Annotated in this window: 61 protein-coding genes and 1 riboswitch (2 of these 62 running past the window's edge); of the genes, 23 read left to right on the forward strand and 38 right to left on the reverse strand. The window is 68.8% G+C overall.

Annotated elements, in window-relative coordinates; genetic code table 11:
- From AC069I_RS41465 to AC069I_RS41480, 4 genes are all read right to left on the reverse strand, one after another.
- On the reverse strand, positions 1-620 hold the 5' portion of the coding sequence (locus AC069I_RS41465; RefSeq protein WP_478267800.1) for a non-ribosomal peptide synthetase. The gene continues 1,900 nt to the left of window position 1, outside the view; 620 of the gene's 2,520 nt are visible here — the first part of the coding sequence; its start codon is at positions 618-620; its stop codon lies off the left edge, out of view.
- A gap of 8 nt (positions 621-628) precedes the next feature.
- Complete coding sequence (locus AC069I_RS41470) at positions 629-3,136, reverse strand: Pls/PosA family non-ribosomal peptide synthetase (RefSeq protein WP_478267801.1); 2,508 nt, start codon at positions 3,134-3,136, stop codon at positions 629-631.
- An 802-nt stretch (positions 3,137-3,938) separates the two neighbouring features.
- The gene (locus tag AC069I_RS41475; protein WP_478228290.1) at positions 3,939-4,421 is read right to left on the reverse strand and encodes an MgtC/SapB family protein; all 483 of its coding nucleotides are present in this window, start codon (positions 4,419-4,421) and stop codon (positions 3,939-3,941) included.
- A 135-nt stretch (positions 4,422-4,556) separates the two neighbouring features.
- Positions 4,557-5,510, reverse strand: coding sequence for a LysR family transcriptional regulator (locus AC069I_RS41480; protein ID WP_478228289.1), 954 nt, complete (start codon positions 5,508-5,510; stop codon positions 4,557-4,559).
- A 144-nt stretch (positions 5,511-5,654) separates the two neighbouring features.
- Between AC069I_RS41480 and AC069I_RS41485 the strand changes: the two genes are divergently transcribed.
- From AC069I_RS41485 to AC069I_RS41495, 3 genes are all read left to right on the forward strand, one after another.
- Positions 5,655-7,073, forward strand: coding sequence for an MFS transporter (locus AC069I_RS41485; protein WP_478267825.1), 1,419 nt, complete (start codon positions 5,655-5,657; stop codon positions 7,071-7,073).
- Positions 7,074-7,085: 12 nt separating this feature from the next.
- Positions 7,086-7,217 carry a hypothetical protein gene (locus AC069I_RS41490; protein WP_478267802.1) on the forward strand — a complete coding sequence of 44 codons (132 nt, stop codon included), beginning with the start codon at positions 7,086-7,088 and terminating at the stop codon, positions 7,215-7,217.
- A 69-nt stretch (positions 7,218-7,286) separates the two neighbouring features.
- The gene (locus AC069I_RS41495; RefSeq protein WP_478267826.1) at positions 7,287-7,634 is read left to right on the forward strand and encodes a darcynin family protein; all 348 of its coding nucleotides are present in this window, start codon (positions 7,287-7,289) and stop codon (positions 7,632-7,634) included.
- Here the strand turns inward: AC069I_RS41495 and AC069I_RS41500 are convergent.
- From AC069I_RS41500 to AC069I_RS41535, 8 genes are all read right to left on the reverse strand, one after another.
- Entirely contained in the window at positions 7,624-8,343 is a 720-nt protein-coding gene (locus AC069I_RS41500; protein WP_478267803.1) for a nucleotidyltransferase domain-containing protein, read from the reverse strand. The two genes, AC069I_RS41495 and AC069I_RS41500, sit on opposite strands and share 11 nt — an antisense overlap.
- A 232-nt stretch (positions 8,344-8,575) precedes the next feature.
- A complete protein-coding gene (locus tag AC069I_RS41505) occupies positions 8,576-10,183 on the reverse strand; it encodes an alpha/beta hydrolase (protein WP_478267804.1) in 1,608 nt (535 codons plus the stop codon).
- Between the two features lie 156 nt (positions 10,184-10,339).
- Positions 10,340-10,762 (reverse strand): nitroreductase family deazaflavin-dependent oxidoreductase, encoded by a 423-nt coding sequence (locus AC069I_RS41510; RefSeq protein ID WP_478228366.1) that lies wholly within the window; start codon positions 10,760-10,762, stop codon positions 10,340-10,342.
- A gap of 46 nt (positions 10,763-10,808) precedes the next feature.
- The gene (gene egtD / locus AC069I_RS41515) at positions 10,809-11,786 is read right to left on the reverse strand and encodes an L-histidine N(alpha)-methyltransferase (RefSeq protein ID WP_478267805.1); all 978 of its coding nucleotides are present in this window, start codon (positions 11,784-11,786) and stop codon (positions 10,809-10,811) included.
- Complete coding sequence (egtC, locus tag AC069I_RS41520) at positions 11,783-12,547, reverse strand: ergothioneine biosynthesis protein EgtC (protein WP_478228284.1); 765 nt, start codon at positions 12,545-12,547, stop codon at positions 11,783-11,785. Before egtC ends, egtD begins: the two co-directional genes overlap by 4 nt.
- Positions 12,548-12,552: 5 nt before the next feature.
- Positions 12,553-13,902, reverse strand: coding sequence for an ergothioneine biosynthesis protein EgtB (gene egtB / locus AC069I_RS41525; RefSeq protein WP_478267806.1), 1,350 nt, complete (start codon positions 13,900-13,902; stop codon positions 12,553-12,555).
- On the reverse strand, positions 13,899-15,161 hold the full coding sequence (locus tag AC069I_RS41530) for a glutamate-cysteine ligase family protein (protein ID WP_478267807.1): 1,263 nt from the start codon (positions 15,159-15,161) through the stop codon (positions 13,899-13,901). The genes egtB and AC069I_RS41530 overlap by 4 nt, the downstream gene beginning before the upstream one ends.
- A 130-nt stretch (positions 15,162-15,291) precedes the next feature.
- Complete coding sequence (locus AC069I_RS41535) at positions 15,292-16,215, reverse strand: LysR family transcriptional regulator (protein ID WP_478228281.1); 924 nt, start codon at positions 16,213-16,215, stop codon at positions 15,292-15,294.
- Positions 16,216-16,376: 161 nt separating this feature from the next.
- Here AC069I_RS41535 and AC069I_RS41540 point away from each other — a divergent pair, with 161 nt between their 5' ends.
- Positions 16,377-17,564 carry a Glu/Leu/Phe/Val dehydrogenase dimerization domain-containing protein gene (locus tag AC069I_RS41540; RefSeq protein ID WP_478267808.1) on the forward strand — a complete coding sequence of 396 codons (1,188 nt, stop codon included), beginning with the start codon at positions 16,377-16,379 and terminating at the stop codon, positions 17,562-17,564.
- Here the strand turns inward: AC069I_RS41540 and pip are convergent.
- The 5 genes from pip to AC069I_RS41565 all read right to left on the reverse strand — a co-directional run bounded on the left by pip (position 17,554) and on the right by AC069I_RS41565 (position 21,777).
- Positions 17,554-18,474 (reverse strand): prolyl aminopeptidase, encoded by a 921-nt coding sequence (gene pip / locus AC069I_RS41545; RefSeq protein WP_478267827.1) that lies wholly within the window; start codon positions 18,472-18,474, stop codon positions 17,554-17,556. The genes AC069I_RS41540 and pip overlap by 11 nt on opposite strands.
- A 188-nt stretch (positions 18,475-18,662) precedes the next feature.
- A complete protein-coding gene (locus AC069I_RS41550; RefSeq protein WP_478267828.1) occupies positions 18,663-19,394 on the reverse strand; it encodes an ESX secretion-associated protein EspG in 732 nt (243 codons plus the stop codon).
- A 24-nt stretch (positions 19,395-19,418) separates the two neighbouring features.
- Complete coding sequence (locus AC069I_RS41555) at positions 19,419-20,753, reverse strand: hypothetical protein (protein WP_478267809.1); 1,335 nt, start codon at positions 20,751-20,753, stop codon at positions 19,419-19,421.
- Complete coding sequence (locus tag AC069I_RS41560) at positions 20,750-21,376, reverse strand: DUF3558 domain-containing protein (RefSeq protein WP_478267810.1); 627 nt, start codon at positions 21,374-21,376, stop codon at positions 20,750-20,752. The genes AC069I_RS41555 and AC069I_RS41560 overlap by 4 nt, the downstream gene beginning before the upstream one ends.
- A 2-nt stretch (positions 21,377-21,378) precedes the next feature.
- Entirely contained in the window at positions 21,379-21,777 is a 399-nt protein-coding gene (locus AC069I_RS41565) for a hypothetical protein (RefSeq protein ID WP_478267811.1), read from the reverse strand.
- 202 nt (positions 21,778-21,979) lie between these two features.
- Between AC069I_RS41565 and AC069I_RS41570 the strand changes: the two genes are divergently transcribed.
- The 5 genes from AC069I_RS41570 (at position 21,980) to AC069I_RS41590 (ending at position 26,809) form a co-directional block, all read left to right on the forward strand.
- Positions 21,980-22,576, forward strand: coding sequence for a TetR/AcrR family transcriptional regulator (locus AC069I_RS41570; protein ID WP_125678272.1), 597 nt, complete (start codon positions 21,980-21,982; stop codon positions 22,574-22,576).
- A 158-nt stretch (positions 22,577-22,734) separates the two neighbouring features.
- Complete coding sequence (locus AC069I_RS41575) at positions 22,735-24,081, forward strand: hemolysin family protein (protein WP_478232609.1); 1,347 nt, start codon at positions 22,735-22,737, stop codon at positions 24,079-24,081.
- On the forward strand, positions 24,078-25,121 hold the full coding sequence (locus AC069I_RS41580; RefSeq protein ID WP_478267812.1) for a hemolysin family protein: 1,044 nt from the start codon (positions 24,078-24,080) through the stop codon (positions 25,119-25,121). The genes AC069I_RS41575 and AC069I_RS41580 overlap by 4 nt, the downstream gene beginning before the upstream one ends.
- Positions 25,118-26,029: a 3-methyladenine DNA glycosylase gene (locus AC069I_RS41585; RefSeq protein ID WP_478267813.1), complete on the forward strand. Its 912-nt coding sequence runs from the start codon at positions 25,118-25,120 to the stop codon at positions 26,027-26,029. Before AC069I_RS41580 ends, AC069I_RS41585 begins: the two co-directional genes overlap by 4 nt.
- Positions 26,030-26,122: 93 nt before the next feature.
- The gene (locus AC069I_RS41590; protein ID WP_478228274.1) at positions 26,123-26,809 is read left to right on the forward strand and encodes a hypothetical protein; all 687 of its coding nucleotides are present in this window, start codon (positions 26,123-26,125) and stop codon (positions 26,807-26,809) included.
- A gap of 251 nt (positions 26,810-27,060) precedes the next feature.
- On the opposite strand, the gene AC069I_RS41595 is transcribed toward AC069I_RS41590, so the two are convergent.
- Together AC069I_RS41595 and AC069I_RS41600 are read right to left on the reverse strand one after the other, a co-directional pair.
- Complete coding sequence (locus AC069I_RS41595) at positions 27,061-27,885, reverse strand: aldo/keto reductase (protein ID WP_478228273.1); 825 nt, start codon at positions 27,883-27,885, stop codon at positions 27,061-27,063.
- 48 nt (positions 27,886-27,933) lie between these two features.
- On the reverse strand, positions 27,934-28,761 hold the full coding sequence (locus tag AC069I_RS41600) for a helix-turn-helix domain-containing protein (RefSeq protein WP_478228272.1): 828 nt from the start codon (positions 28,759-28,761) through the stop codon (positions 27,934-27,936).
- Between the two features lie 114 nt (positions 28,762-28,875).
- Between AC069I_RS41600 and AC069I_RS41605 the strand changes: the two genes are divergently transcribed.
- Positions 28,876-29,238, forward strand: a complete 363-nt coding sequence (locus AC069I_RS41605; RefSeq protein ID WP_478267814.1) for a nuclear transport factor 2 family protein — start codon at positions 28,876-28,878, stop codon at positions 29,236-29,238.
- 46 nt (positions 29,239-29,284) lie between these two features.
- On the opposite strand, the gene gcvP is transcribed toward AC069I_RS41605, so the two are convergent.
- Together gcvP and AC069I_RS41615 are read right to left on the reverse strand one after the other, a co-directional pair.
- Positions 29,285-32,164, reverse strand: coding sequence for an aminomethyl-transferring glycine dehydrogenase (gene gcvP, locus AC069I_RS41610; protein ID WP_478228270.1), 2,880 nt, complete (start codon positions 32,162-32,164; stop codon positions 29,285-29,287).
- Between the two features lie 170 nt (positions 32,165-32,334).
- A riboswitch (glycine riboswitch) is annotated at positions 32,335-32,436 on the reverse strand.
- Between the two features lie 46 nt (positions 32,437-32,482).
- A complete protein-coding gene (locus tag AC069I_RS41615) occupies positions 32,483-33,064 on the reverse strand; it encodes a MerR family transcriptional regulator (protein WP_005150040.1) in 582 nt (193 codons plus the stop codon).
- Between the two features lie 297 nt (positions 33,065-33,361).
- Here AC069I_RS41615 and AC069I_RS41620 point away from each other — a divergent pair, with 297 nt between their 5' ends.
- The gene (locus AC069I_RS41620) at positions 33,362-33,976 is read left to right on the forward strand and encodes a TetR/AcrR family transcriptional regulator (protein ID WP_478228363.1); all 615 of its coding nucleotides are present in this window, start codon (positions 33,362-33,364) and stop codon (positions 33,974-33,976) included.
- 342 nt (positions 33,977-34,318) lie between these two features.
- Here the strand turns inward: AC069I_RS41620 and AC069I_RS41625 are convergent, their stop codons facing one another.
- The 6 genes from AC069I_RS41625 to AC069I_RS41650 all read right to left on the reverse strand — a co-directional run bounded on the left by AC069I_RS41625 (position 34,319) and on the right by AC069I_RS41650 (position 37,716).
- On the reverse strand, positions 34,319-34,792 hold the full coding sequence (locus tag AC069I_RS41625) for a bifunctional nuclease family protein (protein ID WP_005150031.1): 474 nt from the start codon (positions 34,790-34,792) through the stop codon (positions 34,319-34,321).
- A gap of 219 nt (positions 34,793-35,011) precedes the next feature.
- Positions 35,012-35,773 (reverse strand): transcriptional regulator FtsR, encoded by a 762-nt coding sequence (gene ftsR, locus AC069I_RS41630; protein WP_478228269.1) that lies wholly within the window; start codon positions 35,771-35,773, stop codon positions 35,012-35,014.
- Positions 35,770-36,237, reverse strand: a complete 468-nt coding sequence (gene garA, locus AC069I_RS41635; RefSeq protein ID WP_005150023.1) for a glycogen accumulation regulator GarA — start codon at positions 36,235-36,237, stop codon at positions 35,770-35,772. Before garA ends, ftsR begins: the two co-directional genes overlap by 4 nt.
- Before the next feature lie 125 nt (positions 36,238-36,362).
- On the reverse strand, positions 36,363-36,746 hold the full coding sequence (gene gcvH / locus AC069I_RS41640) for a glycine cleavage system protein GcvH (protein ID WP_005150021.1): 384 nt from the start codon (positions 36,744-36,746) through the stop codon (positions 36,363-36,365).
- Between the two features lie 63 nt (positions 36,747-36,809).
- Positions 36,810-37,445, reverse strand: a complete 636-nt coding sequence (gene clsA / locus AC069I_RS41645; protein WP_478267815.1) for a cardiolipin synthase ClsA — start codon at positions 37,443-37,445, stop codon at positions 36,810-36,812.
- A gap of 37 nt (positions 37,446-37,482) precedes the next feature.
- Positions 37,483-37,716, reverse strand: a complete 234-nt coding sequence (locus AC069I_RS41650) for a hypothetical protein (RefSeq protein WP_478228267.1) — start codon at positions 37,714-37,716, stop codon at positions 37,483-37,485.
- A gap of 163 nt (positions 37,717-37,879) precedes the next feature.
- On the opposite strand from AC069I_RS41650, the gene AC069I_RS41655 reads away from it, so the two are divergent.
- Complete coding sequence (locus AC069I_RS41655) at positions 37,880-38,533, forward strand: hypothetical protein (RefSeq protein ID WP_478267816.1); 654 nt, start codon at positions 37,880-37,882, stop codon at positions 38,531-38,533.
- A 23-nt stretch (positions 38,534-38,556) separates the two neighbouring features.
- Complete coding sequence (locus AC069I_RS41660) at positions 38,557-38,937, forward strand: hypothetical protein (RefSeq protein WP_125678293.1); 381 nt, start codon at positions 38,557-38,559, stop codon at positions 38,935-38,937.
- Positions 38,938-38,982: 45 nt separating this feature from the next.
- On the opposite strand, the gene AC069I_RS41665 is transcribed toward AC069I_RS41660, so the two are convergent.
- Both AC069I_RS41665 and AC069I_RS41670 read right to left on the reverse strand, forming a co-directional pair.
- Complete coding sequence (locus AC069I_RS41665; protein ID WP_478267817.1) at positions 38,983-39,132, reverse strand: hypothetical protein; 150 nt, start codon at positions 39,130-39,132, stop codon at positions 38,983-38,985.
- A gap of 185 nt (positions 39,133-39,317) precedes the next feature.
- A complete protein-coding gene (locus AC069I_RS41670; protein ID WP_478228265.1) occupies positions 39,318-40,253 on the reverse strand; it encodes a hypothetical protein in 936 nt (311 codons plus the stop codon).
- Between the two features lie 108 nt (positions 40,254-40,361).
- On the opposite strand from AC069I_RS41670, the gene AC069I_RS41675 reads away from it, so the two are divergent.
- The 4 genes from AC069I_RS41675 to AC069I_RS41690 are packed head-to-tail and all read left to right on the forward strand — an operon-like array spanning position 40,362 to position 44,126.
- Entirely contained in the window at positions 40,362-41,330 is a 969-nt protein-coding gene (locus AC069I_RS41675; RefSeq protein WP_478267818.1) for an adenylate cyclase, read from the forward strand.
- 2 nt (positions 41,331-41,332) lie between these two features.
- A complete protein-coding gene (locus AC069I_RS41680) occupies positions 41,333-42,307 on the forward strand; it encodes a hypothetical protein (RefSeq protein ID WP_478228263.1) in 975 nt (324 codons plus the stop codon).
- Positions 42,304-43,497 (forward strand): adenylosuccinate synthetase, encoded by a 1,194-nt coding sequence (locus tag AC069I_RS41685; protein ID WP_478228262.1) that lies wholly within the window; start codon positions 42,304-42,306, stop codon positions 43,495-43,497. Before AC069I_RS41680 ends, AC069I_RS41685 begins: the two co-directional genes overlap by 4 nt.
- A complete protein-coding gene (locus tag AC069I_RS41690) occupies positions 43,494-44,126 on the forward strand; it encodes an NUDIX domain-containing protein (protein ID WP_478228261.1) in 633 nt (210 codons plus the stop codon). Before AC069I_RS41685 ends, AC069I_RS41690 begins: the two co-directional genes overlap by 4 nt.
- A gap of 5 nt (positions 44,127-44,131) precedes the next feature.
- On the opposite strand, the gene AC069I_RS41695 is transcribed toward AC069I_RS41690, so the two are convergent.
- The 3 genes from AC069I_RS41695 to AC069I_RS41705 form a co-directional block, all read right to left on the reverse strand.
- The gene (locus AC069I_RS41695; RefSeq protein ID WP_478232599.1) at positions 44,132-44,890 is read right to left on the reverse strand and encodes a D-Ala-D-Ala carboxypeptidase family metallohydrolase; all 759 of its coding nucleotides are present in this window, start codon (positions 44,888-44,890) and stop codon (positions 44,132-44,134) included.
- A 251-nt stretch (positions 44,891-45,141) separates the two neighbouring features.
- Positions 45,142-46,845: an AMP-binding protein gene (locus tag AC069I_RS41700; protein ID WP_478267819.1), complete on the reverse strand. Its 1,704-nt coding sequence runs from the start codon at positions 46,843-46,845 to the stop codon at positions 45,142-45,144.
- 40 nt (positions 46,846-46,885) lie between these two features.
- Positions 46,886-47,728, reverse strand: a complete 843-nt coding sequence (locus AC069I_RS41705; RefSeq protein ID WP_478267820.1) for a crotonase/enoyl-CoA hydratase family protein — start codon at positions 47,726-47,728, stop codon at positions 46,886-46,888.
- Between the two features lie 129 nt (positions 47,729-47,857).
- Here AC069I_RS41705 and AC069I_RS41710 point away from each other — a divergent pair, with 129 nt between their 5' ends.
- The gene (locus AC069I_RS41710; protein WP_478267821.1) at positions 47,858-48,745 is read left to right on the forward strand and encodes an alpha/beta fold hydrolase; all 888 of its coding nucleotides are present in this window, start codon (positions 47,858-47,860) and stop codon (positions 48,743-48,745) included.
- Positions 48,735-49,295, forward strand: coding sequence for a GNAT family N-acetyltransferase (locus tag AC069I_RS41715; RefSeq protein WP_478267822.1), 561 nt, complete (start codon positions 48,735-48,737; stop codon positions 49,293-49,295). Before AC069I_RS41710 ends, AC069I_RS41715 begins: the two co-directional genes overlap by 11 nt.
- Here the strand turns inward: AC069I_RS41715 and cobA are convergent.
- From cobA to rpmB, 6 genes are all read right to left on the reverse strand, one after another.
- On the reverse strand, positions 49,283-50,500 hold the full coding sequence (cobA, locus tag AC069I_RS41720; protein ID WP_478267823.1) for a uroporphyrinogen-III C-methyltransferase: 1,218 nt from the start codon (positions 50,498-50,500) through the stop codon (positions 49,283-49,285). The genes AC069I_RS41715 and cobA overlap by 13 nt on opposite strands.
- A gap of 54 nt (positions 50,501-50,554) precedes the next feature.
- Positions 50,555-50,962: an ankyrin repeat domain-containing protein gene (locus tag AC069I_RS41725; protein WP_478232593.1), complete on the reverse strand. Its 408-nt coding sequence runs from the start codon at positions 50,960-50,962 to the stop codon at positions 50,555-50,557.
- 63 nt (positions 50,963-51,025) lie between these two features.
- A complete protein-coding gene (gene rpsR, locus AC069I_RS41730) occupies positions 51,026-51,274 on the reverse strand; it encodes a 30S ribosomal protein S18 (RefSeq protein ID WP_465422176.1) in 249 nt (82 codons plus the stop codon).
- Positions 51,271-51,576: a 30S ribosomal protein S14 gene (gene rpsN / locus AC069I_RS41735; protein ID WP_016334058.1), complete on the reverse strand. Its 306-nt coding sequence runs from the start codon at positions 51,574-51,576 to the stop codon at positions 51,271-51,273. Before rpsN ends, rpsR begins: the two co-directional genes overlap by 4 nt.
- Positions 51,576-51,743, reverse strand: coding sequence for a 50S ribosomal protein L33 (gene rpmG / locus AC069I_RS41740; RefSeq protein WP_005149953.1), 168 nt, complete (start codon positions 51,741-51,743; stop codon positions 51,576-51,578). The genes rpsN and rpmG overlap by 1 nt, the downstream gene beginning before the upstream one ends.
- Positions 51,743-51,979, reverse strand: coding sequence for a 50S ribosomal protein L28 (gene rpmB / locus AC069I_RS41745; protein WP_005149951.1), 237 nt, complete (start codon positions 51,977-51,979; stop codon positions 51,743-51,745). The genes rpmG and rpmB overlap by 1 nt, the downstream gene beginning before the upstream one ends.
- Before the next feature lie 84 nt (positions 51,980-52,063).
- Here rpmB and mrf point away from each other — a divergent pair, with 84 nt between their 5' ends.
- The 4 genes in view from mrf to AC069I_RS41765 are tightly spaced (each overlapping or abutting the next) and all read left to right on the forward strand, a layout consistent with a single transcriptional unit that may run on beyond the window.
- Entirely contained in the window at positions 52,064-53,317 is a 1,254-nt protein-coding gene (mrf, locus tag AC069I_RS41750) for a ribosome hibernation factor-recruiting GTPase MRF (protein WP_478232592.1), read from the forward strand.
- Complete coding sequence (locus tag AC069I_RS41755) at positions 53,314-53,571, forward strand: type B 50S ribosomal protein L31 (protein WP_007032638.1); 258 nt, start codon at positions 53,314-53,316, stop codon at positions 53,569-53,571. The genes mrf and AC069I_RS41755 overlap by 4 nt, the downstream gene beginning before the upstream one ends.
- Positions 53,571-53,729 carry a 50S ribosomal protein L32 gene (gene rpmF / locus AC069I_RS41760; RefSeq protein WP_005149940.1) on the forward strand — a complete coding sequence of 53 codons (159 nt, stop codon included), beginning with the start codon at positions 53,571-53,573 and terminating at the stop codon, positions 53,727-53,729. The genes AC069I_RS41755 and rpmF overlap by 1 nt, the downstream gene beginning before the upstream one ends.
- Positions 53,726-54,462, forward strand: the 5' portion of a protein-coding gene (locus AC069I_RS41765) for a GTP-binding protein (protein WP_478267824.1). Its footprint extends 361 nt past the window's final position; only the first 737 of its 1,098 coding nucleotides appear in the window; it begins with the start codon at positions 53,726-53,728; its stop codon lies beyond the right edge, outside the window. The genes rpmF and AC069I_RS41765 overlap by 4 nt, the downstream gene beginning before the upstream one ends.

Genomic DNA, 54,462 nt, shown 5'->3' on the forward strand with positions numbered 1-54,462 from the left:
ACGGCATCCGGATCGGCGGCGATCAGCGCGAGCGCGGTGCGGTGATAGCCGGCGATCCTGATGGCACAGCCGGCGTCGATGACGTCGGTCCGGTACCGCAACACGAGCTGGCCGCTGTGCCGCGAGATCCCCAACCACAGCACGGTGTTCTCGGCCAGGTCTTGATCGTCACCGGCCGGATCGAGCACGGTCGAGAACGGCGGTTCGGTCAGGCCCAGCTCGCGCCCGAGATCATCGACCGGGAAATCCTTGTGCGACAGAAGTTCCGACTCGGCTCGATAAGTGTCCAGGAGCAACGCCCGCCACGAGCTCGGTTCGGTCGTCAGCCGGCAGGGCAACGGCCGCCCGCCCGCCACGGCGACGTAGCCGGTCGTGACCTCTCGCTCGCCGGACAGCGCGGCGAGCACCTTGGCGTGCGCGGCCAGCAGCACCGAACTGAGCGACACCGCCAGCTCGTCCGCGAGCCGCCACAACGTCGCCATCTCCTCGCCGGGGAGCGGCACCTCGCGCTCGGCGACGCCCGGCACCGGATCGGTGGTCCACCGTGGGATCGCGGTGAACCCGCCCGTGACGAGCACACTCCGCCAGAATTCCCGGCCTGCTTCCGCTGGCGTTTCCATCAGACCTTTCACCTCCGCTCGACGTCGACGTTCCGGCGAACCAGCGGGTCGGCCGAGTTGTCCGGCATCTCCCGGGCCGGGTTTCCGCCCCACCGTGCGCGCTGTGGCATTTCCTCGCCCTTCATGAGGAAGGAGTCGGGGGCCAGCACCGCGCCGTCGCCCATCGTCACGCCGTAGTGGACGAGTGCGCCGGTCCCGATGGTGCAGCCGGAACCGATCGTGGTGCGGTCGGACTTGAGGGCGAAGTCCTCCAGTGAGTGGCACTGGATCGAACTTCCCGCGTTGAGCGTGCAGTCGTCGCCGATCGTCACCAGGTCCTTTTCCGCCATGGTGCAGCCGTCGTCGAAGAGCCTCTTGCCGAGCCGGACACCCAGCAGCCGCCAGGCCACGTTCTTGAGCGGGGTGCCGTTGAGCGCCATGTGCATGTGCCCGGTCATCTTCAGAAAACGTTCCCGCCGCCAGCAATCAACCTGGTAGATCGAGCAGGATGTCGGCCGCGTGCCCCGGAATCCCGTAGCGGCACGTTCGACCAGCGTGAAGTAGAGCACGCCGAACAGCAGGGAAAAGATGAGGGACAACGCGATCGCCGGCGCTCCCCACGAGCCGTAGAGGTCCGTGGCCCAGAAACCGATCAGGGCGAGCACGAAGGCGTAGAACCACCGCGACAGCAGGAGCCAGCCAATGGTGCGGGCGTTGTGCTTGTTCTTGGCCGCGAGACGGCGTGGCAGCTCGGGTCCGGTGGCCAGATGGTGGAACCTGCTGTCCCGCTCGACCGTACGCGGGATCTCGAAGCTGGGCGAGCCCAGCAGACCGACACCTTCCCGGACCTCTCCGTCGATCGGGACCATGACCTTCGTCGCGAGCAGGCAGTTGTCACCGGTCCTGCCCTGCGAGGGATAGACGATTTCGTTGCCCAGGAAGTTGCGTGGCCCGATCGAGGTTCGCGACACCTGGAAGGACGAGCCGGAGAAGTCGGCATTGACGATCGACAGTCCGTCGGCGATCACCGTACCGCTGCCGACGGAGACCAGATAGGGGGTCTCATGCTTCACTTTCTTGCCGAAGTTCGCCCCGGTCTGCACGACCGGAGTGAGGCGATACCCGAGCCGGCGCAGATAGCCGACGATGTAGGAACTGTCCCCGAGCAACTTGATGAAGAACGTCCAGTTGGTCAGGCGCGCGATCGTCCGATGGACGGCGTAGTGGAATCCGTACAGGCGGTAGACCTTGTCCGGTTCGATGGCGAGGTTGAGCATGCGCGGGACGGTCACGACGACGAGGAGGCCGACGAGCGCGGAGCCGAAGAACAGCACGAAGGAGGTCACCAGCGCTGCGCCGTAGAACCTCCAGTTCGTGAAGGCCGACGGCCCTGGCTCGAGCAGCATGGCGAGCACCGGGGACTTGGCGAACAGGAGATCCACGCCGCCGAACGCCAGCGGAGCGTAGAAGAACAGCACGCTCACCAGTTGCAGGACGGTGTAGGCGGCCCTTCTCCCGGTGCCGCAGCCGGCCGGTTCGACCCCCAGGTAATACGCTCCGGTCGGCTGCGCCGGGGACCCGTGCCAGCGCTCGCCGCCGGGCACGGCCTGCCCGGCGTGCAGCGAGGAGGTATGGCCGAGCTGGGCCCCATCGCCGAGCGAGGTCTCGATGTCGAGCACCGCCTTCTCGCCGACGAAAACGTCCTTCCCGAGGGTGACCGCGCCCGTCTGGATCTCGCCGGCGCAGGCCCGGTAGCAGGTAAGGTACGTGTCCTTGCGGATGACCGTGCCGTCGCCGATGGTGAGCAGGTCGGTGCACACCGGCGCATGCCGGGAGAAGATCACGGCACCGCGCCCGACTCTCGCACCCAGCGCCCTCAGATAGAGCACGTAGAGCGGCGAACCGGCGAACAGGACCAGCGGGTTCAGCGTGACCAACGTCTTGACCACCCAGAAGCGGACGTAGGCCAGGCTCCAGATGCGGATCCGCTGGTGCCGCCACCGGCCGATGAGCACCCATTTCGCCAAGATCGGGAGAGCGCACACGCCAACGAAACCCGCGACGCCGGCCAGCGCCATCCGCAGGTAGTCATCGAGCAGGCTGCCATCCCCAGCGGAAATCCAGTCGACGCCTTGCTCGACGGCGAGCGCGGCAAGGTAGGCGTACCCGAGCAGGATCAGAACCTGCAGCGTTCCGCAGAGGACGTACTGCCGTGCGCTGACCGGCGTCGCCACCTCGATGGCCGCCTGGGCCGGCTCGACCGGGGTATCGCTCGATGGCGCGAGCGCCGTCGCCAGGCTTCTGATCGTGGGATGCTGGTAGATGTCCTTTATGGACACTGATGGCAGGTCCCCGTGCTTCCTGACCCGGGCACAGAACCGGGCCATCACCATCGAGTCGGCGCCGAGGTCGTCGAAGAAGTGGCTGTCGACCGACACCCGTTCGACGCGCACGACACCGGCCAGCACCTCGGCGAGAATCCCTTCGGTGCCGGTCGTCGCGTCGGCGCGATCGACGGCCCGATGATCCACTGGCATGTCGTCTCCTTTGAGCAGTACATCGAGAGATGACCGTGCGGGGTTATGACGGACACGCCGGGATCCCGCGCGGGGTGGCTTCCGCGGGCGGGCCGCGCCTCACATTACAAGCGTTAGCGCGCCAAGGGAGGAGCCATTGGAAGCCTTGTCGTCGTACAGAACTTTTTGGTTCGTTCTGGTGACCACTAGAGCGCCTGGCGATTGCGGCGCGCTTGCGGCTGCCGCAGCCGTAGCGCAACCCTGCCTCAACTCGATACCGGGTAAATGGCCCTACGGATCGCGCACGCCTCGTTCGCCAAGGCCCTCACCGCGCCGTGGTGGCCGGCTCTGGCAGAAGCGGCGCGACGATCGGGCTATTGAGGGGTAAGCCAAATGTGCCAGGTCCGTGAAGGCCTCCTTTCCTACCCTCAAGGTAGGAAAGGAGGCCTTCACGGACCTACCGGCTTGAGGCTTCCGGTGAGTGGTCGGTCCAGGTGGTCGTGAGTGGCGATTCGGGCTCTATAACTGCAACGGCAGTTCGGTGAGTGGGTAGCCGCGTCGTTTGTAGTGGCTGAGGCGGGCTTGGTGTTGTCGTCGTCGGCGGAATCGTGACCCGTGCCAGATGTGTTCGGCGGTGTCGGAGACACGCAGGATGAGTTTGGTGAGCAGGCGTCGGATCTCCGGTAGCGTGAACGCGATCATGCCTGGTTCGTCGACACCGATTCCCGTTTTATGGCAAGGGATCTGGTGACGGCGAGCCAGGCGTGCGCGAGCATCGAGAGTGTGATGCGGGCGTACCAGGCTCGGTCACGCCACATTTGACTTACCCCTCAACAGAACCGTCCCTACCACTCACGAGGTCGTCTTCCCGGTGCTCCGGGCGGCGGTCGACGACGCGGCCGAGCGGGCGCAACAGCACGTTGACCCCGACGATCACCACGGTCCCGGCGAGCGCGACGACGTAAAGCCCCGCTCCCGCAAGGGAGCCGACGGCCGCCGAGCACCACAGCGTGGCCGCCGTGTTGAGCCCGCGCACGTTCAGCCCGTCCCGTAGGATCACCCCGGCGCCGAGGAAACCGATACCGGAGACGATCTGGGCCGCGACACGCGTCGGGTCGGCGTCGCCGCTGGTGCTCAGCCCGCCGAAACCGTGGGCGGACAACAGGACGAAGAGGGTCGCGCCGACGGCGACGAGGGCGTTGGTGCGGAGTCCGGCCATCCGGGCGCGGTACTGGCGCTCGATGCCGATGACGGCGCCGAGGCCGACGCCGGTGCCGACCCTGAGCAGCATTTCGAAGGTGTTCATGATTCCGGCTCTTTTCTGGCGTGCGTACACAAAGCCAGACAGAGAAAGGAGACCGGAGAAGGTCAGCGCACCGCGCACACGGGTGAACGGCGACCATGTCCGGTCGGTCCAGAACTGTCTTCCGGCATGTGCCGCTCACCTCGCTTCCGTACTCGATCGGTGTTGATCAACCTTCGGGACTGTACCACCGGACGAGCCGAGCGCGGCGTGGATCGTGTCACGCAGCCAGCGCTGGGCGGGGTCGGCGTCGAGTCGCGCGTGCCAGAGCTGGCAGACCTCGATGGGCGGGAGTTCCGCGGGGACCGGGAACCAGCGGATTCCGAGCGACCGGCCGTACTGCTCGGCGAGCCGTTGGGGCGCCAGCCCGATGTAGTCGCTCGACGCGACCAGGAACGCGGCGACGGCGGAGGTGGGGACGACCGCCGCGACCCGGCGCTGGAGACCGGCCGCCTCGAGCACGTCGTCGAGCGGTCCCCTGCCCCGCCCTCGCCGTGAGGCGGAAACGTGCGGATACCGGCAAAGCTGTCTCAACGTCGGGCGGCGCACACCGCCGAGCGGGCCGTCCGCCCTGACGATCGCGACCACTCGTTCGTGGTACAGCAGCGTCGAACGGATGTCAGGCGCGGCGATGTCGCCCGCGCCGATGTCCAGGTCCACCGAACCGTCTCGCAGGGCCTCGGTGCTTTCGCTGCCTTCGGCGACGAAACGCAGGACGACGCCAGGCGCGACCGCGGCGGTCGCCTCGGCGGCGGCCGTCACCAATGTGGCGGCGACACCGTCGTTGATGCGGATGGTGAAGGTCCGTTCGAGGTCGCCGATCGCCAGCTCGCGGTCGGCGCTGATCAGGGCCGACGCCTCGTCGAGCAGGGACCGCACCCGCGGGGCCGTCCGGAGCGCGAACGGCGTCGGCACCATCCCGCGGCCGGCGCGCACCAGGATCGGGTCGCCCATCGCCCGCCGCAACCGGCCCAGCGCCCGGCTGGCCGCGGGGATCGACAGGTGCAGCCGTTCGGCCGCCGCCGTCACGCTGCCCTCTCGCAGCAACGCGTCGAACACGCGCAAGAGGTTGAGGTCCAGCTGATCGGCCATTGTTGCATCGTATGCAACTTTGGGTTGTGAAAGTTGCGTGGCACGAAGAATGCGCTGGCCCATAGCGTCGTGGACATGCCACTCCGACTTCAAGTCCGCGACGCTCCCGAAGCCGAAACGGACCGGCGCGGCCTGCTGACCGCCATGTGCGCCTGTGTCGTGCTCGTGGTCGGGATGGTCGCCGCGATCAACCTCGCCGTCCCGATGCTGGCCGCGAGCGAGCTTCACCCGTCCGCGTCGGCACTGATCTGGATCGTCGACACCTACGTCATCTTCTTCGCCTGTCTCGTGATCCCCGGCGGAGCGGCGGGCGACCGCTTCGGCCGCAAGGGTGTCCTGCTCGCCGGCCTGGCGCTGTTCGCCCTCGGTGCGCTGCTGTCGGCGCTCGCGCCCACCGTGCCTTTCCTGCTGGCGGGCCGGGCGATCACGGGGATCGGGGCCGCCGCGGTGCTGCCCAACACCCTCGCCGTCCTGCTGCACGCCGTCCCCGCCGAACGCAAGGGCGTGACCATCGCGACCTGGGCCTCGATGACCGGGATCGGCGGTGTCCTGGGGAACGTCGGTGGCGGAGCGGTGCTGACAGGAGGATCGTGGCGATGGCTGTTCGCGGCCGCCGTCCCGCTCTCCCTGGTGCTCCTCGCGCTGGCCGCCCGGATCGCGCCGGTGTCCCCGCGGCACGACCGGCCGCTCAGTCCGCTCGGCGCCGTCCTGCTCGTCGGCGCGTCGTTCGCGTTGCTGCTCGGCATCGTCGAAGGCCCTGAAGCGGGTTGGGGCAGCCCGATCGTTCTGTCCGGGTTCGCCGGTGCGGTCGCGCTCTTCGCCCTGTGGACGTTCGTGGAACTGAAGGCCGAGCACCCCCTGCTCGATCCCCGGTTGCTTCGCGTGCCCGCGCTGCGCAGTGCCTGCCTCGGCATGGCCGCGATCTTCTTCGGGATGTTCGCGCTGTTCTACGTCAACGCGTCCTTCCTCCAGTACGGCAAGGGTTTCAGTGTGCTGCTGACCGGGCTCGGGATCATCCCGCTGACCGTCCCGGTCATCCTCGGCGCGCGGCACGTCGGCAAACTCGTCCGGCGCGCCGGCGTCGACACCACTGTCGCCATCGCCTTCGTCTTCTGCGGCTGCGGCCTCGTCGGACTGTCCACAAGCGACTCTTCGACTCCGTACCCGGTCTACGCGGCCTGGCTCGTGGTGACCGGGATCGGTGTCACGCTGGCCCTTCCGACGCTTTCCGCCGCGATCTCCGGTTCGCTGCCTCCCGCCCAGGCCGGTGTCGGTGCCGGGCTGCAGGCCACCACCCGGGAATTCGGCAGCGCGCTCGGTGTCGCGGTCATCGGCACCGTCCTCACCGGACGGTTCGTCGCCGCGCTGCCGTCCGACGTCCGCGCGGACCACGATCCGCACACCGTGGCGCAGGCGCTGGCAACCGTCCCCCGCCGCTCTCCCGAAGTGATCTCCGCGTTCGTCACCGGCGCGAGCACGGCCCTCCGGGTGATCGGCGTCAGCGTGCTCGTCCTCGGGGCGCTCGTCGTCCTGCAATCAAGGCTTTCCCGTAACCACCAGTAGAAGGAGCTTCCCATGCAGGTATTCGTCACCGGGGCGACCGGCTGGATCGGCTCGGCCGTCCCGGATCCGCCGCGGCGACCTGGACGATCTCGACGGCCTCCGCTCGGGCACGACTGGGCGCGCACCCGAGAACTCCTCAAGTGAACCCCGTACGGAGCCCATATGGCCAAGGACATCGAAACCGGCGCCTACGCCTGGCCGAAAGGAAACACCATGTCCGAAGTGACCGCGTTCATGCTGGTGAAGACCACGCCGGAATGGCTCGGCCTCACCGTCGAGCAACGGGTGGAGGCCTTCAAGACCGAGATCCTCCCGGTGATCGAAAGCAAGGTGAAAGGTGTCCGGTCCCGGTTCTTCGACACGGAGTTCTACTCCGCGCGCGTGACCGACGTGTGGGTATGGGAAGCGGAGGACCATCACTCGTACCAGTTGCTCATCGAGGCGCTGCGTGAGACGCCCTTCTGGGACCGGTACTTCGAGGTCGTCGACCTCCTGGTCGGGGTCGAGAACGCGTACGCGGCGAACTACGGTCTCGACGCCTGCGCGAGCGTCAACGTCTGAAGCCGGTGGGCGCGTCTCGCCGGTAACCCACCAGAAGACGGCCTCCCACACCGTCGAGGACTGCGGCGGCGACCCGCCGCATCAGAGCCCGATCCCCAGTGCATACGACCTGCCGGTAGCCGAGCAGGAGTTCCCGGCAGGTCTCCGGATCGGCCTCTCGAAGCCGTCGCAGGAGCCATTTGCCGTGGGATCGCCATTGTCCCCCGGCCAGGAGGATCAGTTCGGCCACCACGGTCAACAGCCGATCGGCGATGAAGATCAGTTCGTCGGGATCGTCGGCCCCGTCAAGATCGTCCAGGAGGTCGGTGAGCAGATAACGATGGTCCTCCAGGTCGGTCGCGGACAACGGCGGAGGCCCGGCGCGCAGTCGCGCCCGGGCTTCCGCCCGGGTCCGACGCCCGAAGCCGTCGCGGTCGAGGAGAACGACACCTCCACCGCACATGTGCAGGAGAGGCGAGCGGCGGTTCGCCGTCTCCTGATCGGCGAAGCGCTCGTACGACTCGGGGGTATGGCAGAAAAGTTCCACCGGCACGCCGTCGTGTTCGGTCGTTTCGCGGTACGGCGCGGGTGGGCCGTCGAGGATCACGACGATGTCGAGATCCGAGCTCGCGGTACGCCATCCGGTGATCGCGCTTCCGCCCAGAATCGCGGCCCTCGCACCGGGAAAGCGACCCTCGACCACCTGGCGGGCGATTCGGACCGGATCCATCCGTCCAGCATGCCTCAGCCTCGTCGGCCGGTGGGTGAGCCAGGCGCACCGGCGGCCGCGACCACGCCGAAGCCGGTGCCCTGGTTACCCACCCGGATGGCCGGGACGAGCAGTCGTCCGGCCTATCCGGCCCTCCCCGTCGGGAACCCTAGGGCCGGGCGTTGGGGACCGGTCCCCGGAGGCCACGAAGGCCACCGCCGGGACGGTGGCCTTCGTGGTCGTTCGCCCAGGATCAGGCAGTGGTTTCGAACGGCTGGACGTTCGGCTGGAACACCTGGCCGTTGGCCGGGACCTTCAGATCGATCAGGTAGTCGGCCGTCACCTTGTCCACCCCGAGCGAGTCGCCAAGGATGCAGTGCCCGAAGGCGTCGACCGAGAGCAACCGGGCGTTGCCCAGCTGGTCGGCCATCCGCTTCGAGAACAGGTACTGGGTCGCCGGGTCGTAGTAGTTGCCGATGACCAGCACCGGGGTGTCGGTCTTGGCCTGCCACGGACCGCGATAGACGTCCGGCTTCTTCGCCGGCCACACCGGGCACCCCGCCACGTCCGAGAACGCCTGGTAGCGGCCGAAAGTGGGCGATTCCTTCTCCCACTTCGCGGCGATCTCGGGGACCTTCTCCTGCTTGATCGTGATCTTCTTGTCCGAGCAGTTCACGGCGAAGTAGGAGTCGTCACCGGTGTACAGGCTGTCCGGGTTCACGTCCGCGCGCCCGTTCGCCCCCGACCGCAGCACCTTCAGCTCGACGGCCTGTGCCGTCTGCGTCTGCGCCGCGGGCGGGTGGACGATGTTGTACAGCGCCTGCAGGTCGTCGGCCAGCGGCGGGAACGACGTCGGCGAGTACAGCACCCCGGCCACCGTGCTGGTGAAGGCGTTGATGTCGTAGCTGCTCCCGTCCGGCAGCTTGATCGGCTGCTGGCGCAGGTGGTCGCGGATCTCGTCGAACTTCTCCCGCGGCGTGCCTGGGCTGAAGGAGCACTTCGGCCCGACCTGCGCGCACTTGCGCAGGAAGGCGTCCAGCGCGATCTCGAACCCGCGAGCGCGCTCGCGGTCGTACTGCACACCGTCGCTGGTGCGCAGCGCCGGGTCGACGTTGCCGTCGATGACGATCGCCCGGCTCTGCTTCGGGAACATCGACGTGTACGTCGACCCGATCAGGGTCCCGTACGAGAAGCCGACGAAGGTCAGCTTCTGGTCGCCGACGGCCGCCCGCATCTTGTCGAGGTCACGCACGACGTCCTTGGTGGACATGTGGTTCAGCAGCGCGCCCGCGTTGTTCTTGCAGAACTGGCCGTAGTCGCGGTACGAGGCCAGCGTCCCGGAGATCTCCTGCCGGGTCAGCGGCACGGGGATCTGCGCGGAGAAGACGTCGTCCGCGTCTTCCTGCGTGGTGAAGCACTTGAGCGGGTTGCTGGCCCCGACCCCGCGCGGATCGAACCCGATCAGGTCGAACCGGTCCAGCACCTGCGGCTGGAAGTAGTTCGCCGCGCCGATCGGCATCCGGAAACCGGAACCGCCGGGACCGCCCGGGTTGAGGAACAGCGAACCGACCTTCTTGTCGGGCGTCTTCGCCGCCCGCTTCAGCATCGCGATGTCGATGGTGCCGAGCGCCGCGTTGTCGTGGTCGATCGGCACGCGATACCGCGCGCAGCTGTAGAACTTGGCCTGGTCGGCGGGAACACCGCGGACCTGGTCCGCCGTGCAGGCACCCCAGTTCACCGGCGCCGTCGCGCCTACCTGGGCGGCGGGCGTCCCAGTCTCCTGGGCGGCGACCGCCGTCCCGGACGCCCCGGTCAACGCGGCGCCGGCCACGAGTGCCCCTACCAGTGCGAAACCGCGCACCGGCCTCCTTGTGGATCTCGGCAAAACGACTCCTCCCTCGGCTGGCGACGTGATGGGCCACGTCGCTCGGCGCGCCGTCGACGTCACGGCGCGTAACACCAAGCGAGCCTCGCACAAGCCGGTAACCCAGTCACCGGCCGAAAGGATGGTACGAACCTATCGAGTGGTTGTCTTCAACTCGAAAATCGGTAACACACGGCAAGCGGCTTGCTCCTCCATGGAGTAACCGGGCCAGAACTCCAGCAGCAGTTTCCACATCGCTTCGTACTCGTCTCCGCGCAGTTCCCTGGCCCTGACCGGGATCTCCTTGCCCGCCAGCGCGACGATCGCGTCGGGATTCGACCGCAGGTTGTGCGTCCACGCGGGATCGTTCGGTCTCCCCCAATTGGAGCCGACGAGCACGAAGTCCTCACCGTGCGGGAAGTACAGGAGATTGGTACTGCGGGCCAGGCCGCTCTTGCGGCCGGTCGTGGTCAGGCGCAGGGAAGGGAGCCCGGCCAGCGCGACCAGGCTCACCTTCCCCTTGAACAGCCGATGGAGTCTCTTGTCCACCCAGATGATCCCGCCCGCGAGCCCCATCAGCCACGGTTTCGTGCCGAGCGCGCGGGCGAGCGACGTGAGAGGGTTAGCCACGGACAGATCTTGCCAGGCTCACCCCGAACCGCGATTCCGAGTCCGTCCACCATTTCTCCACCGAGAAACCGGCGGCGGCCAGTTCCGCGGCGATTCCCTCCCGCCGGAACTTCGCGGAGATCTCGGTGCGCACGTATTCGCCCTCGGCGAACTTCACCTGCAGGTCGGCGCCCGGGATGTCGACGGTCTGCGGTTCATGGGCGCGCAGACGCATTTCGATCCATTCGTTCTCCTCGTCCCAATACGAGACGTGGTCGAAGGCGGCCGGGTCGAAGTTCGCGCCGAGACCGTTGTTGATCACGCGGAGCATGTTGCGATTGAACTCGGCGGTGACCCCGGCCGCGTCGTCATACGCGCGTTCCAGGGTTTCCCGGTCCTTCACCAGGTCAGTCCCGAGAAGGAACCACTCCCCCTCGTCGAGCACTTCGCGGACCGAGCGCAGGAAGGTGGCGCGGTCGGCGGGAAGGAAATTGCCGATCGTGCCGCCGAGGAAGACCACCAGCCGCGGACGGTCGCCCGGCAACAGGTCCAGATGACGGGTGAAGTCACCGACCACGCCCCGGACTTCGAGGGACGGGTAGTCGGCCGTGATGGCTTCCGCGGCTTCGGCGAGCGCGGTTTCGGAGACGTCGAGCGGGACGAACTCCTTCAACGTGCCGTGGCTCGTGAGCGCGTCGAGGAGGAGCCTCGTCTTTTCACTCGATCCGGAACCGAGTTCGACAAGGGTGTGCGCGCCCGAACTCTCGGCTATCTCGCCACCGCGCGCGGCGAGCACCTCCCGCTCGCTCCTGGTCGGGTAGTACTCGGGGAGGGCGGTGATCTTCTCGAACAGTTCGCTGCCGCGGGCGTCGTAGAACCATTTGGGCGACAACCATTTCTGATCCGCCTCCAGGCCGGCGCGGACGTCCGCGCGCAGTTGCTCGGTGATATCCGATTCGCTGTGGTGTACGTCGAGGTCGACTTCGGTCATCGTGCCTCAGGGCTCCGATCGGCTTCGAGGGGAAGGATTTCCACGCCCGCGCCGGTGACCCGGACGGCGTGGCGGTCGGGAACGGGAGTCCAGCCGGGATCGTCGTCGCACGGTTCCGACGCGACGAGCACACCGCCTCCGGTGTCCCGATAGGACAGGGAATGCGTCCACGCGGTACCGACGAGTGTCCGGCCGTCGGTCAGCAGGAGATTGAGCCGCGAACCCGGCCCCGCCTCCTCGACCACTCCGGTCAGCCACGTGACGGCCGCGAGCGGGTCTTCGCCCGCCTCGAGCCGCTCACTCAGCAACGCCCACAGCAGTACCGAATCCGTGGTCGCCTCCAGCGTCAGCAGCCGGGTGATCGGCAGTTTCGCGGCGAGCTCGGCCATCGAGTCCGGCCAGCCCCGCACCAGCCCGTTGTGGCTGAAGAGGTAACGGCCGCCGGTGAACGGCGCGTTCGCCGCCTCGACCACGGGCATCCCCGTCGTCCCGTTCCGGACAGCCGCCAGGAAGGCGTGCGACCGGACCGAGCCGGCCAGCGCCGGCAGATCCCCGTCCGTCCACAAGGGAGCGGACCTGCGCAGCCGCAGCGGTTCGGAGCCGTCGGCGTACCAGCCGAGGCCGTACCCGTCCGCGTTGACCGAACCACCGCCCCGCATGTCACGGGGAGCGTAGGACTGCACGAGCAGCGAATGAGGGGCGTGAAAGAGCATCTCGGCGGGCGAGCGCGGCTCGCCGAGATACGCGAGGTGACGGCACATGCCCCTCAGGCCACCTCGCTCGGCCGTGCGTCCCGGGCACAGCGGAACCCGGAGAAGATCTGTCGCCGGATCGGGTGATCCCAGTTGCGGAAGGTGCCGCGGATGGCCGCCGCGTCCGTCCCGAACGAGCCACCGCGCAGGATCCGGTAGTCCCCTCCGAAGAACACCTCCGAATACTCCTTGTACGGGAACGCGGCGAAGCCCGGATACGCTTCGAAGCCGCTGCTGGTCCACTCCCACACGTCGCCGATCAACTGGTGCACGCCCAACGGCGACGCACCCGCCGGGTACGCGCCGACCTCCGCGGGCCGCAGATGCCGCTGTCCGAGGTTCGCGTGGTCGGGAGTGGGTTCCTCGTCGCCCCAGGGGAACCGGCGCGACCGGCCGGTGGCCGGGTCGAACCGGGCGGCCTTCTCCCACTCCGGTTCCGTCGGCAGGCGACGGCCTGCCCAGGCGGCGTACGCCTCGGCCTCGTGGAAGGAAACGTGGACGACAGGCTCCGCGGCGGGCACCTTCTCGTAGACGCCGAACCGCGTCCGCCACCAGCCGTCCTGCTCCCGTTTCCAGAAGCGCGGCGCCTCGATGCCGTGCTCGCTCCGGTACGTCCAGCCACGCTCGCTCCACCACTTCGGGTCTTCGTAACCCCCGGAGTCGAGGAACTCGGCGTACGCCCCGCAGGTGACCGGTGCGGTGTCGATGAAGAACGCCTCCACCGCGACCTCGTGCGCGGGACGCTCGTTGTCCAGCGCCCACGGCTCGGCGGAGGTGCCCATGGTGAAAGCGCCGCCGGGGACGAACACCTCCGCGGGCAGCGGCCCGGACCGGGACGGCGGTGGCGCTGGCGCGTGCAGCACCGGATCGCCCTTGCGGAGCTGATGAGTGGCCAGCATCGTCTCGTCGTGCTGCTGCTCGTGCTGGGTGATCATGCCGAAGGCGAAGGCGTCCTCGGTGAGCCGCCTGCCTTGCAGCGGAACGCTTTCCAGGATGTCGAAGGATTTCTCCCTGACTTCGCGGACGTACTTGCGCGCTTCCTCCGGGCCCAGCAGCGGCAGCGCCGGACGATCCGCGCGAGCGTGCTGGAACGCGTCGTAGATGTCGTCGATGTCGGGCCGGAGCGCCTCACGGCCGCCCACGTCACGCACCAGCCAGAGCTCTTCTTGGCTGCCGATGTGCGCGAGATCCCAGACCAGCGGCGACATCAGTTTCGAATGCTGGCGGACCAGGTCTTCGTCGTCCACGTCCGTCAGCGCGACGCTGCGCTCGCGGGCCCTGGTGAGCGCCTCTGCCGCGTGCGCCCGCAGGTCTTGCGGGCTCAGCGCGCGAAGCGGGTTGGTCTCGGTGCTTTCCAAGCTCATGACTGGTGGCTCCTCGAACGGTGCACGAGGGACTGCACGCCCTCGCTGATCTCCGTGATGGTCTCCGGCAGCAGACCGGTGGTGCCGAGTTCGGCACAGCCGAGGTCCACCACCTTGCTCGCGACGCCGGCGATCGCCCTGTCGGCCAGGCCGAACCGGGCCGCGCGCTCCCATCTGCCCATGACCGGTTCGCACAGTTCGAGCACCTTGTCCACTGTGGACGGCCGCGCGAGCAGTGCGGCCAGCAGGGCGACCGGGTGCAGCCACCTCGCGGCGGGCTGGGCGTCCAGGTACCGGATCTCCAGATACCCCTGTGGACGGACCGGGGTGAAGAACGTCGTCAGGTGATAGGCCAGGTCTTCCTCGGTCGGCCTGTCGAGCCCGGCGCCCTCGCCCCGTCCGTCGATCCAGTCGGCGAAGGTCAGGGAATCGGGCGCGTCCCAGCGGCCGTCACGGCCGGGAAGGACCATCAGCGGGGTGTCCAGGATCCTGCGTGCCCACTCCCCCGCCGGATCCTTGCCCGGTTCCGCCGACCGGGTGCGGACCCTTTCCGTTTCCATCACGGCGAGCCAGCGCGCGGACGCGTGGCCGGTGTCGCGTCCGGCGTGGACCCGGGAGTTGGCGAAGGTGGCCAGCAGGGGCGGACCGAGCGCGTGGACCGCGGCCCAGCGGTCGGCCAGGTCGCCCGTCTCACCGGCGTCCACACAGACTTGCAGGCCGGCGGTGCTGCACATCATCGTCGCGCCCCCGGCGCCCATCGGCGCGAAGCGGCGTTCCATCGCGGCGTAGCGCGGTGTGCCCAGTTTGCGAACGGGGGCGCGATACCTGTCTATCCCGGAGTCCCCCAGGTGCAGGCCGCGGGCGGCGAGAAGATTTTCGAGGTGGGCCAGATCGGCCGAGACGACGGCGTCCAGGTGGCGCAGCGTGGTCTGTGGTTGAGCGGAGATCTCCACCTGGCATCCGGGCTCGAGGCTCAGCGGTGAACCTGCCGGAAGCGGGAGGGCGGGGCTGTCGGGGCGCAGGGTCCGCGGGGTGTGCGGGCCGAGCGCGGTGGCGAGATCGTCGGGATCGAGAGGCCGGGCGGGCTCGTCGGCGTAGTGCACGGTGAATTCCAGCTCTACGCCGAGGAGTCTCGGTGGCCCGTGCTTGAAGCACACGGAAGCCACATACGCCTCACCCTCGGCGCGGTCCGAGAGGACCTTCGCCGTCGCGTTCGACGCGCTCCCGGACTTCTCGGGGAAATCATGAACAGTAGTCATCTTTCCGCCGTCCAGTCGGTTGTCCGATAACTGAGATACCTTGACTTCGGACGCTACACGCGGAGTCCGACAAATTCAGGCCGGTTCTTGCGGGGCAAGATCCTCCGACCACCTCTTAGGACCGGACGATTCAGGGCAAAGCGGGCTCCGTGCCCAGCCCGAGCGCGGCGGCCGCGTTGCGGACCGCCTCGATCACCAGCTGCAGGGCCGGTCGCCGTGACGACGTCGTCCGGTAGGCGATCGAAACCGTCCGAAGCAACGGTGTGGTCAACGCGACGACGTCGATCCCCGGCGGCCGAAGCCCGAGCCCGAGATCCGAAACGAGGGTTACCCCGAGCCCCGCCCGGACCATCGCCATCGCCGTCGATTGCTCCTCGACCTCGTGGTTGATCTTCGGCTCGAACCCGTGGCGGTGACACGCCGTGCGCACCGCGCGGCCGAAGTGACTCTTCGGGCTGGCGAGGATCCACGGGTGCTCGGCCAGTTCGAGCAACGACGCGCTCCCCGCGGGGACGGCACCGGCCGGCACCGCGGCGTGCAGCCGTTCGACCGCGATCACCGCCCGTTCCAGACCGGCGTCCCACGGCATCGGCGCGTCGGAGTAGTCGATCACGAACGACAGATCCAGTTCGCCGTCCCGGACGGCGTCGGCGGTGTCCTCCGGCGCGAGCTCACGGGTCCGGACCTGGATCCCCGGATGCTCACCCGCCAGTGCGGCCAGCGCGTGCGGAAGCAGTCCCGAAGCGACCGACGCCCACACCCCGGCCATGAGCCGTACCGAAACGGTCTCCTGCGCCTCCTCCAACGCCAGCGTCGCCCGCTCGACGGACCCCAGGATCTCCTCGGCGTGCTCGGTCAGCAGCAGCCCCAGTTCGGTCAGCTGCACCCGTCTGCCGAAGCGTTCGAACAGCTTCGCACCCACGTCCCGCTCCAACTGCGCCAGCTGCTGCGACACCGCCGAAGCGGTGTAATGCAGCGAAGCGGCAGCCGCCGTGACGGTGCCACGTCGGCTCAGCTCGCGGAGCATCCTCAGGCGGTGCAACGAAAGCTCCATGACCCCAACGTAATCGGGTGCGGTCGCGGACGCCGGATGGCGCGTTACACCAGTTTCTCTGCACGACATCGTTCAGATTCGGTAAATGGACGCCCGTGCCCGGCAGGGCGCACTCTCGGAAGTGGCGCAGGACGACCCCGAATCCCGAAGGAGGTGGCCGCATGGCCGCGAGGAACGCCGAACCGCTGATGAGGCTCATCTGGACCGACCCCGTCACCGGTGCCACCGGCTACCTCGTAGTGCACAGCCTGGTCTCCGGCATCGCGACCGGCGGGACCCGGATGCGCGCGGGTTGCACGATGCCGGAGGTCGAGGACCTGGCGAGGGGGATGGCGAACAAGACCGCGACCTTCGGCCTGCCGGTCGGCGGGGCCAAGGGCGGCATCGACTTCGATCCGAAGGACGAGCGCGCTTTCGGTGTGCTGGAACGGTTCTGCGCGTTCCTGCGGCCGTGGATCGACAACCACTGGGTGACCGCCGAAGACCTCGGCGTACCCCAGCACCTGATCGACGAGGTGTTCGCGAAGCTCGGGCTCGAGCAGTCGTACCACGCGGCGATCCGCCGTTCGGCCGACCCGGCGCACACCCTTCGCCGCGTGCAGGCCGGGTTGAGCACACCGGTCCCCGGCGGCCTCCTGCTCGGCGACGTGATCGGCGGCTACGGCGTCGCGCAGGCCTGCCTCGGTGTCGCCGACGCCTGGGAATGGGCGGCCGAGAAGACCACGGTCGCCATCCAGGGCATCGGCACCATGGGCGGCGGCGCGGCCTGGTACCTGCACGAAGCCGGCATGAAGGTCGTCGCGGTCGCCGACGCGGCCGGGACGCTCTACCGGCCCGAAGGCCTTGACATCCCGGCGCTGCTGGAGCTGCGGGACTCCTACGGCGAGATCGACCGCGGCCGGCTTCCCGCCGACGTCCGGCTGCTCCCGCGCGACGGGATCGTGGCGACGGACGCCGACATCCTCGTCCCGGCGGCGATCTCGTACGCACTGCGCGCCGGGAACCAGGGCATGGTCAAGGCGAAGGTCGTCATCGAAGCCGCCAACGCGGCGACCACCCCCGACGCCGAGGCTGGACTGGCGGCTCGTGGCATCCCGGTGATCCCGGACTTCGTCGCGAACGCGGGCGCGGCCGCGTGGGCCTGGTGGCTCCTGCTCGGCGAGGTCGGCGCCGATCCCGCCGATTCGTTCCTGCGCCTGCGGACCGAGATGCGGGCGAAAGTGGCCCTGCTGCTGAGTTCGTGGAACCTCGACCGGATCGCGCCGCGCACCACCGGGCTGCGGCTCGCCGAAACCACCCGTTCGGACGCCACCTCTCCCGAAACCGCCCCGGCCCTGGTCATCCCCTGAGAATGCGCGTGGCGAAGCGGTCCGTCGCGCCGATGAGGACTTCGCGCATCGGCTCGTCCTGGGTGCTGTGGCCGACCTCGTCGATGACCACAAGCTCGCTGCCGGGCCACGCGTGCGCCAGCTCCCACGGGGTGCCGATGAGGTTGCTCAGGTCGAGACTTCCTTCGGCGAGTACGGCCGGGATGTGAGCCAGTTTCCCTGCCTCCCGCAGGACCACGCCTTCGTCCAAAAAGGACCCTTGACTCCAGTAGTGCGTGACCAGCCTGGCGAAGGCGAGCCGGAACTTCGGACTCTCGAAGCTCTTGTACGGCGGGGAGGTCGGGATGATCGCGTCCTCCCAGGCACACCAATCGGCCGCCGCCTTCTCGTGCACCGCCGGGTCGGGGTCCATCAGCAACTTCAGGTAAGCCGCCGCCAGGTCACCGTCGCGATCCTCTTCGGGAACGCCGTCACGGAACTTCGCCCACGCCTCGGGGAAGACGCCGCCGAGGCCACGGGTGAGCAGGTCGGTCTCGCTCCGGCGTCCGGTGGCCAAGCCCATCAGGACCATCTCCGAGACCCGGCCCGGATGGCGCTCGGCGTAGACCAGCGCGAGCACCGAGCCCCAGGAACCACCGAAGAGCAGCCACTTCTCGATTCCCAGATGCTCGCGAAGGCGTTCCATGTCCGCGATCAGGTGGTCGGTGGTGTTGGTGGAAAGGTCTGCCTCGGGCTCGCCCGCGTGCGGGGTGCTCCGGCCGCAGCCGCGCTGGTCGAACAGCACGATCCGGTACTTGGCCGGGTCGAAGTACCGGCGCAGGCCGGTACTGCACCCGGTCCCCGGGCCGCCGTGCAGCGTGACGGCGGCTTTGCCGTCGGGGTTCCCGCAGACCTCCCAGTACACGAGGTGCCCGTCGCCGACGTCGAGCATCCCGTGGTCGTACGGTTCGATTTCCGGATACAGCCGTGTCACGTTCTCGTCCTCCCAGACCCCGCCAGAAATACAACAGCGCTGTCACAATAGCCGGGTTGGGCGCCTGGGCGCGTGCTTTAAGTACATGAAGGCCCCCTTTCTCGCGTCTGGCGCAAGGAAGGGGGCCTTCATGTACTCGCCTGTGGCTAGCCCGGCAGGGTCCCGGCGACGTGCCGGAGCGCGTCGGCCAGCTCCGCCGGGCCGGCGGGGCCGATGTGGACCACCGCGTCGTTGCCGTGTCCGGTCGTGTAGCTGAGGTACCGGCCCCAGTCCGTGTCGGCGAAGTGGAGCGGATCCTCGACGGCCACGTGCCTGCCGATTTCGTCCCGCTTGCCGACGTAGAGCTCGCCGCTCCCCTCGACCGGCCGCTGCACGAGGGTGACGATGTCCGCGATCACCGGCGGCAGCGAATGCGTGTCCGGGCCGCGCCGGGCCGCCTCTTCGAGCTCATATGCGCGAACCGTGCGAAGCCTGCCGCCGCCCGCCGGAACGGGCGGCAGCTGTTCGATCAGCGTTTCGGGCAGCCGCCGCCGATCGATCTCCTGCAGCCCGACCCAGTCACCGGACGCCACGGCCAGCACCGCCTGCAGGCCCAGCGAGGCGGCCAGGACGCCGTAGGTCTCGCCTCCGGTGTTCACCCAGCCGTAGTACTCGATGGCCGGTTTCGTGAGCACCGGAAGCCAGTCCAGGAAGTCGACCGACGCACGGCCGCTCGAGTCCAGCAGCCCGGCTTGCGCCAACGCCGCTTCCACTCGCTTGTCCGCCTCCGCGCGGGCCGTCCTGGACAGCCAGCGCGGTTCGGGACGCAACGTGATGTGCAGGTCGCCGACGCGTTCGCGTTCGGCGAGCGCCGCCAAGGCTTCGACCGGGACGTCCACCCGGCCCGTTCTCACCGTCATCCGCTACTCGCCGATGACCGGCGGACTGGTCCGCTGGTCGGTGCCGAAGATCGCGTCGGGGTCGGCCTCGATCAGGTAGTCGGGACGCTGGTGCTCGTCGTCCTCGTCACCATCGGCACGCCTGCCGCCTGCCCCCATCGGGCCCATCGCTCCGGCGCCACCACGGCCGGCACCACCGCGGCCACCGGCCAGGTCTCCGCCACCCAGGCCGCCGAGCCCGCCCATGCCGGACCCCCTGCCCGCCCCCAGACCGCCGGAACCGGGCCCACCGGGACCGCCCGCACGGCCACCGGCGCCGCCCTCGCCACCGAGAAGCCTGCCCGCCGCGCTGTTGGGTCCGGGAACGTTGCGTCCGCTGGTGCCGCCGGGCGGGTTCTGGCCAGTGCCACCGCCGGGGTTGTAGCTTTGGCTTTGCCCGTTCGGGAGGCCGATGACGTTGTCCGAGTCACCCGGTCCGCGTCCGGGCGTCCTGCCCGGGATCTCGGTCGTCGGTCCCGGCTTGCCCTTGCCGCCGCCGGTCGGGCGCGTGGTGTCGTCGTCCCCGGTACCCGGCTTCCGCGTCGGCGTCGTGATATTGCCGTCGGGCCTGTCCCTCGGGGGCACCGGGCGGTCCTCGTTGGTGCCCGGCCTGTTCTGGTTCTGGTCGCCGCCCGGCTTGTTCTGGTTGGTGCCGTTGTCGTCCGTGCCACTGGTGTCGGTGCCGTCGTTGTCGTCCCCGCCGCCGTTCCTGCCGGGCCTCACCGGGATGGTCGGCGGCGTCACGATCGGGGGCGTACCGCCGGGGGTCTTGACACTGACGTTCGCGCCGTCGTTCTTCAGCACGCCGTAATCGGTCGGCAGGCTGGAACTGGTGCTGCTGGTGACCGAGTCGTACTGGTCCATCACGCGGACGTTGTTCTGGTTCGCCGCCTCGTGCTTCGCGACGCCCTCTTGGTAGTTCTTGATGTCGTTGTTGACCATGAACGGCCCGGCGATCGGGATCGCGCCCTTCAGGCCGGTGGTCCAGGGGTTGGGCTTGTCCGGCTTGGGCGGCACGGGCACGACCGACGACCCGGAGTCGTCGAAGCTGTCGGCCTGCATGGTGACCGAGGCCTTCGTGGTGAACAGCGGGTCCGCGGTCTCCTTGAAGGCCTGCTCGAGCGGGCCCGCACCGGCGTTGGCCGCGTCCGCGGCGGACCCGGTCCAGGAGGACGCCATCCGCGACTGCAGGGACTTGATGGCCATGCCGCGCTCGACATAGGCGTCGGAAAGCTCAGCGACGCGATCGGCCGCGCTACGCAGGTTGCGGGTGTCGCCTTGAGTGAAGTTCTCGTAGATCTGCTTGCCGTCCACCCTCATGCCCCCTTGAGTGTCTTGATCACGGCCGACACGGCCTTCTGCGCGTTCCCGCAGGATTCCTGTTCGTTGTCGTAGCCCGTGGCGTGCACACCGACCGTCAAGTCGTCGGCGACGCCGACAGCGAGGTCGCAGTTGCCACGCGCTCGCCGGTCCTGCAGTCCGTAATAGACGGTCGGATAGCCATCGACCTCGGGGCCGGGCTCCAGGAACCTCAGTTGCCCGGCTTCCTTGGCCTTGTGCAAGCCGGCCAGACCGCCCATACCCTTTTCGCGGTTGCCGCTACCGAGGATGAGCTGCAGGCTGTCCGCCTTGCCTCGAACTCCCCAGCTGCAATCGGGGTTACTGGTGTCGTTCTTCGATTCACCGGGCTCGGTGAACCCCAATTCCGCGGCTGCGGCGGTCGGAAGCAGCTTGCAGACGTCACCGACAAACGCCGAGGCGTCCAGCGGATTCGCCACCTTCGGTACGTTCGGGTCTTCCGGCGCGGCCGACGAAGCCGACGATGGCGCCGATCCGGTGCTGGGCGACGGCGTCCCGGGATTCTCTCCCGAACAGCCCGCGACCGCGACGGAAACGAGCACGAGCGCCGCCGCAGCGACGCGATTCCTCAACACGTTCGGCATCCTCAGGTCGTGCGCAGGGTGTTGGCCTGGTCGGTCGCCATCGTCTTCGTGCGGGCGATCTCCAGCTTTTCGATGTAGCCCTCGATGTACGCCTTCATGGATTCGTTCTGCGTCTGCAGGGACAGAAGCGAATCGAGACCGGAGTTCACGTAGCTGGAGCTGGCTTCGTCCTGGCCGGGCGGCATCAGATCATCCATGATCCGCTCGATCTTCCGACCGTCGTCGACGACCTTCTTCAGCTCGTCCTGCCACAGCCCGATGACGGTCTTCAACTCCTCGGGGCTCATCTCGAACCCGCCGCCACCGCCGCCGCCACCGCCGTAAACGGTCGGCTCCTTCGGCGTGGTCAGGTCACCCCAGACGGCCTTGATCGCGCTCGCGGCGTCGCCGATGATGTTCACGCCCGCACCTTCCCCTCAGCATTCACGCACCGTGACGGACAAAGCGTAGCCAAGCGACGGACGGCGTGTCAGCCGATCCGGCCGAGTAGTCCGACGTGTCGCGTAGCCGTTTGGTTCCCGTGCCGGGCGATCATCCCGCGAACTGGTCACAGTACGTACGTACGGATTGCATTGACCGGGTTCCCGGTGACAGGATTCCAGAATGCCACGGGTCAGCCAGGATCACCTCGACGCACGCCGGCGCCAGATCCTCGACGGCTCCCGCGTGTGCTTCGCACGTTATGGCTACGAGGGTGCCACTGTCCGGCGGCTGGAGGAAGCCACCGGCCTTTCCCGTGGTGCGATCTTCCACCATTTCCGGGACAAGGAGTCCCTCTTCCTGGCCTTGGCCGAGGACGACGCGGTGCGCATGGCCGACATCGTCGCCGAGCAGGGTCTCGTCCAGGTGATGCGCGAGCTGCTGACGAACCGCAGCGAGCACCCCGCGGACTGGCTCGGCACGCGGCTGGAGGTTTCCCGGCGGCTGCGCACCGACCCCGAGTTCCGCGCCCGCTGGGCCGAGCGGTCCCACCAGCTGACCGCCGCGACCCGCCGCCGTCTGCTCCGTCAGCGCGACGCCGGGATCCTGCGTGACGACGTCGACGTCGACGTCCTGACCGCGTACCTCGAGCTCGTTCTCGAAGGTCTCGTCTCCCATCTCGCGATGGGCCAGCCGGGTGACGATCTCGGCCCCGTGCTCGACCTGGTCGAGGAGAGCGTGCGGCGGCACCGAGCCCACGCGGCCGGGGGAACGCGTTAAGATTGTCCCATCGTCGCAGTACAGCGGCGGTGTCTGTTGGTTTCCGATCGAGGAGTGACTCTTTTCGTGCGCGACGCGCAGTCACCTGGTGACAGTATCGAGCCGGGTGGCACACCCGGCTGTTCCGTGGTTCTTCCCGCCGACCCCGCCGGCAGGGAATGATGGAAATCCTGCTCGCCGTTCTCGGCATTCTCCTGTTCCTCCTGCTGACCGTCGGCACCGGCCTCGCCGTCGCCGCCGAGTTCTCCCTCACCGCGCTCGAGCGCAGCACGGTCGACGCGAACGTCCGCCAGGTCGGCGACAAGCGCGCACACACCGTGCAGAAGGCGCACCGCACGCTCTCGTTCCAGCTCTCCGGCGCGCAGGTGGCGATCACCATCACCACCCTGATCACCGGTTACCTCGCAGAGCCGGTGATCGGTGACCTGCTCCACCCGCTGTTCACCGCCATCGGGTTCTCCGAAGGCGTGGCGAACGGGGTGTCGCTCACTGTCGCGCTGATCCTGGCCACGTCGCTGTCGATGATCCTCGGCGAAATGATGCCGAAGAACCTCGCGATCGCCCGGCCGCTGCAGACCGCGCGCGCCGTCGCGGGGTACCACTCGCGGTTCTCGTCGCTGTTCCGCTGGCTCATCACCTTGATGAACAACAGCGCCAACTTCCTCGTCCGCAAGTTCGGCGTCGAGCCGCAGGAAGAACTGCGGTCGGCCCGGTCGCCGCAGGAACTCGGCTCGATCGTGCGGTCCAGCGCGGAAAGCGGCACGCTCGACACCTCGACGGCCGAACTGCTGGACAAGTCGCTGCGCTTCGGCGAACGGACGGCCGACGAGCTGATGACGCCCCGCGTCCAGCTCGAATCGCTGACCGTGGACGACACCATCGCCGACCTCATCGAGATCTCGCGCCGCACCGGCTTTTCGCGCTTCCCGGTCTACACCGAGGATCTCGACGACGTGCAGGGCGCGGTGCACATCAAGCAGGCGTTCACCGTCCCGGCCGCCCAGCGCGCCACGGTACGGATCGGTTCGGTCATGCGGCCGATCCCGACGGTGCCCGAATCCCTGCCGGGCGACTCGCTGCTCAACCGGCTGCGTGATTCCCGGTTCCAGCTCGCGATCGTCGTCGACGAGTACGGCGGCACCGCGGGACTGGTGACCCTGGAGGACGTGGTCGAGGAGATCATCGGCGACGTCCGCGACGAACACGACGAGCGGGAAGCGCCGTCCTCCCAGCAGGTCGGCGCCGACAACTGGCTCGTGTCCGGGCAGCTTCGCGCCGACGAGGTCACCGACGAGACCGGGTTCCGGATGCCCGACGGCGACTACGAGACCATCGCCGGGCTGATCCTCGAGCGCCTCGGCCGGATCCCCTCCCCCGGCGACGCCACCGATCTCGACGCCTGGCGGCTCACGGTGACCAGGATGGACCGTCTGCGCATCGCCGAGGTCGAAGTCCGGCGGATCAGCGAGACCGCCACGTCCGCCGAGCAGGAGCCCGCCCGATGAGCGACTGGTTCAACATCTTCCTCGTCGTGGTCCTGCTGCTGGCCAACGCGTTCTTCGTCGGCGCCGAGTTCGCGCTCATCTCGTCGCGGCGCGACCGGCTGGAAGCCTTGCTGGAGCAGGGAAAGACCCGCGCCAGGATCGTCATCAACGCGAGCAGGAACGTCTCGCTGATGCTGGCGGGCGCGCAGCTCGGCATCACCATCTGCTCGTTGCTGCTGGGACGGCTCGGCGAGCCCGCCGTCGCGCACCGGCTGGCCGGTTTCTTCGAGCTGTTCGGGATTCCCGAGGTCCTGCTGCACCCGATCTCGTTCGCGATCGCGCTGGCGTTCATCACCATCCTGCATGTCCTCATCGGCGAGATGGTGCCGAAGAACCTCGCGATCGCCGAGCCGGAGCGGCTGGCGCTGTGGCTGGTGCCGGTGCACGTGGCGTGGGTGAAGCTCGCCAACCCGTTCATCTGGCTGCTGAACTTCGTGGCGAACTCCCTGCTTCGGGTGTTCAAGGTCGAACCGAAGGACGAACTCGAAACCGCCTACACCTCCGACGAGCTCGCGGAACTGCTCAGTGAGTCGCGGCGCGAGGGGCTGCTGGAGCACTCCGAACACCAGCGGCTGAGCAAGACGCTGTCCTCGGTGGAGAAGACGGTGGCCGACGTGCTGGTCCCGACCGCTCAGCTGACGACGCTGCCCTGCTCGCCCACGTTGGGCGACGTCGAGCGCGCGGTGTCCTCGACCGGGTTCTCCCGCTTCCCGGTGTGCACCGACGACGGGACACTGACCGGCTACATCCACGTCAAGGACATCCTCGACCTCGTGGGCGAGGACCCGACCACCGTGGTGCCGCCGGACAAGACGCGGGCGCTCACCGAACTGCACGCCGACGCCCGGCTCGACGAGGCGTTGTCGGCGATGCGCAAGGAAGGCAGTCACCTGGCGCGGGCGCTCAGCCCGGCCGGGGCCGCGGTCGGCGTCATCGCGCTGGAGGACCTCGTCGAGGAATACGTGGGAACTGTCCGCGACGGTACCCACGTCAGGTCATGACCGGCCCGATCGTCCTTCCCGAGCCCGTCTGGCGGGCTCGGGAAGCCGAGCACGTCACGCGGATGCGGCGCTGGACGACACCGCACCAGCGGCGCCGCTCGCGGGGCGAGAAGCATCCGGTGCTCGACTTCCTCTTCACCTACTACTCGCACCGGCCCGGGCATCTCGAACGCTGGCAACCGGGCCCCGGGGTCGTGCTCGAAGGCGCGTCCGCCCGGCAGTTCCTGGAGAGGAAGGGTTACGTGGAGACGCCGGAGGGCGTCATGCTCGATCCGGCGGGCTTCACCGAGGGCCGCGCCAAGACCGCCGAATTCGTCCTCGGACTGCTTTCCGCGACCGCGTCCCGCTCTCCGAGACTCAGTTGTTTCGGCCTTCACGAATGGGCAATGGTTTACCGGGAATCGGCGAACGAGGTTCGTCATTCACAACTTCCGCTCCGGCTCGGTTCGGCCGGCACCGACGGCGTGGTCGAGTCGCTGGAGATCCGATGCGGACATTTCGACGCGTTTCGGTTCTTCACCGAGCCCGCCCGGCCGCTCAACACCCTGCGACCGGAGCGGGAGGACCAGATCGACTTCGAGCAACCGGGCTGCCTCCACGCCAACATGGACTTGTTCAAGTGGGCGTACAAACTCGATCCGTTCGTGCCCGCCGAGCTGGTCGGGCACTGCTTCGAGCTGGCGGCGGACATCCGGGAACTGGACATGCGGGCGAGCCCGTACGATCTGGCGGAGTTCGGGTACTCGCCCGTGCGGATCGAGAGCCCGGATGGCCGGGCCGAGTACGCCCGCGCGCAAGCCGCTTTCGCCCGCCGGGCGGCGCCGCTGCGTGAGCACCTGATAGCGCATTGCCAACGGCTCCTCGCCGAGTTAAAGAAGGTGCCCGCGACACGCGGCAAACAACTGTGAGTCGTCGCATTCCCCGTAACATCCTCCCCTGTTAGAGTGATAACGGTTTGATTGCATACGCAGCGCGAGCGCGCACGTTTCGAAAGGACAACGATGGGGCGACACAGCGTGGCCGAGGAGCCGGTGCCGCATCCCCTCGACCCGCCGAAGCGGCCTCAGGGTCGCGGTGAGGCGACCGGTTCACACCGGATCGTCGGGAAGAAGGCCCCGCGGCGCCGGATCGCCAAGTGGCCGATCGCCTGCCTGGTCCTCGTGGTCCTGGTCGCGATCGGCGTCTTCGGCTGGAACTGGGCCGACGGTGAGCTCAACACCCGCGCCGAAGCCCAGGCCAAGGCGTGCAGCGCCGGCGACACCCCGATGCGGATCATCGTCACCCCCAGTATCGAAAAGCCCGTGCGAGCGGCGGCCGAGCGGTGGAACAACGCCGCGACCGTGGTCCGCGACCACTGCGTGGTCATCCAGGTCGACGCGCTGTCCTCCGCTTCCGTGCTCGACGGCCTCATCGGCCGGACGAACCTGGACTCGATCGGCGGCCTCCCCGCCGCCTGGATCCCAGAGTCCACCTACTGGGTGACCGAACTGAACACCGCCAAGCCCGAGCTGGTCGGTTCACCCGCCCAGTCGGTCGCGACGGCGCGTTCGGCCGACTACCCGCTCGTCGGGCTCGCCGGCAAGAGCATCGACGAGGTCCAGATGCGCGCCTCGCAGACGTTCCGGCAGTACCTGCAGCAACCCGCCCAGCAGGCCGACTTCGCCGCCGCCGGTATCAAGGCCACCTGAGAGTCCACGAACCTACGGGAAAGGCCCCTTCACCGCTCGGGAAGGGGCCTTTCCCGTACCTCGACTCTCGTGAGCGGCAAGGACGTTAGGGCCAACCGTGCTCAGGACTTGGCCGCAGCCGGTCCGTGAAGGCCTCCTTGCCTACCCTGAGGGTTGGCAAGGAGGCCTTCACTACCTCTGGGACTCCCACGCGCAGCAGCGGTCACATCGGTCTCGTGAGTGGTAAGGACGGTTAGAACCGTCGTTACCACTCACGAGCCGAAGGTGTCCGGGTCCGGGCCGGTGCGCGTCCCGTCGTCGAACTCGGCGAGAGCCGCGAGATCATCCTCGGCCAGTTCGAAGTCGAAGACGTCGAAGTTCTCGCGAATCCGGGACGGGGTCACGGATTTCGGGATGGCGACCGTGCCGAGCTGCAGATGCCAGCGCAGCACCAGTTGCGCGGGGCTCTTCCCGTATTTGGCGGCGAGGGCGGTCAGTGTCGGGTCCGAGAGCAGCGATCCCTGCGCGAGCGGGCTCCAGGCCTCGGTGACGATGCCGTGCTCGGCATGGAACTCCCGCAGCGCCGTCTGCTGGAGCCGCGGGTGCAGCTCGACCTGGTTGACCGCGGGCACGATCCCGGTTTCGTCGAACAGCCGCCGCAGATGCGGGACGTGGAAGTTCGACACCCCGATGGCGCGCGCCCGGCCGTCCGCGTAGAGCTTTTCCAGCGCACGCCAGGTTTCGACGTACTTCCCGCGGGCAGGCGTCGGCCAGTGGATCAGGTACAGGTCCACGCGGTCCAGGCCGAGTTCCGTGAGGCTCGTGTCGAACGCACGGAGCGCCTCGTCGTAGCCGTGGCCCGGATTCGGCAGTTTCGTGGTGATGAACAGTTCGTCGCGGGGCACGTCCGATGAGCGGATCGCCTCGCCGACACCGGCTTCGTTCCGGTACGACGCGGCGGTGTCGATGCTGCGGTACCCGGCCTCGATGGCGGTCCGGACGACCTTGGCCGTGTCGCCCGCGGGGACCTGCCAGACACCGAAACCGAGTTGGGGGATGGCTACCTCGTTGTTCAGGACGACGGAAGGCACGGCCATGGAAGAGGAATCCTCACTGGAGTCTGTGGCAGGACTTCTTCTCCTACATCATTCCACCCCGCGCGCGGCGTACGCGCGCAGATATTCCGCCGTGTCCGCGTCGGCCGGGAAGAAGGACTCGATCACCAGCTCGGCCACCGTGACGTCCAACGGCGTCCCGAAGGTGGAGACCGTGCTGAAGAACGTGAGTTCCGCGTCCTCGTGGCGTAGCTTCAACGGGACGAAGATGTCGCCCGGTCCGGGGACCTCCACCTCGGGGACGGGATCCGCGCACGGATAGGACAGCAGTTCCTCCAGGAGCTCGGTCAGCGCCGGGTCGGCCGTCTGGGTCACCTGCCGCCGCAGCCTGCCGAGCAGATGAGCGCGCCACTCCCCCAGGTTCAGCACGTGCGGCGCCATCCCCTCCGGATGCAGTGTCACCCGCAGGACGTTGACCGGAGGCGTCATCAAGGCGGGCGAGACCAGGCTGGTCATGATCGAGATGCTCGCGTTGGCATCGACCAGGTTCCACCAGCGGTCGGCGACGGCGGCCGGATACGGCTCGTGACTCGTCATCAGCTGACGGACCGCCTTGCGGACGGCCGCCATTTCCGGGGCGCCAAGACCGCTTTCGGCGTACGCGGGCGCGTAACCCGCCGCCAGCAGCAGCTGATTGCGTTCCCTCAAGGGCACCTCCAGGTGCTCGCCGAGCCTCAGCACCATCTCGCGACTGGGCTTGGACCGGCCCGTCTCCACGAAGCTCAGGTGCCGGGTGGAGATGTCCGCCGAGATGGCGAGATCCAGCTGGCTGATCCGGCGGCGGTCGCGCCATTCGCGGAGGAGTTCGCCGACGGGGCGGCCCGCACGGCTCGCGGTCACTGTGGTCGTCACGATCACGAACCTACGGCCACGCGCGCGGAGCCGCCATTACCTCCCGCGTAATCGACGGGCCCCACCTTCAGCCGACAGAGTTGCGGCATCGGTTACCCCACAACAGAACGAGGAGACACCATGTCGGACATCCAGCGCGTCGCCGAGCAGTACATCGCCGTATGGAACGAGACCGACGCGGACAAGCGCCGCGCGCTCATCACCGAAGTGTTCACCGAGGACGCCGCCTACACCGACCCGCTCGGCGCGGTCACCGGCCACGACGGTGTCGACGGCTTCATCGCCGGCGCGCAAGCCCAGTTCGCGGGCCTGGAGTTCAGCCTGCCGTCGGCGCCCGACGCGCATCACGACATCGCGCGGTTCCAGTGGCACCTCGGCCCGGAGGGCGCGGAAGAGCCGCTGGCGATCGGTTTCGACGTCATCACCGTCGAGGACGGGCGGATCAAGCAGGTGCTGGGATTTCTCGACAAGATGCCCGGCTGAGCTGCAGCGTGTGCCAGTGAACCCGCGACCGCGATCGGGAGCGGGTTCAGGCGAAGGCCTCCGGTGGCGGGCAGGAGCAGACGAGGTTGCGGTCCCCCGCGGCCCCGTCGATCCGCCGCACCGGGGGCCAGATCTTCGACGCGGTGAACCCGGCCGGGAAGACCGCGATCTCCCTGCTGTACGGGCGATCCCACTCCCCAGCGAGGCAGCGCGCGGTGTGCGGGGCGTTGCGCAGCGGGCTTTCGGTCACCGGCCACTCCCCTGCGGCGACCTTCTCGATCTCGGCGCGGATCGCGATCATCGCGTCGCAGAACCGGTCGAGTTCGCCGAGGTCCTCGCTCTCGGTGGGCTCGACCATGAGTGTCCCCGCGACCGGGAAGGACATCGTCGGCGCGTGGAGGCCATAGTCGGCCAGCCGTTTGGCGACGTCATCGACCGTGACGCCGGTGCGTTTGGTGATCGCGCGGAGGTCGAGGATGCACTCGTGCGCCACGAGTCCCTCGTGCCCGGAGTACAGCACCGGATAATGCGCGGCGAGACGTTTCGCGACGTAGTTGGCGTTCGCGACCGCGGTCAGCGTCGCCCTCCGCAGGCCGTCGGCGCCCATCATCCGGACGTAGGCCCAGGAGATCGGCAGGATCGACGCGCTCCCCCACGGCGCGGCGCTGATCGGGCCTACGCCGGTGGCCGGGCCGGCGTCCGGTTGCAGCGGGTGGTTCGGCAGATACGGCGCCAGATGCGCGCGGACACCGATCGGGCCGATGCCCGGCCCGCCGCCACCGTGCGGGATGCAGAAGGTCTTGTGCAGGTTCAGATGGGAGACGTCGGCGCCGAACTTCCCGTACTGCGCGACTCCGATCAGCGCGTTCAGGTTCGCCCCGTCGACGTACACCTGACCGCCCGCGTCGTGCACCAGCGCGCAGACCTCGCGGACGGTGTCCTCGTAGACGCCGTGCGTCGAGGGATAGGTGATCATGATCGCGGCGAGGTCGTCCGCGTGCTCGTCCACAGTGGACCTGAGGTGGCCGAGGTCGATGTTGCCCTCGTCGTCGCATTTCACCACGGCCACGCGCATCCCCGCCATGACCGCGCTGGCGGCGTTCGTCCCGTGCGCGCTGGACGGGATCAGGCAGACGTCACGCGCCTCGTTCCCGCGCTCGCGGTGATAGGCGCGAATCGCCAGCAATCCGGCGAACTCGCCTTGGCTGCCGGCGTTCGGTTGCAGTGAGACCGCGTCGTAGCCGGTGATGCCGGCGAGCCACCGCTCCAGATCCTTCACGACGGTGAGCAGCCCTGCCGCGTCCTCGGCGGGCGCGAACGGGTGCAGGCCGGCGAACTCCGGCCAGGTGATCGGCTCCATTTCGGCCGTGGCGTTGAGTTTCATCGTGCAGGAGCCGAGCGGGATCATGCTCCGGTCGAGCGCGACGTCCTTGTCGGACAACGACCTCAGGTACCGGAGCAGTGCCGTCTCCGAGCGGTGTGCGTGGAAGACCGAATGCGTCAGGTAGTCGCTGGTGCGGCGCAGATCCGGTGGGAAACCGTCCGCGGTGTCCGCGTCGAGCGAGTCCACATCGGACACCGCGACCCCGAACGCCTTCCACACCAGGGAAAGGTGCTCACGGGACGTCGTCTCGTCGCAGGCGACGGCGACGTGGTCCGCGTCGACGAGCCGCAGGTTGACCCCGAGTTCCCGGGCGGTGCCGACGACCCCGGTCGCGCGGCCGGGGACGGCGACCATCACGGTGTCGAAGAACTCGCAGTGCACGACGTCGACACCGCTCTCGGCGAGTCCTGCCGCGAGCACGGTGGCCATCCGGTGCGCGCGGTTCGCGATGGCGCGCAGGCCTTCGGGACCGTGGTACACCGCGTACATCGACGCGATCACCGCCAGCAGCACCTGGGCGGTGCAGATGTTGCTCGTCGCCTTCTCGCGGCGGATGTGCTGCTCACGGGTCTGGAGCGCGAGCCGGTACGCCGGAGCGCCGTCGGCGTCCTTCGACACCCCGACCAGACGGCCGGGCAGCTGCCGTTCGAGACCCTGCCGAACCGCGAGGTACGCGGCGTGCGGCCCGCCGAAGCCCATCGGGACCCCGAACCGCTGCGTGGATCCGATCGCGACATCGGCGCCGAGCTCACCGGGCGACCGCAACAGGGTCAGCGCCAGCGGATCCGCGGCCATCACCACCGCCGCGCCCAGTGCCTTGGCCTCGGTGATCGTGTGGTCCCATTCGCGGACGACTCCCGACGCGCCCGGATACGACAGCAGCACCCCGAAGAAGTCGCCGCCCAGGCCCAGTCCGGTGATGCCCTGGGACAGATCCGCGGTCACCAGCTCGATGCCGAGCGGTTCGGCTCGGGTGCGCAGGACCTCGATCGTCTGCGGAAGGGTGTCCTCGTCGACCACGAACCGGTTCGACTTCGCCTTGCCCGCCCGGCGGACCAGCGTCATCGCTTCCGCCGCGGCGGTCGCCTCGTCCAGCATGGAGGCGTTGGCTATCGGCAGGCCGGTCAGATCGGCGACCATGGTCTGGAAGTTCAGCAGCGCTTCGAGGCGGCCCTGCGAGATCTCCGGCTGATACGGCGTGTAAGCGGTGTACCAGGCCGGGCTCTCCAGCACGTTCCGGCGGATCACCGGCGGGGTCACGGTGCCGTGGTAGCCGAGGCCGATCATCTGGACCATCGGCCGGTCGCGCGCGGCCAGCGCGCGGAGTTCGGCGAGCGCGCCGGTCTCGGTGGCGGGCGGCGGCAGATCCGGCGGTGTCGCGGACTCCCGCAGCGACGCGGGGACGGCCCGCTCGGCGAGCTCGTCCAGGGAAGCGACGCCGACGACGTCGAGGATGCGCGCGAGCTCCTCGGCGCCGGGACCGATGTGCCGGTCCGCGAAGGGGGTCCCGGATTCGAGAGCGGCCAGTGATACGGGCTCCATCGGGGACCTCCCAAGACGCGGGGGTGGGGCCGGGACGATTGTCCTGGCCCTCCCCACTCTGTCCGTACCCCCGAGGGGGCGCCTGAGAGTTTCGCCCGAGTGTTGAGCCGGGCTTGCACCGTCGGCGGGGCCGCCAGGCTGTGACCTGGCGAACCACTTTCCAGAGGCGTCTCTTCCGCGCGGTCCAGGGTGCCTGAGAGGTTCCGGGGAGGACTTGCTCCTTCGGCGCCGAGCTCAACGGTTATCGGCTCGGTCTCTCCCGCGCGGATTCGTCGACCGCGGAAGTGAGCCTACCCTGCCGACCGCGCGGCTTCATGATCAGCCGGTGCGACGTGCGTTACGGCGCTGTGTGAGCTCGTCCGGCGTGACCGTTTCGATCACGCCGCCGTCGGCCCGCTCGGCCGGGAACTCGTGGATGGTGCCGCTGATCTCCTGCATCGCGCCGCTGACCGCGATCCCGAAGACACCTTGCCCGCCCTGGAGTAAATCGACGATCTCTTCGGGCGAGGTGCACTCGTAGACGGTGGTGCCGTCGGAGAACAGGGTGACCTTGGCGAGGTCACGGACGCCGCGCAGACGCAGATGGTCGACGGCGACGCGGATGTTCTGCAGGGAGACACCGGTGTCCAGCAGCCGCTTGACGACCTTCAGGACGAGGATGTCCTTGAACGAGTAGAGCCGCTGCGAACCGGAGCCGTGCGCCGTGCGGATGCTCGGCGCGACCAGCTTCGTGCGGGCCCAGTAGTCGAGCTGCCGGTAGGTGATCCCGGCGATCTGACAGGCGGCGGGGCCTCGGTAGCCGACGAGTTCGTCCGGGAGGGAAGAGTCGGGGAACAGCTCGCCCTGCTCGCCGTCAGCGACCGGAACGAGCGGCTCTTGAGGGCTACCAGCCTCGACCACGCCATGCCTCCCCTCGCCCGACCTGGCGGCCGGCGAACAAAGCCGCGCGGACCCACGTGAGTCCGCACCGGAGTTCCTCGTCAAGACGAATGCCCCAGACATCCGAATCACACCTTGGCGATTCACCTTCATTGACGGTAAGCGCGTCCGGCAAAGCGGTCAACGCGACGCGCGGGCCACCTCAAGCTCTTCTTGAGGCTTGTCGAGCACGGTCCCCCATTCGGCCGCATGGTTGCCACTTTTACTCAGCCGTGTTATTTTTTACTCATGCAAGTAACTCCCTCCACTCAGAGCGCCATGCAAGAGGTCCAGGCGGAGCTGGGGCTGTCGGTCGCCGAGGCGGCCAGGCGGGCCCAGATCATCGGAGCCACGATCGCGACGATCTCCGACCTCGGCTACCACAAGACGTCGTTCGCGAAGATCAAGGAGCGGGCCGGGCTGTCCAGCACCCGGATCATCTCGTACCACTTCACCAACAAGGCAGGCCTGATGCAGGCCGTGGTCACCACCGCGACCGGGATGAAGGACAAGTTCCTCGAGGAGCGGATCCAGGGCACGACCGACCGGGCCGGGCTGCTGCGCGGCTACATCGAGTCGGAGATCGCGTTCCTGGGCTCGTACCCGGAACTGGTGCGGGTCATGGTCGAGATGGGCTCGAGCGGCTCGGACGCCGAGGGCTGGTTCATGTCGGCACCGCTGGTCGAGGAGTTCCGGACCGGCAGGCTCGAACGTCAGCTCCGGCAGGGGCAGCAGGAAGGCGCTTTCGGCGAGTTCGCGCCGGACGTGATGGCGCTGTCGATCGCGCAGGCCATCGACGGTGTCGCGGCGAAGTTCGCGACGGATCCGAAACTGGACCTGGAGCGGTACGGGCGGGAACTGGCGGACCTGTTCGTCAAGGCGACCGCCGCCTGACTGGGTCGCGTGAGTCGCGAGTGCGAGGCGAAGGGCACCTTTCGGTCCGCCTGAGGTCGGCTCGCCCCGATCGGAGAAGTCCGTGAAGGCCTCCTTGCCTACCCTGAAGGTAGTGAAGGAGGCCCTCACGGTCGCCGTGACCGGACGTTGGCCCCAGGTGCACCAACAGTCACAGCAACCGCGCGTGAAGGACCCCTTTCTTCGGCTCAGCCGAGGAAAGGGGTCCTTCACGTACTTGAGGCGCGGCCGGCCGCCGCGCCACGCATTCAGAGGACTAAACGCACGCACGAAGAAGGGCGGCGCCACCGGCACCGCCCCTTCGCGCGGAATCCCAGGATGTGATCAGGTGTCGGCGCCGCGGAAGTCCTCCGGCGAGACCGAGTCGAGGAACTCGCGGAACTTCTCGACCTCGTCCTCCTGCTCGTCGGGGATGATGAGACCCGCTTCCTCCAGCACCGCGTCCACGGCGTGGATGGGCACTCCCACCCGCAGCGCCAGCGCCACCGAATCGCTCGGTCGCGCCGAAACCCGGATGTCCCCGTCGAAGACCAGTTCCGCGAAGAACGTGCCTTCCTTCAGATCGGTGATGACGACCTGTTCCAGCTCACGGCCCAACGCTCCGATGACCTCCTTCAGCAGGTCATGGGTGAGCGGACGGGCCGGGCGGACTCCCTGCTGCTCCAAGGCGATGGCGGTGGCCTCGACCGAGCCGATCCAGATCGGCAGGTAACGCTCGCCTTCGGTTTCCCGCAGCAACAAGATCGGCTGATTCGCGGGTAGCTCCACCCGCACGCCGACGACGCGCATCTCGCTCATCGGGCTTCGCCTCCCTCTCGTGCGCACGGGCTGCAACGCTTGTCTCGACGACCAAGCGACGGTAGTCCCGACGCTACCCGTCTTCCGAGCGCTGTGCTCGCTGTCTCCGACATTCTCGGTTCGCCCGTGGCAAACCCGACTCTCACGGTACGGCATAGGGTGCCGAACATTCAGGCATTGACAAGTGACCGCACAACCGCTCCCGGCCCCCGAAGCCGTTCAACCGCCCGTGACAGCCCGTATTCCGGCCTTCACCAAGAGCGTGTGCAACGCCACGGTCAAGGCGGCCAGCTCCCGGACGACCTCGTCACCCCTCGCCTGGGCGTCCTCGTCACGATGCCGATACACCGGGGTCACGATCTGCTCCAGCAGGCCGACCTCGCGGTCGGCCGCGGCCCGGAAGGCACGCAGATGTCTCGGCTCTATACCGAATTCGGTCATCGCCTTCACGGTCTTCGCCACGAGCACCGCGTCCGGGTCGAAGAACCCCGCCGCCCCGGGGCGGACGAGACCGTATTGCCGCAGCTCAGCCAGGGTGGCGGCGTCGATGCCGGCCTGGCGGAGCAGATCTTCCTCGGTCAGCCTGATCTCGCGGTCGGTCTCGAAGTCCCCCGGGGACGGCAGTCCGCCGTTCTCCCCGGGGGCGTCGAGTGACACGAGTTTCCGCGGCAGCCGCGGCATCGCCGCCGAGGGCGCGGCGCCCTGATCCGCCGCGTCCAACTGTTCCTTGATGACCTTCAGCGGGAGGTAGTGATCCCGCTGGGCGGAAAGGACGAACCGCAACCGCTCCACGTCCGCCGAAGCGAACTGCCGGTACCCCGACGGGGTCCGGCCCGGCTGGACCAGACCCTCCGCCTCGAGGAACCGGATCTTGGAGATGGTGACATCGGGAAAGTCGCCGCGCAGCTGTGCCAGCACGGCTCCGATGCTCAACCCATCGCGCTGCGACGCGTCCCGATCAGGCCGCCCGGCCGCCGTCACCGTGCCCCCTGGCCCCCGTGACCCGGGCCGGTCAGGAAGACCAGGCGGAACTTGCCGATCTGCACCTCGTCGCCACCGGCGAGGACGGCCTGGTCGACCGGCTCGCGGTTGACGTAGGTGCCGTTGAGGCTGCCGACGTCGATGACGACGAACTCGCCACCCTCACGGCGGAACTCGGCGTGCCGCCGGGAGACCGTGACGTCGTCGAGGAAGATGTCGCTGTCCGGGTGCCGTCCCGCGCTGGTGGTGTCGCGGTCCAGCAGGAAGCGCGAACCCGCGTTCGGACCCCGCTTGACGACCAGCAGCGCGGAACCCGCGGGCAGCGCGTCCACACCCTGGACGGGGGCCTCGGCAGCCGGAGGAGCCTCAGTGCCTTCGACGTCGGCCAGGAAGTCGGCCCGGAAGACAGAAGTCCGCTCCGGAGACTGCTCCGGGGGAACGCCGGGCCCGTCGTTCGTGCTCACCTGAGCTCTCCTAACGCATGTGTGTTGCCACTACTCAAGAACGTGTGGAGGTCAAACGTACCGTGCCTGATCGAATCTCCGGCCCGCGGCTCCCCCTACTCTTCCCGAAGGGCCGCGGCCTGCGGCTATTCCTTGATCAGGGCCTGGTACGCCTCGGCCTCCAGCAGGGATTCCACCGAGCTCGCGTCGTCGAGACGGAGCTCGATCAGCCAGCCCTCGCCGTAGGGGTCGCTGTTGATCAGCTCGGGCGACTCGGTCACCGCGTCGTTGACCGCGACCACCTCGCCGTCGAGCGGGGCGAACAGCTCCGAAACGCTCTTGGTCGACTCGACCTCGCCGAACGCGTCGCCCGAACCGACCTGCTTGCCGACCTCGGGCAGTTCGACGAACACCACGTCACCGAGCTGGTCCTGGGCGTACTCCGTGATGCCCACGCGCACGAGCCCTCCGTCGCGCACGGAGACCCACTCGTGTTCCTCGGTGTACCGCAGTTCTTCTGGAGTGGACAACGCCGCTCCCCTTTCTGACGCCCTCGCTCGAAACCGACGCGCGCAGTTTCGCATCCCGCCGGGTCACGCGCCCGGCGCCTCCCGCAACCCGACGGGTCCGGCCGGTCGTAGCGCCCGTGCGGTCTGGACGACGTACAGCACGCCCGAATAGACGTACAGGACCGCACCCCACGCCGTGAAGGCGTAGCCGATCGGCCTGGCGATCGCGGCGATGTCGGAACCGCCCTGGGTGAGCAGCAGGAACGGGAAGGCGTACATCAGCACGAAAGTGGCGCCCTTGCCGATGTAGGTGACCTCCGGCGGGGCGAAGCCGCGGTGCCGGAGCAGCAACACGCAGACGCCCAGTACCGCCTCGCGGACGACCAGCGGAACCACCAGCCACCACGGGATGATGTCGCGGATCAGGAAGGCGATGAGGGTCGCGAGGATGTAGAGCCGGTCGGCGGCGGGGTCGAGCAGCTGGCCGAGCCGCGACATCTGGTTGAGCCAGCGGGCGAGTTTGCCGTCGAGCCAGTCGGTGAGCGCGCTGAACACGAGCAGCGCGAGCGCCCAGCCGTCCTCCTTCGGGCCGAGGAGCAGCCACAGGAAGACCGGCACCCCGGCGAGCCGGAGGATCGAAAGCATGTTGGGAACGTTCAGGGCCTGCCGCAGCAGGGAAGGCTCTTCGCTGGCCACGCTCGGTTCGGGGGGCGTACTCACCCGCTCAGCCTATCCAGCGGCGGCAGGTCCTCCCCCGTCAGCTGGCCCGGGTGTGGGTCCAGCCGCGGCGTTGCAGGTCCGCGCTGGTCAGCGCCACGGGCCTGCCTCGGTGGTCGGTGCCCATCCAGCGGTTGTGGCCGGCGGAGGTCTCGAGGACGTACGGGCGGCCACCACACCAGACGACGGTGCACGGCGCCGTCGGTGGCAGCTCCGCGCTCGCCGGCGCGGCGGCCTGGGGTGACGCGGGGTCGGTCTGTTCGTCGGTCTTCATCACTCTCACGGTTTCGTGACGGGGACTGGGACACGCCGGAGCGCTACCTTTGTTTTCGGCAGGACGGGTCCGCGCGTTAACGGATCCGGCATGGATTCGTCCGATCGGTTCGCGACGACAGCAGGATGTTGTCGCGCTGTGAACGGCATGTTAATCGTCCACAATGGACAGTCAGTGGGCGGTCCTCGCGTACCGCGGCGGCGGGGTCGCGATAGCCTCCCGCGAATCGAACGTGGCTCAATGCCACGGCATCGGGCCCGGCCGGGTCAGAATGGGCCGGCCACGACCGGCCGACGAAAGGATCGCCTTGCGCGTCTCGACCACCACGGGAACGTGGCGGCGCCTGTTCGCGGCCTGCGCCGTCACCGGAACGCTCGCCGCCTGTTCGGGCGAAGATCCGCCACCGCCTGTCACCTCGATGTCGGTCTCGCCGCCCTCGCTCCCCACAGCGGTGTCCAGCGTGCCGGTGCCGCCGATCCCGTCGCGGACCCCGCCGAGTCCCTCCGCCGCCCCGCCTCCCACTTCCCAGCCGAAATCCGCTGAACCGGTTCAGGGTTCGTGCGGAACGGTCACCGCGGCCAGCGGGCTGACCCTCCAGGTGCTCAACGGCCCCGGCGTCTCGTGCGCGGACGCGACCGGGATCGTCGGTTCGTTCCACCAGAGGATCGCCGGACGGCAGTCCGCGGGCTCGGACGAACCGGTCAGCGAGACCGTGGACGGCTGGCTGTGCGTCTCCGGCGCCCCCGCCGCGCAAGGCGGCACCAGTTGCAGCAAAGGCGAACAGAACGTGTTCGCCGCCGTCGTCCCCGTCGAATGAACCATCCTCGAGAAGAAGGGCCCATGAAGAGCCTCGCCGTGCTCCCCGCCGCGTTCGCCGTCGTCCTGCTGAGCGGTTGCGGCGCCGATCCCGCTCCCGCGGCCGCGCCGCCGCCCTCCCCCGCCCCCACGGCTGACCAGGTCCTGGCCGGTACGCCGTGTGGCGAGGTCACCGGGTTCCAGGGCGCGAAGAACAAGGTCGTCGTACGCGGGAAGGCCGAGTGCGCCGAAGCGACGCAGGTGCTCACGGACTACTTCGCCAAGCTGACGCCCGCCGAGGCGGCGTCACCGCAAGGGCCCGGCCCCGTGGTGGTCGGGGCTTGGACGTGCGGGAGCGGGCCGAACGATCCGGTGACGAGTTGTTCGACCGAAGACGAGCGCCAGATCGAAGCGACCCGCTCCTGAGCCTCAGTCGCCCCAGTTGGCCGTACATGGTGCAGGCCTCGAACCTCAGTCCTGGTTTCGAGAACCCGCCGTCCCGCGACACGTCACCTTGCCGCAGTCGGCGGTTTTGCCCACCAGGGCCGTGCCGCCCTGCTTGCCACCGGAGAGAAGGTCGCGCAAGGCGAGGCCGAAACCGGACAGATCGTCACCCTTCACGAACTCGAAGGTGTGTCGATGGGCGCGGTACCGGCGCCGGTTTCCGTCTGAGGTACATGAAGGTCGAGTTTCCTCGGCTCAGCCGAGGGAAGGGTCCTTCACCCGCGGCCGCTGTGGCTGCTCGCGTACCTGGGAAAGGCCTCCGGGTTTCCGCGCCTTTTCCGACACACGAGTCCTTTCGTCGTTCACTGGAGCCTCAGCAGGACTTCGTGTTCGAGTTTGCCGACAAGAAGGTACTCGGGCCGATATCCGGGCGGGACCACGAAACAGACGAGACCCGTGGTGCCGCCGAAAGCGCCGGGAGCGCCCGCGCAGTCCTTGACCCGCTCCGGCTCACCGTGTTCGTCGGCCGACAGTTCCAGCGGCGTGTCGCCGAGGCGGGACGCCTCGATCCGCAAGGTGAGGACGTGGAATCCGCTCAACCACGCCTCGGCTCCCTCGGGCGGCCCGGTCCTGCTGTCGAGCACCCGCACGGCCGCCTCCCCGGATACGGCGGTCTGCCCACGGGCGAACACCGGCGGCGGTCCCCATAAGTCGCGACGGTGTTCCCAGAGATTCGGGACGGGGTCGGCCGCCTCACGGTAGGCCTTCCCGCCGAAGCCGACCGGCGTCAGGACCACTAACGCGGCGAAGGCCAGCCCGGCCAGGAACGGCAGGGACTTCCACGCGATCCCCGGTCTCGCCACTCTGACCAGCACGATGGCCGCGAGCGCCAGGAGCGCCCAGCCGAGGGACATCGCCGTGATCTTCTCCCACGGATGGTGGGCTTCCACGACGTCGGCGGCCCCGCGCACGGACAGAACCCGGTCCGTCACCGACGAAAGCCGGGCGACCACCGGATCAGCGAGGCCGAACGCGTCTCTTGTCGGCACTTCGATCGCGCGGCCGTCTTCGGTGATCGCCAGAACCTCGTAGGAGGTACGCGGGCCGTGCTGTCCTTCGGTGGTCGTGGAGTTCGTTTCGGAGATCACCGCGCGCACATCGTAGGTGCCGGCCAATCCTTCGACGGCCCATCGTCCGGCGAAGGCCGCGACTGAACCCCAGACGATCCCGATCACGAACGCGATGATCATCGCGTTCGTGCGCTGCCCGTCTTTCCGATCCAGTTCGAAGAAGACCACCAACACCCCCTGTCCGGCTCGCCCAGCCTATGGGCCGAGGCCGCCGCACGGCACGGGATTTGTACCCACCCCTTGCGATCCGAAGTAAGAGTCATCTAGACTCAAACTATGCTCACCAGGGAAGACGCCGTGAAGGCGGTCGAGAACGCGGTCGACGCGGCCGCTCTGTTCGCCCGCCATCGCTACCGCGAACTGGCGGCCGCGCTCCACCCCGACCGCAACCCCGGCGACGAGCGCGCCCACCGTGCCGCCGCCACCCTCAACCGCCTTCACGACGACTGGAAACGCGCCAGGCGCCAGGCGGTCACGACGGCGACCTCGACGTACACCCTCACCGCACCGCACGCGGTGGGCAGTGTCGCCACGACGTACCGGACCACCGGGCCACACCTGGTGAAACTCGTCCGCGACCCGGCGCTCAATCCGCTGATCCACGCCGAATGGGACGCGTTGCGCGCGCTCGACGGCTTCACCGAACGGCACCGGTGGCTGCGCCCCTACTACCCGCGGCTGCTGGACACTTCCGGTCCGGTGGCCAGAGGTGACCGCGCGTTCAGCGTCCTCGATCCGCTCGTCGACGGTTTCGTCACCCTCGCCGATATCGGGAAAGCCTTCCCCGGCGGGCTCGACGGCCGCGACTACGCGTGGATGCACCGCCGCCTCCTGCGTGCCGTGGCGGGCGCGCACCGGGCGGGTGTCGTCCACGGCCACCTCACCGCGGACAACGTGCTCGTACATCCCGGAGAGCACGGCATCGTCGTAGTCGGCTGGTCCTTCGCCGTCGAAGACGGTGTGCTCCCGCTGGCGGCGGACAAGTCCGTCGACTACCCGCCGGAAGTCCACAAAGGACTACCGGTGACCGTGGCCACCGACGTCCACATGCTCCACCGCATGATGCTGGAACTCCTGGCACCGCACGAAACCCGCCAACGCGAATTCGCGACCTGGTGCACACAGGAAGCCCCGGCACAACGACCCGACGCCGCCGACCTGCTCGACGAGTACGACGCGCTGCTCGACGACCTGTACGGCCCCCGCACCTTCCGCCCCTTCACCATCCCCGAGACAGGAGCCTGACCATGGGACACGGACACTGGGACGACAACGCCTACGCCGCCGCGAAGACTTTCCGGCGGGCCAAGGGCGAGGACGACTTCGGCTACACCGCCGATCTGCGCTCCAAGCCCGCGAAAGACTGGAAGGTCGCGCCCGCGCTCGACCCGCTGAACGCCGTCCGGGAATGCCGGGATTCGGCCGACCACACCGATTCGACGCCGATCGCGGTGCTGTTCGACGTCACCGGTTCGATGCGCCGGGTGCCGCGGGTCATGCAGGGCAAGCTCGGCAAACTGCACGGCCTGCTGAAGCGCCGGGGCTACCTGGCCGACCCGCAGGTGATGTTCGGCGCGATCGGTGACGCCGACAGCGACCGGGTCCCGCTGCAGGTCGGGCAGTTCGAATCGGACAACCGGATGGACGAGCAGCTGCGCACGATCTTCCTCGAAGGCGGTGGCGGCGGGCAGAAGAGCGAGTCCTACGAGCTGGCCGCCTACTTCATGGCCCGGCACGTCGTGACCGACGCGTGGCAGAACCGCGGCCGCAAGGGCTATCTGTTCATCATCGGCGACGAGCTGAACAAGCCCGCGCTGGAGGCGCGCCACATCCGCCGGGTGATCGGGGACGACGTACGGGAGGACATCGACCCGGCCTCGGTGTACCGGGAGCTGGCCCGCAAGTGGCACGTCTTCTTCGTACTGCCGAACCAGTCGTCGTACTACAACGACCCGGAGATCGGCGAACACTGGAGCGGCCTGCTCGGCCAGAACTTCCTGAAGCTCGACGATCCCGGCGCGGTGTGCGAACTGATCGCGGCCACCATCGGGCTGGAAGAGCGGGTCGTCGACGTCGACCGTGCGCTCGCCGATCTCGCGGACGTCGGCTCGGTCGCCGAAAGCAAGGCGGTCGGCAAGGCGCTGGCGAAGCTGGGCACCAAGACGGTCGTCACGTCGGCGGTGCCCGAGGCCGAGGGGCCGAGCGACGTGGTGCTGCGATGAGTCTCCTGGACGGTCACGTGGTGGTGGTCGGGCTCGGCTTCGGCGACGAAGGCAAGGGCGCGGTTGTCGACGCGCTCTGCGCCGACCGGCCCACCACCGCCGTGGTCCGCTTCAACGGGGGCGCGCAGGCCGCGCACAACGTCGTCGTGGACGGGCGGCACCACACGTTCAGCCAGTTCGGGGCGGGCACGTTCGCCGGCGTGCCCACCCATCTGTCGCGGTTCGTGCTGGTCGAGCCGTTCGCGCTGGCCGCCGAAGCGCGGCGGCTGGAAGCGGCAGGTGTCCGGAATCCGCTCTCGCTGCTGAGTGTGGACGGCCAGGCCCTGCTCACCACCCCGTTCCACATCCACGCCAACCGGGCAAGGGAGGAGGCCCGGGGCGTGAACCGGCACGGCTCGTGCGGGAAGGGCATCGGCGAGACCGTCTGGTACTCGCTGCTGCCCGGGGCCGAGCCGGGTGACGTGGTGGAGAGCCAGGAGGTGATCGGGACGCCGGGGGAAGCGCCCACGGTCGCCGACTGCGCCCGGCCGTCGGTGTTGCGGCGCAAGCTGGACGCGCTCGCGCGGTTCTATGCCCCGCTCGCCACACCACCGCACGGCGTGGACGAACTGGTGGCGCTGTACCGCGATTTCGCGGACGCGGTGCGGATCACCGACGGGGACGAAACGGGACGGCTGGCGGATTCCGGGCGGCTGGTGTTCGAGGGAGCGCAGGGGGCTCTCCTCGACCAGCACCACGGGTTCCATCCGCACACGACCTGGTCGACCACCACGCCGCACAACGCCCGCGCACTGCTGGGCGGGCGCCCGCACGCCGTCCTGGGTGTCACGCGGACGTACCTCACCCGGCACGGCGCGGGACCGCTGCCGACCGAGTCCGCCGCCGTGCTCGCCCGCTTTCCGGAAGCGCACAACGAAACCGGCGAATTCCAGGGCGCGTGGCGGGCGGGTCATCTCGACGCGGCCCTGCTCGATTACGCGATCGCGGCCTGCGACGGCGTCGACGCGCTCGCGGTGACCCACCTCGACGCGACCGGGCTGGCGGTCGTCCCCAAGGACGGCTCTCCCGCCGTCGACCTGACGGATCCGCTGGCGTGGTTCGGTGCGCGGCTGCCGGTGGCCGTCACCGGGTACGGCCCGGACAGGGCCGGTTACCGGGTCGCGGAGGCAAGGTCGACAATCTACGCGTGATCGAGTCGACGCCGGTGTCCGTTGACGTGCTCGTGGTGCGGTTCGCCCCCGGCACCAGGAACGTGCTGCTGGGAATCGCGCCACGAGCCGCCGAGCCCTTCGCGGGAGAACTCGCCCTGCCAGGGGTGCTGCTCGGGCTCGGGGAACGGCTGAGGGAGGCGGCGCACCGGGCGGTGGCCGGCAAACTCGGCCTGCCGTCCGACGCGCTCTCGGCGACCGGGCAGCTCGCCACCTTCGACGAGCCGAACCGTGATCCCCGCGGTCCCACGCTCTCCATCGCCTTGTGGGCAACGGTGGATCCCGCGCTCGACGAGCCGGGGAACGTGGTGTGGGTTCCGCTGGACGAGGTCCCTCCGCTGGCGTTCGACCACGACCGGATCGTGGCGGACTGCCGCCCGATGCTGGCCGAACGGCTGTGGCGGGACGTCGCGTTCACCGCCGGGCTGCTGGGGCCGATCTTCACGACGGCGCAGGCGCTGGACGTCACCGAAGCGCTGACCGGGGACCGCCCCTATCCGGCCAACCTCGGCCGGACCATGGAGCGGGTCCCCGGTTTGCGGCGCACCACCGAACACGCGGCCGCCCTCCCCAAGGGAGGACGGCCGCCGTCGCTGTGGCGCTGGGAATGACGAGGTCAGATCCCGCAGGAGGAGGCCGACCAGAACCGCGTCGACCGGTGTGCCACGTGGGTGTGATCGTTGTGGCCGGGGTAGCCCGGCCCGAGGATCTCCGCGAACCCGTGGTTACGGGCCTGCTTCGCCAATCCGCAGAAGCCCTGCGAGCCGGCACCGAGATCGACGGCGTCACCGTAGAGATGACGGCTGTTGGTCGCGCCGCCGACCGCGTTGTTGCAGGCGACGCTGCGGAAGCCGCCGTTGACGTCGATCGGCCGGTCGCCCATGGCGTGCCGCATCGCCTGCAGCTTCCACATCGAGACCAGCGCGTTGGCTTTCGCCGTCGCCGGTGTGACGTTGCCGCCCGACCAGTCTGAGTTGCACCGGTTCAGTTCCGCGTAGGTGAAGTTGATCGGCGTGCAGTCGTCGTCCTGCAACGCGTAGAGCTTCGAGAACGTGGCCGAACCGGCGATGCCGTCCGCGGCCAGCCCGTACGCCTGCTGGAAGCGGGTGACCGCGGCCTTGGTCCCCGCGCCGAACTGGCCGTCGAGGGCGAGCACACCACCGTAACCGGGGTACCCGGCGACCCGGATCTGCAGTTGCCGGACGTCCTCACCGGACGCGCCCTGGGACAACGTGCGTCCCCAGGAGTAACAGGCGTCGGCGACGGACACTTCGCCCGCCGTCACCGGGCCCGGATCGGCGGCGGCCGGAGTGGCCACCGCGGTACCGAGCCCGGCCACCAGGGCGAGCATCGGCAGGAGGAAACGAATGCGCATGACAGGAACACCTTTCAAGCAGGGAAGGTGAGACCCGTGACCCCCACGGGTTGTCAACGATTCACTGCCGAGGATGCTAACGCGGTTCCGGTTACCGCGCTGTGGGTCGTTCGACCCACACGCCCAAGCCGGAACACGCGTGCTTGAAGACGTGACTCGCGTGCTTGGAGGCGGAACACTCCGGGCCGGGCGAGTTCCGTGTCCAAGCACGCGAGTTCCGGCTCCGAACACGCGAGTTCGGGGCCGGGGCGTCAGCCCTTCAGCTGCGGGAAGTCCTCCTCGCGGAACTCCCCCGCCGGGCGCCCGTCGGCTTCGTTTTCGCGTCCGCGCAGTTCGACCCGCCGGATCTTGCCGGAGATCGTCTTCGGCAGTTCGGTGAACTCCAGCCGCCGGATTCGCTTGTACGGCGCCAAATGCTCCCGGCAGAAAGCCAGGATGGACACCGCGGTGTCTGCCGTGGGCTCGTGCCCGTTCGTCAGGACGACGTAGGCCTTCGGCACCGCGAGCCGGATCGGGTCCGGCGCCGGGACGACCGCCGCTTCGGCGACCGCCTCGTGTTCCAGCAGGACACTTTCCAGCTCGAATGGCGAGATCCGGTAGTCCGACGCCTTGAAGACATCGTCCGTGCGGCCCACGTAGGTGATGTAGCCGCGTTCGTCGATCGATCCGACGTCCCCGGTGTGGTAGAAGCCGTTCGCGAAGGCCGCGGCGGAACGTTCCTCGTCGTCCGCGTATCCGGCCATCAGGCCGACCGGTCGCTTCTCGAGGTCGAGGCAGATCTCGCCCTCCTGCGCGCGTTCGCCGGTGACGGGGTCCACGAGCGCCACGGTGAAGCCCGGCAACGGGCGGCCCATCGACCCCGGCACGACGTCCTGCCCGGGCGTGTTGGCGATCTGGACGCTGCTCTCCGTCTGGCCGAAACCGTCGCGAATCGTTACGCCCCAAGCCTTTTCGACCTGGTCGATCACTTCGGGGTTGAGCGGTTCGCCCGCGCCGACCACCTTGCGCGGCGGCGTCTTCAGCACGGTCAGATCCGCTTGGATGAGCATCCGCCACACCGTCGGCGGGGCACAGAAACTGGTGATGCCGCACCGGTCCATCTGCGCCATCAAGGAGACTGCGTCGAACCGCGCGTAGTTGTGGAGGAACACCGTCGCCTCGGCGTTCCACGGCGCGAAAACGTTGCTCCACGCGTGTTTCGCCCAACCGGGCGACGAGATGTTGAGGTGGACGTCGCCCGGTTCGAGGCCGATCCAGTACATTGTGGACAGATGGCCGACCGGGTACGAGACCTGCGTGTGCTGCACGAGTTTCGGCTTCGCGGTGGTCCCCGAGGTGAAGTACAGCAGGAGCGGGTCTTCCGCCGCAGTCGGGCCGTCGGGCGTGAAGATGTCCGCTTCCTCGTAGGCGTCCACGAAGGACCGCCAGCCCTCGACCGGTTCACCGACGGCGATGCGCGTGTAGCCGCCCTCGACGTTCTCGAACTTGTGCGCGTCGACGGACCGGATCACCACGTGTTTCGCCGCGCCCCGCTCGACCCGGTCGGTGAGGTCCGCCGGGCCGAGCAGCGTCGAGGCCGGGATGATGACGGCGCCCAGTTTGATCGCGGCGAGAATCGTCTGCCACAGCTCGCCCTGGTTGCCGAGCATCAGGATCAGCCGGTCGCCCCTGGCCACGCCGAGTGAGCGCAGCCAGTTCGCGACCTGGTTGGACCGCCGCGCCATCTCCGGATAGGTCCAGCGGTTCTCGATGCCGTCCTCTTCGACGATCCACAGCGCGTACCGGTCCCGGTTGGCCGGGTCGGCCGCGACGACGTCGAACCAGTCCAGCGCCCAGTTGAACTCGGCGGGCCGGGGCCAGGTGAAGTCGCGATAGGCGGTCTCGTAGTCCTCGCGATGGGCCTGCAGGTAGTCCCGTGCCTCGCGGAACGTGCGGTATGCCTCCGAAGCGCTCACGATCGTCCTCCTGGTCCGCTGATAGGGCCGCCGGTTCTTTTTACTCCCCCTTGAACTCGGGCGCGCGGCGCTCGAGGAACGCCTGGACGGCCTCGCCGAGGTCCTTGCTGGGCAGGAACGCCGCGTTCCAGGCCGAGACGTAACGCAGGCCGTCCGCGACCTGGCGTTCGGTGTTGGCCGAGAGCACGTTCTTGGTGCCCTGCACGACCAGCGGCGGGTTCGTGGCGATCTCCGCCGACAGCTTGCGAGCTTCGGCCAGCAAGGTGTCCTGATCCGCGTGGACGTCGTTGACCAGGCCGATCTTCTCGGCGCGGGCGGCGTCGATGTCCTTGCCGGTCAGGGCCAGTTCGCGCAGGTGTCCCTCGCCGATGATCGGCGCGAGCCGCTGCAGGCTGCCGAGGTCGGCCACGATCGCGACCTTGACCTCGCGCACGCTGAACTTCGCGTCGGCGCTCGCCAGGCGGATGTCCGCGGCCGCGATCACGTCGACACCACCGCCGATGCACCAGCCGGAAATGGCCGCGATGACCGGTTTGCGGCATTCCGCGACCGAGGACACGCTCGCCTGGAGGGTCTTGACCTCGTCGAGGAACTTCGTCCGCGGGCCCGCGAGGGCGTCGCCGCCGAGCATTTCGCCCCAGCTGGGCATCATGGCGGGCAGGTCGAGCCCGTAGGAGAAGTGCTTGCCGCTCCCGGTCAGCACGACCGCCCTGACCTGCGGGTCCGCGTCGAGCGCACGGAAGACGATCGGCAGCTCTCGCCAGAAATCGGGGCCCATCGCGTTGCCCTTGGACGGACCGAGCAGCGTCACTTCGGCGACGTGCCCGTCGATGTCCACCTTGAGCGAAACGAGATCGGGAAGACTGTCAGCTGTAGCGGTCATGGGGTCATCTTGACTCATGTGATTGACAGGCTGCCAACGGCCACTGTGCCCGGCCGCCCCTGAGATGCTTTCCTGGTACCAGCGAGTACTACCGGTGAGTACCCGACGATCGACGAAGGACGGTGGGACATGAGCCCGGCCAGCAGCGCCACCGCGGTCGCCGACCTGCCCGCTCCGAGCACCGCACGCGGGCGCGAACGATCCTCCCGGCCGATCGAGCTGTCGGGATCCTTCACCCATGAGGGTCACCGGCTCGCCTACACCGAGTTCGGCTCCGGCGACCGGGTGGTCGTCCTCACCCACGGCATCATGCTGACGAGGCGGATGCACGCTCCGCTCGCCCGCAGGCTGGCGCGGGCCGGTTTCCGCGCGGTGACCCTCGACCTGCTCGGTCACGGCGATTCGGACCGGCCCACCGACTCGTGGCTGTACTCGATGCCCGCATTCGCGGAGCAGACCGTCGCGCTGCTCGACCACCTTGAAATCGACGCCGCCGTCATCGGCGGGACGTCCCTGGGCGCCAACGTCGCGCTCGAAGTAGGCGTCGCCGCCCCCGAGCGCGCGCTGGGCCTGGTCGTCGAGATGCCCGTGCTGGACAACGCGATCGTCGCGGGGCTGATCACCTTCGCGCCGCTGCTCATGGCCGCCCGGTTCCTGCCGGTGACCGTGCAGGGCGTGGCGCTGGCGGCGAAACTCGTGCCGCACGGCAACCAGTGGGTCGACGTCGTCACCGACACGCTGTCCCAGGAGCCCGCGCCGATGGCCGCGCTTCTGCACGGCGTGCTCTTCGGCCGGATCGCGCCGCCCAAGTCGATCCGGCGGAAGATCGAGACCCCGGCGCTGGTCATCGGGCACGAGCGCGATCCGATCCACCCCTTCGGCGACGCCGACACACTGGCCGCGGACATGCCGGCGGCCGAGTTCGTCCAGGCCCGCAGCCCGGTCGAGTTGCGCTTCGACCCGACCCGCCTGACCGAAGCCATCGTGGACTTCTCCGCGCGCTGCCATGACCGCTGAGCCGGCCCCGACCCGGGACGCGGGCGCCGAAGAACTGCGGACCGGACGGCTGATCCTGCGCCGCCCGGGCCCCGAAGACCTCGACGCGATCTTCGCCCTCCATACCGATCCGGAGGCCTGCGCGCACAACCCTTCGGACCTGCTGGACACGCGCAAGGAGGCGGAGTTGCTGCTGCTCCGCTGGTCGCACCAATGGAATCGGTACGGCTTCGGGTACTGGACGGTCCGGCGGCACGACTCGGCGGAACCGCTGGGGTTCTGCGGGGTGAAGATCGTCGGTTTCCGGCGCTGGCCGGTCCTGAACCTCTTCTACCGCTTCTTCCCCTCGTCCTGGGGTTCCGGGTTCGCCGGTGAGGCCGCCACCGCCGCGGTGGACTGGGCCCGTGTCCACCGGCCGGACGACCTCGTGATCGCCCGCGTCCGGCCGGAGAACATCCCGTCGCAGCGGGTGGCGCTGCGGGCCGGGCTGATCCGGGCGGCCCACCTCGACGCCCCCGGCGAGGACGGGACCGACTGGTTCTACGTCTCGAACCCCGGTTACGAGGGCTGAGCCAGCCCCGCCACCGGGCCGAAGACAATCACCGCGGGCGGCCGCACCCCGGCCGTGGCGGCGTCTTCGACCACCTTGTCCAAAGTGGAGCGGAGAACCCGCTGCGTGCGCATGGTGCCGTCCTCGACGATCGCCACCGGCGTGTCGCCAGGCCGCCCCGCCTGGAGCGCCTTCGCGAACTGCGGGAGCCGCTCGACGCCCATCATCAGCACGATCGTGCCGCGCATCTTCGCCAGCAGATCCCAGTCCACCAGCGACTTCTCGTCGTCCGGCGCGACGTGACCGGACACCACGACGACCTCGTGGGCGACGCCGCGGTGGGTCACCGGGACGTCCGCCGCGGCGGGGACGGAGAACGCGCTCGTGATGCCGGGGACCATCGTCACCGGGATACCCGCTTCGGCACAGGCGAGGACTTCTTCGAAGCCGCGGCCGAACAGGTACGGGTCGCCGCCCTTGAGCCGCACGACGAACTTGCCCGCCTTGGCCCGCTCGATCAGCGTGGAGTTGATCACTTCCTGGCTGGCGGCGCGGCCGTACGGGATCTTCGCGGCGTCGACGATCTCCACGTGGGGCGAGAGTTCGTCGAGCAGTTCGCGCGGAGCCAGCCGGTCGGCGACGACGACGTCGGCCCTGGCGAGCAGGCGGCGGCCGCGGACGGTGATCAGTTCCGGGTCGCCGGGGCCACCGCCCACGAGGGCGACACCCGGGAGGTCACCGTGGACGTCCGGGACGCGGCCGTCGGCGACGGTGCCGGCGCGGAGGCCGTCGAGGATGCTGTCCCGGACGGTTGCCGACCGCAGCGGCTCGCCGCCGGAGAGCACGCCGACCAGCAGCCCGCCGTGCCTGCCCGAGGCCGGGGTGACCGCGCTGCCGAGGTCCCCGTCGTCGGCGCGGACGCAGAACACCCGCGCGCGTTCGGCTTCGGCGCACACGGCGGCGTTGACCTCGGGATCGTTCGTGCACGCCAGCGCGTACCAGGCGTCGGCGAGGTCGCCCTCGGCGTAGCGGCGCTCGTGCCAGACGATCTCGCCTGCGTCGGCCATGGCGCTCACCGACGGCGTGGTGTGCGGCGAGACCAGTTCGACCCGCGCGCCGGCACTGATCAACCGCGGCAGGCGGCGCTGGGCGACCGTCCCGCCACCGATCATCACGACACGACGGCCGGCCAGGTCGAGGCCGGAGAGGTAATGCGGGTCATCCATGCGGGGCAGTGTAAGGATTCAGAGCCCCTGACCGCGATCCGAGTGAGAACCGCCTCAGCTCTCCAGCAGGGCCAGCAGCTCGGTGTTGCCGAACATCCTGGCCGCGTCGATCGCCGACGGCTCCCCCGCCGTGGCGTCCGCGCCGCCCTTCAGGAGCGCCTTCACGACCTCGGGCTCGTTCTTGAACACCGCGCCGGCCAGCGGGCTCTGCCCACGGTCGTTCTCGCGGTTCGGATCGGCGCCGCGTTCGATCAGCGCCGCGACGGTCTCGGCGTGACCGTGGTAGGCGGCGAGCATGACCAGCGTGTCGCCCCGGTCGTTGGTCAGGTTCGCCGGGATGCCGGCGTCGACGTACGCGACGATCTCGGCCGTCGCGCCCGAGCGGGCGAAGCCGAACACCTTGGCCCATAACTCCAGCAGTTCGGGATCGAATTCCTCGGCCTGTCCGGGGTTCTCCGTCATGCGGCCGATTCTTCCACAGGAACGCGGTCCGGGCGGCGGGCCGCACCGCCCGGACCGGCGGCGTCAGCGCCCCGCGTTGGGGTAGGGCAGCAACGCCATCTCGCGGGCGTTCTTGATCGCCGTGGCGACCTGTTTCTGCTGCTGGGGCGTCAGCCCGGTGACCCGGCGGGCGCGGATCTTGCCGCGGTCGGAGATGAACTTCCGCAGCAGATCGACGTCCTTCCAGTCGACCTCGGTGATCTTGTTGGCGTGCAACAGGTTCGTCTTGCGTTTGAAGGGACGGTCGCGGTTCGCCTTGCCCATCGCGCTCACCAGCTCGACTTCGTGACGCCGGGCAGTTCGCCGTTGTGCGCCATCTGCCGCATCCGGACCCTCGAGAGCCCGAACTTCCGCAGGTAGCCACGAGGACGGCCGTCGGCGGCGTCGCGATTGCGGATCCGGGTCGCGCTGGCGTCCCGTGGCATCGCCTGCAGGGCCGACACGGCTGCCGCCTTCTCCTCGGGCGACGCGGACGGCGAGGCGATGGTGGCCTTCAGCTCACGCCGCCGTTCGACGTAACGGGCGGCGACGACCTTGCGCTGCTCGTTCTTGGCGATCTTCGACTTCTTGGCCATCAGCGCTCCTCCTTGAACTCGACGTGCTTGCGCGCGACCGGGTCGTACTTGCGCAGCACCATGCGGTCCGGGTCGTTGCGGCGGTTCTTCTTCGTGACGTAGGTGTAGCCGGTGCCGGCGGTCGAGCGGAGCTTGATGATCGGCCGGATGTCGGTGCTCTTGGCCATCAGAGCTTCACCCCCTTCGCACGGAGCTCGGCCACGACGGCCTCGATCCCCCGCTTGTCGATGGTCTTCATGCCCTTCACCGAGACCCGCAGGCGGACCCAGCGTCCTTCGCTCGGCACGAAGTACCGCTTGGCCTGCAGGTTCGGCTCCCAGCGCCGGGACGTGCGCCGATGCGAATGCGACACCTGCTTCCCATAGCCCGGTTTACGGCCGGTGACCTGGCACACGGCGGACATATACCCTCCCAAGTTGATATCGGTTGTCGTTTTCATTTACTCTACACAGCCGAACCAGAACGCCCTCGACGCCCCGGAGCTTCAGTGACCGACAACCCCCGTGTGCCCCTCGTCCTGATCAGTGGCCTCGCACCGGGACCGAACGCCGATCTCGCCGAGCGGCTGCGCCTCGCCGAACCCGGCACCGCCGTCGTGCATCACGACCTGAGGCAGATTCACTCCGGAGTGGTCCGGCGCCGGATCCGGCTCGGCGACCGCGACCAGCTGACGGTTCTCGAACTGGCGCACGGCTGCGTTTCGTGCACGCTGCGCGAAGACCTGTTGCCGTTGCTGCGCAAGCTCTCCCAGATGCCGCAGGTGCGGCGGATCGTGGTGCGGCTCGACGAGGCGATGGAGCCCGAGCCGGTCAGCTGGGCACTGCACAACGTTCTCGTCGGTGAGCGTCCGGTGATCGAAGACGTCGACCTGCGGGCCGTGCTGACGGTCGTCGACTGCGCGGGTTGGCTGGCCGACAGCACCGGCGACGACACGCTGGCCGAGCGGAACCTGCGGGCCAGCCCCGAGGACGAGCGCACCGTCGCGCAGGTCGCGCTGTCCCAGGTCGAGTTCGCCGATCTGCTCGTCCTCGCCGGAGCGGCGACCGACGCCTGGTCCGCGGCGAAGGCCTCGGCCGTGCTCGACCGGGTCGCGCCGTCGATCCCCCGCGTCGAACTGTCCTCCGTGGACGGGAAGACAGTGCTCGACGCCGTCCCCGCCGACGCCCGGCGCGGCGAGGTCACCGACATGCACGGCCCCCTGCTGCGCGGCCAGCCGCCGTTGCACACCGACTGCGGGATCGGGCTGCTCACCTTCACGTCGCAGCGCCCGTTCCACCCGGAGCGCCTCCACGACGCGATCGACGTCCTGCTCGACGGCGTCGTCCGCACCCGGGGACGGCTCTGGGTGGCGAGCCAGCCGGACATGGCGCTGTGGATCGAATCCGCGGGTGGCGGCCTCGGCGTCGGGCACGCCGGACCGTGGCTCGCCGCCCCGGACGGTCCGGACTGGGCCGCGGTCTCCCCCGAGCGCCGCACCCTCGCCTCCCTGCGCTGGGACCCGCTGTTCGGCGACCGCGCGCAGGAACTGGTCGTCGTCACCGATCAGGCCACCCCGGACGAGATCGAAGCCGCCCTGAACGGGGCGTTGCTGACCGAGGAGGAACTCGCCGCAGGTGAGCAGGAATGGCTCCGTTACCCGGATCCGTTCGGCGAATGGCACGAAGAACCGTGCGAGGACACGGAAACCGACCCCGAGAAGCACGACGTGAACACGTCGAACCGAAAGGACGAAACGCAGTGAAACCGGGAATCCACCCCGACTACCACCCCGTGGTGTTCAAGGACCTCTCCACCGGGGACGCCTTCCTGACGCGCTCCACCGCCACCTCGGACCAGACCATCGAGTGGAGCGACGGCAACACCTATCCGGTGGTGAACGTCGAGATCAGCTCGTGGTCGCACCCGTTCTGGACCGGAAACCAGCGGATCATGGACAGCGCCGGCCAGGTCGAGAAGTTCCACCGCCGCTACGGACGACGCGGAGGATCGAAGTAATGGCCGTCCCGAAGCGCAAGATGTCGCGCAGCAACACCCGGTCCCGGCGTTCGCAGTGGAAGGCGGCCGTGCCGGATCTGGTGCCGATCAAGGTGAACGGTGAGACGAAACTCGTGCCGCGCAAGCTCATGAAGCACTTTCACCAAGGTGGGGAATGACGACGCCGGTCACGGTGCTGTCCGGATTCCTCGGTGCGGGCAAGACGACCGTGCTCAACCACGTCCTCGCCAACCGGGACGGGCTGCGGGTGGCGGTGATCGTGAACGACATGAGCGAGGTCAACATCGACGCCGCGCTGGTGCGGGACGGGAACAGCCTGTCCCGCACCGAGGAACGGCTCGTCGAGATGACCAACGGCTGCATCTGCTGCACCCTGCGCGACGACCTGCTGGAAGAGGTCTCGCGGCTGTGCGAGGACGGCCGGTTCGACTACCTGCTCATCGAATCGAGCGGCATCTCCGAGCCGATGCCCGTGGCGGCGACGTTCTCCTTCGCCCGTGAGGACGGCGCCACCCTGCTGGACTCCGCGCGGCTCGACACGATGGTGACCGTGGTCGACGCGGTGAACTTCGAGCGGGAACTGGCGGCCGGGGACGCGCTGACCGAACGCGGGCTGGACCAGTACGACGGGGACGAGCGGACGGTCAGCGACCTGCTGATGGACCAGATCGAGTTCGCGGACGTCCTCCTGCTGAACAAGGCGGACCTGGTTCCGGCCGCCTCGCTCGAACGGCTGACGTCGGTGCTGCGTCGGCTCAACCCGGCCGCCGACGTCGTCGTCTCGACCCACGGCCGGGTGCCGCTCGGCCGGGTGCTCGGTACCGGGCGTTACGACGTCGAGCGGGCGCAGGAGGCACCAGGCTGGGTGGCGGAACTCAACGGCGATCACGT

The sequence above is a fragment of the Amycolatopsis sp. NPDC043885 genome (assembly GCF_056435685.1).

Excerpts from the sequence above, each read along its gene's own strand:
- AC069I_RS41580 (WP_478267812.1), top strand. The coding sequence starts at position 24,078 with ATGAGCGACTGGTTCAACATCTTCCTCGTCGTGGTCCTGCTGCTGGCC.
- rpsN (WP_016334058.1), bottom strand. The coding sequence starts at position 51,576 with ATGGCCAAGAAGTCGAAGATCGCCAAGAACGAGCAGCGCAAGGTCGTC.
- AC069I_RS41480 (WP_478228289.1), bottom strand. The coding sequence starts at position 5,510 with ATGGCCGATCAGCTGGACCTCAACCTCTTGCGCGTGTTCGACGCGTTG.
- AC069I_RS41590 (WP_478228274.1), top strand. The coding sequence starts at position 26,123 with ATGGGGCGACACAGCGTGGCCGAGGAGCCGGTGCCGCATCCCCTCGAC.
- AC069I_RS41705 (WP_478267820.1), bottom strand. The coding sequence starts at position 47,728 with ATGACCGCTACAGCTGACAGTCTTCCCGATCTCGTTTCGCTCAAGGTG.
- egtB (WP_478267806.1), bottom strand. The coding sequence starts at position 13,902 with ATGAGCTTGGAAAGCACCGAGACCAACCCGCTTCGCGCGCTGAGCCCG.
- AC069I_RS41660 (WP_125678293.1), top strand. The coding sequence starts at position 38,557 with ATGAAGAGCCTCGCCGTGCTCCCCGCCGCGTTCGCCGTCGTCCTGCTG.
- AC069I_RS41605 (WP_478267814.1), top strand. The coding sequence starts at position 28,876 with ATGTCGGACATCCAGCGCGTCGCCGAGCAGTACATCGCCGTATGGAAC.
- AC069I_RS41570 (WP_125678272.1), top strand. The coding sequence starts at position 21,980 with ATGCCACGGGTCAGCCAGGATCACCTCGACGCACGCCGGCGCCAGATC.
- AC069I_RS41495 (WP_478267826.1), top strand. The coding sequence starts at position 7,287 with ATGTCCGAAGTGACCGCGTTCATGCTGGTGAAGACCACGCCGGAATGG.
- cobA (WP_478267823.1), bottom strand. The coding sequence starts at position 50,500 with ATGGATGACCCGCATTACCTCTCCGGCCTCGACCTGGCCGGCCGTCGT.
- AC069I_RS41625 (WP_005150031.1), bottom strand. The coding sequence starts at position 34,792 with ATGAGCGAGATGCGCGTCGTCGGCGTGCGGGTGGAGCTACCCGCGAAT.
- AC069I_RS41620 (WP_478228363.1), top strand. The coding sequence starts at position 33,362 with ATGCAAGAGGTCCAGGCGGAGCTGGGGCTGTCGGTCGCCGAGGCGGCC.
- AC069I_RS41540 (WP_478267808.1), top strand. The coding sequence starts at position 16,377 with ATGGCCGCGAGGAACGCCGAACCGCTGATGAGGCTCATCTGGACCGAC.
- AC069I_RS41470 (WP_478267801.1), bottom strand. The coding sequence starts at position 3,136 with ATGCCAGTGGATCATCGGGCCGTCGATCGCGCCGACGCGACGACCGGC.
- AC069I_RS41575 (WP_478232609.1), top strand. The coding sequence starts at position 22,735 with ATGATGGAAATCCTGCTCGCCGTTCTCGGCATTCTCCTGTTCCTCCTG.
- AC069I_RS41685 (WP_478228262.1), top strand. The coding sequence starts at position 42,304 with ATGAGTCTCCTGGACGGTCACGTGGTGGTGGTCGGGCTCGGCTTCGGC.
- AC069I_RS41535 (WP_478228281.1), bottom strand. The coding sequence starts at position 16,215 with ATGGAGCTTTCGTTGCACCGCCTGAGGATGCTCCGCGAGCTGAGCCGA.
- AC069I_RS41510 (WP_478228366.1), bottom strand. The coding sequence starts at position 10,762 with ATGGGGCTCGCGGGCGGGATCATCTGGGTGGACAAGAGACTCCATCGG.
- AC069I_RS41560 (WP_478267810.1), bottom strand. The coding sequence starts at position 21,376 with ATGCCGAACGTGTTGAGGAATCGCGTCGCTGCGGCGGCGCTCGTGCTC.
- egtC (WP_478228284.1), bottom strand. The coding sequence starts at position 12,547 with ATGTGCCGTCACCTCGCGTATCTCGGCGAGCCGCGCTCGCCCGCCGAG.
- egtD (WP_478267805.1), bottom strand. The coding sequence starts at position 11,786 with ATGACCGAAGTCGACCTCGACGTACACCACAGCGAATCGGATATCACC.
- AC069I_RS41655 (WP_478267816.1), top strand. The coding sequence starts at position 37,880 with ATGGACAGTCAGTGGGCGGTCCTCGCGTACCGCGGCGGCGGGGTCGCG.
- AC069I_RS41715 (WP_478267822.1), top strand. The coding sequence starts at position 48,735 with ATGACCGCTGAGCCGGCCCCGACCCGGGACGCGGGCGCCGAAGAACTG.
- AC069I_RS41695 (WP_478232599.1), bottom strand. The coding sequence starts at position 44,890 with ATGCGCATTCGTTTCCTCCTGCCGATGCTCGCCCTGGTGGCCGGGCTC.
- AC069I_RS41650 (WP_478228267.1), bottom strand. The coding sequence starts at position 37,716 with ATGAAGACCGACGAACAGACCGACCCCGCGTCACCCCAGGCCGCCGCG.
- AC069I_RS41485 (WP_478267825.1), top strand. The coding sequence starts at position 5,655 with ATGTGCGCCTGTGTCGTGCTCGTGGTCGGGATGGTCGCCGCGATCAAC.
- AC069I_RS41710 (WP_478267821.1), top strand. The coding sequence starts at position 47,858 with ATGAGCCCGGCCAGCAGCGCCACCGCGGTCGCCGACCTGCCCGCTCCG.
- AC069I_RS41555 (WP_478267809.1), bottom strand. The coding sequence starts at position 20,753 with ATGAGGGTGGACGGCAAGCAGATCTACGAGAACTTCACTCAAGGCGAC.
- rpmF (WP_005149940.1), top strand. The coding sequence starts at position 53,571 with ATGGCCGTCCCGAAGCGCAAGATGTCGCGCAGCAACACCCGGTCCCGG.
- AC069I_RS41725 (WP_478232593.1), bottom strand. The coding sequence starts at position 50,962 with ATGACGGAGAACCCCGGACAGGCCGAGGAATTCGATCCCGAACTGCTG.
- rpmG (WP_005149953.1), bottom strand. The coding sequence starts at position 51,743 with ATGGCCAAGAGCACCGACATCCGGCCGATCATCAAGCTCCGCTCGACC.
- AC069I_RS41530 (WP_478267807.1), bottom strand. The coding sequence starts at position 15,161 with ATGACTACTGTTCATGATTTCCCCGAGAAGTCCGGGAGCGCGTCGAAC.
- AC069I_RS41490 (WP_478267802.1), top strand. The coding sequence starts at position 7,086 with ATGCAGGTATTCGTCACCGGGGCGACCGGCTGGATCGGCTCGGCCGTC.
- AC069I_RS41595 (WP_478228273.1), bottom strand. The coding sequence starts at position 27,885 with ATGGCCGTGCCTTCCGTCGTCCTGAACAACGAGGTAGCCATCCCCCAA.
- AC069I_RS41675 (WP_478267818.1), top strand. The coding sequence starts at position 40,362 with ATGCTCACCAGGGAAGACGCCGTGAAGGCGGTCGAGAACGCGGTCGAC.
- AC069I_RS41585 (WP_478267813.1), top strand. The coding sequence starts at position 25,118 with ATGACCGGCCCGATCGTCCTTCCCGAGCCCGTCTGGCGGGCTCGGGAA.
- rpmB (WP_005149951.1), bottom strand. The coding sequence starts at position 51,979 with ATGTCCGCCGTGTGCCAGGTCACCGGCCGTAAACCGGGCTATGGGAAG.
- AC069I_RS41500 (WP_478267803.1), bottom strand. The coding sequence starts at position 8,343 with ATGGATCCGGTCCGAATCGCCCGCCAGGTGGTCGAGGGTCGCTTTCCC.
- AC069I_RS41680 (WP_478228263.1), top strand. The coding sequence starts at position 41,333 with ATGGGACACGGACACTGGGACGACAACGCCTACGCCGCCGCGAAGACT.
- AC069I_RS41475 (WP_478228290.1), bottom strand. The coding sequence starts at position 4,421 with ATGAACACCTTCGAAATGCTGCTCAGGGTCGGCACCGGCGTCGGCCTC.
- pip (WP_478267827.1), bottom strand. The coding sequence starts at position 18,474 with ATGCTCGACGTCGGCGACGGGCACCTCGTGTACTGGGAGGTCTGCGGG.
- gcvP (WP_478228270.1), bottom strand. The coding sequence starts at position 32,164 with ATGGAGCCCGTATCACTGGCCGCTCTCGAATCCGGGACCCCCTTCGCG.